Here is a 41,819-nt window from a genome sequence, read left to right as displayed (position 1 = left end):
TGCATCGTTCTCTCCTTCTGCTGCACCGCGGGCCCCATCGGCCCGCGGTTTCCGTTGATGGAAAAGCTACGTTGCATTCACGACTCTGGCAACACTCTCGTTGCGCATGCATGACGTATATGCAGGTAGAGGCAGAGAATTCGTTGCAATGGAGCTAAATCTAATGCAACAAGCGTCGCGCGTACGTTGCAATGAATTGAATGTGAACGCTATAGTGGAGGCACCGAGAAGCACGGAGGAGGCCGGGATGCCCGGAGGCAGACTCACTCAGCAGGAACGTCAGCAGATCGCGCTGGGACTGGCCGACGGCCTCGCCTACGCGGAGATCGCCAGACGCCTCGACCGCCCGACCTCGACGATCACACGCGAGGTGATGCGCAACGGCGGCCCCACCGCCTACCGCGCGGACCTCGCCCACCGCGCCACCGAGCACCGCACCCATCGGCGCAGGCAGGCCGCACCCCGGGGGCCGGAAACGCTTCCGCAGGCCCACGGACGCGACGCGGAGGCGGTGCGCGAGTACGAGGAGACGTTCACCACCGTTCTCATGCAGTCGGGTCTGTCCAAGATGATGGCGCGGGTGCTGGTCTGCCTCTACACCACCGACGCGGGCAACATCACCGCGGCCGAACTCGTCCGGCGTCTCCAGGTCAGCCCCGCGTCCATCTCCAAGGCGATCGCCTTCCTGGAGGAGCAGGGCCTCGTCCGCCGGGAACGCGACGAACGCCGCCGCGAGCGCTACTTCGTAGACGACGACGTCTGGTACCAGTCGATGATGGCCAGCGCCCGCTCCACCGCCCAGCTCGTCGAGACCGCGAGGCAGGGCGTCGGCGTCCTCGGCGCCGGCACCCCCGCCGGCGCCCGCCTCGAGAACATCGCCCGCTTCCTCGACTTCGTCAGCGAGAGCATCGCCCGCGCCGCGGAGCAGGCCCGCGAGATCCTCTACACGAAACCCGAACCGACCTCGGACAGCCCCACTTGATCGCACGGGTCGTCGTAGGCACAGACCGACACCGGTCGCCGTAGGCACACCGGCACGGATCGTCGGACGCGCGCACCCGCACAGGCCGTCGTCGTACGCGCGCACCGGCACGGGTCGTCGTACGCGCACATCGAAGGGGCGCACCCGCCGATCGTGGGTGCGCCCCTTCGGTGCGCGCGTTCCGCTCAGCCCAGCGGGATCCCGTTCACCGGCAGGCCGTGCGTGGGCAGTCCCTGCAACGGCAGACCGCCGAGCAGCCCGGCGACCGGGGCGGTCGGACCGTCGGCGAGCATCTTCGCGGCGGCCGGCCTGGCCGCGGCCACGCCCGCTTCGAGCGCCGGCTTCGCCTGGGTCAGCGCCTCACCGGCACCCGGCAGCGCCTGGGCAACACTCTCCGCCGGCAGCGTCTTCGTGACGGTGTCCAGGGCCTGGGAGGCGTCCGGGACGGCCGGGGCGGCACTCGCGGCGCCCGCTCCGACAGCGGCGAAGGCGGCACCGAGAGCGGCGACGCCGAGGGTTTTGGCAGCAGACTGCTTCATGGTGGATGCGTCCTCGAAAAGGGGATGACGGGGATATGAGCGGTCCACGACCGTAAACACGCGGGGCCACCCGCCGCAAACATCGAAATGCGGACGGATGGTGAATGTCCGTCCGCGTTCCGCGCTCCCCGAGCGCCCCCGATCAGCCTTCGACGACCACAGAACCGCTGGTGGAGGCGGTTTGCTGGAACAGCCATTCGGATTTCAGTTCTGCATATCCGGGCTTGATGACGTCATTGATCATGGCCAGGCGTTCATCGAAAGGAATGAACGCTGATTTCATCGCATTGACGGAGAACCACTGCATGTCGTCGAGCGTGTAACCGAACGCGTCGACAAGGTGCTCGAATTCCCGGCTCATGCTGGTGTGGGACATCAGCCGGTTGTCCGTGTTGATCGTGGCGCGGAAGTGCAGTCGGCGCAGCAACCCGATCGGGTGCTCGGCGTACGAGGCCGCCGCCCCGGTCTGGAGGTTGGAGCTCGGGCAGAGCTCCAGCGGGATGCGCTTGTCGCGCACGTAGGAGGCGAGCCGCCCGAGCGTCACGCTCCCGTCGTCCTTGACCTCGATGTCGTCGATGATGCGCACGCCGTGGCCCAACCGGTCGGCGCCGCACCACTGGAGGGCCTGCCAGATGGACGGCAGTCCGAAGGCCTCGCCCGCGTGGATGGTGAAGTGGTTGTTCTCCCGCTTGAGGTACTCGAAGGCGTCGAGGTGCCGGGTGGGCGGGTAGCCGGCCTCGGCGCCCGCGATGTCGAAGCCGACGACGCCCAGGTCGCGGTAGCGGTTGGCCAGTTCGGCGATCTCCAGGGAGCGGGCCGCGTGCCGCATGGCGGTGAGCAGGGCGCCGACCCGGATGCGGTGGCCGTTGCCCCGGGCGATGCGCTCGCCTTCCCGAAAGCCCTCGTTGACGGCCTCGACGACCTCTTCGAGCGTCAGGCCGCCTTCGAGATGCTGCTCGGGGGCGTAACGCACCTCGGCGTAGACGACACCGTCCTCGGCGAGGTCCTCGGCGCACTCGGCGGCGACCCTGACGAGCGCGTCGCGGGTCTGCATGACGCCGACGGTGTGCGAGAAGGTCTCCAGATACCGCTCCAGGGAACCGGAGTCGGCGGCCTCCCGGAACCAGATGCCGAGCTTGTCTGGGTCGGTCTCGGGGAGTTGGGAGTAGCCCGCGGCGCGGGCGAGGTCGACGACGGTCCCGGGACGCAGACCGCCGTCGAGGTGGTCGTGCAGCAGAACCTTGGGCGCCCGGCGGATCTGGTCCGAGCTCGGGGTGGTGCCGATCCGGTCAGTCTGGCTCGTCATTTCCGCACTTTAACTCCTACGCGCGTAGAGTTCTCGTTGTACACAACCGCCGATACGTAACGGTGACCCCACCGACGGGTCGCGTACACCACCGCTTCTGACACTGTTCTGTCATGGCACAGCAATCGACACCGGTTCGCACGGCCCGGTTGGGGCGCGCGCCCGGTCCCGAGCCGACGTCGGTGAGCGGAGTGGTGCTACTGCTCCCCGGCGGCGAGGAGACCTCCTCCCGCAGACCCTCACCCATGCTCGCGGCGGCCTCCGTACGGGCGTTGGGGCGCCGCCTCGCGCGCGCGGGCCGGGACGAGGGCCTGGCCGCCCATGTCGTCCACTACCGGTGGCGCGGCTGGAACGGCAGCGAGGCCCATCTGGCGCGGGACGCGTCCTGGGCCGTCGACGAGGCACTACGACGCTACGGCGATGTCTCCGTCTGTCTGCTCGGCGTCGACATGGGCGGCCGCGCCGCACTGCACGCGGGTGGCCACGAGGCCGTCAACTCCGTGCTCGCGATCGCGCCTTGGCTGCCCGAGGAGGACACGGCCGCGACACCCGAACCGGTGAAGCAGCTCGTCGGGCGCCGGGTGCTGATCGTGCACGGCACGAACGACGAACGCACCGATCCCGAGCTGTCCTTCCGGCTGGCGGCACGGGCGAAGAAGGCCAACCGGGACGTGTGCCGGTTCGAAGTGCACACCGACGGCCACGCCTTGCACCAGTACCGGGACGAAGTGCACGCGTTGGCCGAGGACTTCGTGATGGGCGCGCTGTTCGGGCGGACGTTCTCACGACCGGTCGAGGACGCGCTCGCGGCCCCGCCACCCCTCGGACTGCGGATGCCGCTGGCGGTGGGCTTCGGCAAGTCCCTGCGCCGCTGAGGGGCCGCCGGCGGGCCCGGCCGGGGTCGGAGAGCCGGACGCGGGCGCTCGCCCACCCGCGCACCCGGGTCGCCTCCCCTCAGGCCGGCAGGAGGTTGCCGCGTTTCGACAGGAGGAACCTCTTGAAGGCCGCCACCGGAGGCGTGTCCGGGTGCCCGTCCAGCCAGGCCACACCGATCTCACGCACCGCTCTCGGCGCGGTGACCGTCAGCTCCACCACCCCCGGCCGGGCGACGGCGGGCGGAGGCAGGAGGGCCACCCCCAGCCCGGCCGCGACCAGGCCCCGGAGCGTCTCCGCCTCCTCGCCCTCGAAGGCGACCCGGGGCCGGAACCCGGCCTCCTGACAGAGGTCGTCGGTGATGCGGCGCAGCCCGTAACCGGACTCCAGGGTCACGAAGGTCTCGTCGGCGGCCTCGGCGAGGCGGATGCGGCGGCGGGTGGCCAGCCGGTGGTCGGCGGGGACGACCAGGCGCAGCTTCTGTTCGTCCAGGCGGCGCGCGACGAGGTCCGGGGCGTCCGGGACGGGTGAGGTCAGACAGAGGTCCAGCTCGCCCGCCCGGAGCCCTTCGAGCATCGCCTCGCCGTAGTTCTGGACGAGACTGAAGCGGACGCGGGGGTGGTCGGCCCGGAAGGCGTGCAGCAGTCCTGGTACGGTCTCGGCGCCCATGGTGTGCAGGAACCCGAAGGCGACCTTGCCGGTGGCGGGGTCGGCGTCGGCGCGGACCGCGTCGGCGGCCCGCTCGACCTCGGCGAGGGCACGCTCGACGGACGCGAGGAAGGTGCGGCCGGCCGGGGTGAGCGACACCGTGCGGCCGCGGCGCGCGAAGAGATCCACCCCCAGATCCTGTTCGAGGCGGACCATGGCCCGGGACAGGGTGGACTGCGGGACCTGCATCTCGTGGGCGGCTCGCGTGACGTGCTCGGTACGGGCCACACCGGCGAAGTGGGCCAGCCGCGGGGCGAGCAGCGAGACGATGTCGTCCCTGTCTTTTGTGTCACCGGTCGGTGACAGTCGATCCTGTGACCTGTACTGATGCGCCATGGGAACGATTATGACGATTCCATGCATTGGACGGATGAAACCCGGCTGCCTAGCGTCGAAGTATGTCTCCCGCCAGTACCGGGGCGTCCACCCTCGTGGACGCCGTCCCGTCCCTCCCCGCCCCCGACTCCCGCCTGGCCCCCGGCGGCCCCGGCTACCGCCGGATGAGCTTCGCGCTGTTCCTCGCGGGCGTCGCCACCTTCGCGCTCCTCTACTCCACCCAGGCCCTGCTGCCCCTGATCTCCGGCGAGTTCGCGGTGACGGCGGGCCAGGCGAGCTGGACGGTGGCGGCGGCGACCGGCGGCCTCGCGCTGTTCGTGCTGCCGATGAGCGCGCTCTCGGAGCGGTTCGGCCGCCGTACGGTGATGACGTGGTCGCTGGCGGTCGCGGTGACCGTCGGGATGCTGGTCCCCTTCGCCCCGTCGCTGGGGTGGCTGATCGTGCTGCGCGGGCTCCAGGGCGCGGCGCTGGCCGGACTGCCGGCGTCGGCGACGGCGTATCTGGCGGAGGAGGTCCGCCCCAGGGCCCTGGTCACGGCGATCGGCCTGTTCGTCGCGGGCAACAGCGTCGGGGGGATGAGCGGCCGGGTGATCACCGGCTGGGTCGCGCAGGAGTGGGGCTGGCGGGTGGCCGTCGGCGCGATCGGGGTGATCGCGGTCGGCTGCGCGGTGGCCTTCAGGCTGCTGCTCCCCGCCCCGCGGCACTTCCAGGCGGGCTCCCTGCGGCCCCGGGTCCTGCTCGGCACGGTCCGCTGCCACCTCGCCGACCCGCTGCTGCGCCGGCTGTACGCGATCGGCGCGCTGTTCATGACGGTGTTCGGCGGGGTGTACACGGTCATCGGCTACCGCCTCACGGAAGCCCCCTTCTCGCTCCCGCAGGGCATCGTCGGCTCGATCTTCCTGGTCTACCTGGTCGGCACGGTGTCGGCGTCGACGGCGGGCCGGCTGGTCGGCCGACTGGGCCGGCGCGGCGCCCTGTACCTGGCCGGCGGCACGACGGCGACGGGCCTGCTGCTGTCCCTGGCCGACTCGCTCCCGCTGGTGCTGCTCGGCCTGGTCCTGATCACGGCGGGCTTCTTCGCCGGTCACGCGGTGGCGTCCTCGGCGGTCAGCAAGACGGCCACCACCGGTCGCGCCCAGGCGTCGGCGCTCTACCAGTCCGCGTACTACATCGGCTCCAGCGCCGGCAGCACGGTCGGCGCGCTCGCCTTCCACTCCGGCGGCTGGGCGGGGACCGTGGGCGTGGGCGTCCTGGCGGTGCTCGGCGTCGTGACGATCACGGTGTTCGGGTCCCGGGCGGCACGGCTGGAACGGCGCGTGGCGGCGGCTTGAGCGAGCAGCCCGCCCGGGCCGGCCGGAGCGGTCTCGGCAGGCCCGGCGGCTGAGGCCGGGACCGCGGGTCCCACACCGCCGCCCTCCGCACCGCCCCCCATCCCACTCCCTCTCACCCCCCTCCCTCTCACCCCCTGCTCAGCACCGGTTGTCAGTGCCCCCGGCTAGCGTCCGCGGACACGCCGACCATGCCGAGCAGGGGGTTCGTCACATGGAGTTCCGAACAGAGCGCGGGATCCTCGCGGAGGCCGTCGGACTGGCGGCACGGGCGCTGCCCGCCCGTACCCCCGTACCGGTGCTGGGCGGCCTGCTGCTGGAGGCGGCGGCCGGGCGGCTGACCGTGTCCGGCTTCGACTTCGAGGCGGCCGTGCGCATCGGCGCGGAGGCGCGGACGGTGGTGGACGGCGAGGTGCTCGTCCTCGGCCGTCGGCTGCTGGACATCTGCCGGGTGCTGCCGGAGGGACCGGTCACCTGCGCGCTGGAGGGGTCACGGTTCACCGTGGAGGCGGGCGGCACCCGGTTCGGGCTGTCGACGCTGCCCCTCGGGGAGTATCCGGCCCTGCCGGTGCCGCCCCCGCCGTACGGGACGGTGGACGCCGCCGCGTTCGCGACCGCCGTCGGCCAGGTCGCGGTGGCCGCCGGACGCGACGACACCCTCCCGGTCCTGACGGGCGTACAGCTGCGCCTGGAGGGCGGGACGATGACGCTGGCCGCCTCGGACCGCTACCGGTACGCCGTACGGGAGCTGGAGTGGAAGCCGGAGGCGGCGGCCGCCGACGCCACGGTGGAGGCGCTGCTGCCCGCGCGCCGGCTGCTGGACGTGGCGCGTTCGCTGGCCCGCTGCGGTGACGTGCGCATCGGGCTGGACGGGGTGGGCGGCGGCCTGGTCGGGTTCGAGGGCGGGGACATGCGGACCGTCGTACGGCTGCTGGAGGGCCGGCTGCCGAAGTACGGTTCGCTGTTCGACGTGGCGGGGGCCGCCGTCGCCGAGGTCGACCGGGCGGCGCTGGCGGAGGCGGTGCGGCGGGTGTCGGTCGTGGCGGAGGCGAACAGTCCGGTGCGCCTGGACTTCTCGGCGGGCGACGCGTCGGTGCTGGTGCGGGCCGGGTACGGGGACGATGTGGCGGCGCAACGGCTGCCGGCCGTGCTGACCGGCGCCGCGGAGGTCACGGTGGCCTTCGGCCCGGCGTACCTGCTGGACGCGCTGACCTCGTTCGAGGCGCCCGGGCTGCGGATGGAGCTGCTCGGGGCGGGACAGCGGGCACTGCTCGGCGGAGTCGGCGGAGTCTCCGAGGGGGTGGCGGACGGATCGCACCGGCATCTGGTCATGTCCGTGAAGCAACTGGTCTGACCTGGGCTTTTGCGCACTCCCGGGGCCTTTGTCAGTGGGGTGCGGTAGCTTCCGGAGTGCTGGGGCGCACAGGCGCGCGACAGAACGGCCACAGGGGTGGGTGGACCATGAGTGACGGTACGGCGACGGTGGACGACCTCGACATCAGGCTGGAGAAACACCGGGTCGAGCTGACCGGCTACTGCTACCGCATGCTCGGCTCCTCCTTCGAGGCCGAGGACGCGGTGCAGGACACGATGGTCCGCGCCTGGCGCAGCTACGAGAAGTTCGAGGGGCGCTCCAGCCTCCGCTCCTGGCTCTACCGCATCGCGACGAACGTGTGTCTGGACATGCTCACGGCCGGCAACAAGCGGGCCCGTCCCATGGACCTGACCGAGGCGACCCCGCTCGCGCGGGCCGCTCTCTCGCCGCGCCCGGACCACACCTGGCTGGAGCCGGTGCCGGACGGCCGGGTGCTGCCGACGGTCCAGGATCCGGCGGAGGCCGCGGTGGCCAAGGAGTCGGTGCGGCTCGCCTTCATGGCGGCCCTTCAGCAACTGCCGCCCAAACAGCGGGCGGTGCTGATCCTGCGGGAGGTGCTGGCCTGGAAGGCGAGCGAGGTCGCGGAGCTGCTCGACACCTCGGTGGCGTCGGTCAACAGCGCGCTCCAGCGGGCCCGCGCGACGCTCTCCGAGCGGGACGACTCCGGTGCGGACGCGGCGGTCTCGAACCCGCTGGACGAGGAGCAGCAGAAGCTCCTGGAGCGCTATATGGCGGCGTTCGAGGGCTATGACATGACGGCACTGACGGCGTTGCTGCACGAGGACGCCATCATGACGATGCCGCCGTTCGACCTGTGGCTGACCGGCCACGACGACATCACGGGCTTCATGACGACGGTGGGCGCGGCCTGCGCGGGTTCGCGGCTGCTGCCGGTCGAGGTCAACGGGCTGCCGGGCTTCGCCCAGTACAAGCCGGACCCGGAGGCGGGCGGCTTCTCGCCGTGGGCGATCCAGGTCCTGGAGATCTCAGACGGCCGGCTCACCGGGTTCCACTTCTTCCTCGACACGCAGCGGTGGTTCCCGCTGTTCGGGCTGCCCCTCCACCTCGAAGCGGAGACCGACCAGGTGGAGGAGGGCGCGTAGGGCGGCGTCGGGGGCCCGCAGCCGGATGCGGCCCCCGGCCCGGCGGGCCGCCAGTTCGAGCCGGGCCAGCAGGTCCACGGCCCCGAGGCCCGGCGGCCCGAGCCCGCCGACATCGCAGACGACGACCCCGCTCCCGGTGCTCTCCAGCAGCGCCCGCACAGCGTCGCAGAGCCCCGTCACCTCGTCCCGGGTGGCGGGGCCCGACAGCACGAGTACGGCGGGTGTCATGGCGTCCACGTGCGGTAGACCGGGAGGCGGGCCGTAACTCATCGCGGCCGGCCCGGCGTACCCGTGCCGCGCGGCCGTGAGGATCACATTGACCTGGCCGGGGCCGCCCCCGGAGGGTTACCTGTATGCCTCACAGATCGCCCGCGCCCACTTCCTCGCCACCCGGCCCAGCGGCCTCACCCGCCCTCGCGTTGCCTGCCGAACCGGCCGCTGAGGGGGTTCCGTGCAGGGGGTGTTGAGCGGCTTCGCGGTCATCGCGGTCGTCATCGGCGTCGGCTACCTGCTCGGGCGGGGCGGTCATCTCGGGGAGCACGGCCGCGAGGTGCTGACCAAGCTGGCCTTCCATGTGGCCTCCCCCGCCCTGCTGTTCACCATGCTCGCGCGGGCCGACCTGTCGGTGATCTTCTCCAGCCGGCTGCTGGTCACGGCGATGAGCACGGCGGCGGCGGCCGGTGTCTTCGTCGCGGTGGGGGTCCTGCGGCGCTGGGGCGTGGGCCGGACGACGATCGGCGCGCTGTGTTCCAGCTACGTCAACTCCGGCAACCTCGGCATCCCGATCGCCGTGTACGTCCTGGGGGACGCGTCCCTGGTGGCGCCGGTGCTGCTGTTCCAGCTCATCGGGGTCACGCCCGTCGCGCTGACGATCCTGGACCTGTCGGGCGAGGGCGCGAAGGGCCCGCTGTGGCGGCGGCTGCTCACGCCGCTGCGCAACCCGATCGCGGTCGGCTCGCTCGCCGGGGTCGTCGTCTCGGCGAGCGGGCTGCGCATCCCCGCCCCGGTCCTGGACCCGCTGACCCTGATCGGCAACATGTCGGTGCCGGCGGTCCTGCTCGCCTTCGGCATCTCCCTGTGCGGCAGCACGATGCCGGGCCGCGGCCCGGACCGGTTCCCGGTGCTGCTGTCGGTCACGCTGAAGTCGGTGGGCCAGCCGGCGGCCGCCTGGGCGCTGGCGGCGGGCGTCTTCGGCCTGCACGGAGCGCAGTTGCTCGACGTGGTGGTGACCTCCGCCCTCCCGGCCGCCCAGAACCTCTTCACCTACGCCTCCAGTTACGGCGTGGGCGAACGGCTGGCCCGGGACTCGATCCTGCTGTCGACGGCGCTGTCGGTGCCGGTACTGGTGGTCGTGGCCGCGTTGCTGGGGTGACGGCGTTCAGTCGACGGGAGACTCGCCGGTGTCGATGACGAGGTCGAAGGGCGCGGGCAGCTTCAGGGACTCGCCAGAACCGGACGAGGTCGTCCCAGCTCCGCTCGGGGTCCTGGCTCACGGTGAGTGCCCTCATGCCGGTCTCCTTCGGTGCGTCACCGATCTCAGCATGCCGAACGGGACCGGTGGAGGTCCACCGATCCCGTTCACCCGAAGGAGGAAAACGCAGGTCAGGCGATACGTTCCAGCACGACCGGCGTCGCCGCGAACGGCGTGCCGGCCGCGGCGACGTCGTAGGAGCCCTCGACCGCCTCCAGCGCGTACTCGAAGCGCTCGGGGGTGTCGGTGTGCAGCGTCATCAGCGGCTGGCCCTCGACGACCGTGTCGCCCGGCTTGGCGTGCAGCTCGACGCCCGCGCCCGCCTGCACCGGGTCCTCCTTGCGGGCGCGGCCCGCGCCCAGCCGCCAGGCGGCGACACCGACGCCGTAGGCGTCGAGGCGGGTCAGGACGCCGGAGGCCGCGGCCTTGACGACGTGCTGCTCCTTCGACGTGGGCAGCGGGGCGTCCGGGTCACCGCCCTGCGCGGCGATCATGCGGCGCCAGACGTCCATCGCGGAACCGTCGGCCAGGGCCTTCGCCGGGTCGGCGTCCTTCACGCCCGCCGCGTCCAGCATCTCGCGGGCCAGCGCGAGAGTGAGCTCGACGACGTCCGCCGGGCCGCCGCCCGCCAGCACCTCCACCGACTCGCGCACCTCCAGCGCGTTGCCCGCGGTCAGACCGAGCGGGGTCGACATGTCCGTCAGGAGCGCGACCGTCTTCACCCCGTGGTCCGTGCCCAGGCCCACCATCGTGGCGGCCAGTTCCCGCGCGTCCTCGATGGTCTTCATGAAGGCGCCGGTGCCGACCTTCACGTCCAGCACCAGGGAGCCGGTGCCCTCGGCGATCTTCTTCGACATGATCGAGGAGGCGATCAGCGGGATCGCCTCGACCGTGCCGGTGACGTCGCGCAGCGCGTACAGCTTCTTGTCGGCGGGGGCCAGGCCGTCACCGGCCGCGCAGATCACGGCGCCGGTGGTGTCGAGGACGTGCAGCATCTCCTCGTTGGACAGCAGCGCCCGCCAGCCGGGGATCGACTCCAGCTTGTCCAGCGTGCCGCCGGTGTGGCCGAGGCCGCGGCCCGACAGCTGGGGCACGGCGGCACCGCAGGCCGCCACCAGCGGGGCCAGCGGCAGGGTGATCTTGTCGCCGACACCGCCCGTGGAGTGCTTGTCGGCGGTCGGACGGGAGAGGGCGGAGAACTCCATGCGCTCGCCCGAGGCGATCATCGCCGCGGTCCAGCGGGCGATCTCACGGCGGTCCATGCCGTTGAGCAGGATCGCCATGTTGAGGGCCGCCATCTGGTAGTCGGCGACCTCGCCACGCGTGTACGCGTCGATGACCCAGTCGATCTGCTCGTCGCTGAGCTCACCGCGGTCCCGCTTGGTACGGATGACGGAGATGGCGTCCATGGCCATGACTTTCCTTCCGGGGAAGTGCGAAGCGCGCGGCCCCTCTGCGCGAGTCAGAGGGGCCGCACGGGAGTTACTTGGTGAGGTGATCCGGGCCGAAGGCCTGCGGCAGCATCTCCACCAGCGGCAGGATCCCCGCCGGGGTCTCCAGGAAGAGGTCCGGTCCGCCGAACTCGTACAGCAGCTGCCGGCAGCGTCCGCACGGGACGAGGATGTCGCCCTTGCCGTCCACGCACGTGAAGTGCGTCAGCCGGCCGCCCCCGGTGCGCTGCAGCTCCGAGACCAGACCGCACTCGGCGCACAGCCCGAGCCCGTACGAGGCGTTCTCGACGTTGCAGCCGGAGACCGTACGGCCGTCGTCGACCAGGGCGGCGGCCCCGACCGGGAAACCCGAGTAGGGGGCGTACGCGCGGGACATGGCCTCGCGGGCCAGCGCGCGCAGTCCGTCCCAGTCGACGGCGACGGCGGTGTCGTCCGGGGTCACTTGCCCTGCCCCCTGCGGTACGGCAGGCCGTCCGCCTTCGGCATCCGCAGGCGCTGCGACGACAGGGCGAGCACCAGCAGCGTGACGATGTACGGGGTCGCCGTCACCAGCTGCCGCGGGACCTCTCCCGTGCTGGCGTACCAGACGAACAGCAGCGCCGAGATGACGGCGGTGATCACGGCGGGCACGTACTTCTTCTGCCAGGCGAGGTAGGCCGCGCCGAACACCAGGAGGATCGCCAGCAGCAGGATCAGCGCGTGGACGTTGGTCGTACCACCGCGCAGGTTGAGGCTGTCGGTGTAGCCGAACAGGCCCGCGCCGAGGGCGAGGCCGCCCGGCATCCAGTTGCCGAAGATCATCGCGGCGAGACCGATGTACCCGCGGCCGGCCGTCTGGCCGTCCAGGTAGACGTTGGACGCGACGATCGACAGGAAGGCGCCGCCGAGTCCGGCGAAGCCGCCCGAGATGATCACGGCGATGTACTTGTACTTGTAGACGTTGACGCCGAGGGACTCGGCCGCCACCGGGTTCTCACCGCAGGAGCGCAGACGCAGACCGAAGGCGGTGCGCCACAGCACCCACCAGCTGACCGGCACGAGGGCGACGGCGACGACAGTGAGGGGCGACAGGTCGGTGATCAGACCGCCGACGAGGCCGGCCAGGTCCGAGACCAGGAACCAGTGCTTCTCGTTGAGGGTGTCCAGCGCGCTGGACAGACCGGGGATGTCGAAGGTGCCCAGCGAGTCGATCGGCGGGGACTGCTTGGCGGAGCCCTGCGGGGCGTCCTCGAAGGTGAACTTCGACAGGTAGCGGGTGGTGCCCAGCGCCAGGATGTTGATGGCCACACCGGAGACGATGTGGTTGACGTTGAAGGTCACGGTGGCGATGGCGTGCAGGACGGCGCCGAGCGCGCCGCCGATGATGCCGAAGGCGACACCGACCCACGGGCCCCACTGGTAGCCGGCCCAGGCACCGAACCAGGTGCCGAGGATCATCATGCCTTCGAGGCCGATGTTGACGACGCCCGCGCGCTCGGCCCACAGACCGCCGAGGCCGGCCAGGCCGATCGGGACGGCCAGGCGCAGCGCCGTGGACATCTGGCCGGTCGACGTGATGCCGTCCGCGCCGCTGATCAGCCGGACGATCGAGGTCAGGACCAGTACGCCCGCGATGACCAGCAGGAGTACGGGGAGCGACATGCGGCGGCCGCCCTTGCGCGGCTTCGCCTGCGGCTTCTTGGCGATGGTCACGGTGGACATCAGGCCGCCACCTCCTTCTTGGTGTTCTGAGCGGCGGCCGCGGCGAGCTCCGCACCGACCTGCTTCTGCTGGCGGCGCAGACCCCACTGCCGTACGGCCTCGTACGAGATGACGACCGCGAAGACGATCAGGCCCTGCATGATCGTGGCGATCTCCTTCTCGTACGCCACCGGGGTCGCGTAGTCGAGAGCCGGAGAGGCCTTGTCGAGGAACGCCCACAGCAGCGCGGCCAGCGCGATGCCGCCGGGGTTGTTGCGTCCGAGCAGGGCGATGCCGATGGCCGTGAAGCCGAGCCCGGCCGGGAAGCTCAGGCTGTAGGTGTGGGTGTCGCCGAGCAGGAGCGGCAGGCCGGACAGGCCCGCCACCGCGCCGGAGATCAGCATCGCGGTGAGCACCATGCGCTTGGCGTCCACGCCGGAGGCCGCGGCGGCGGTCTCGGACTCGCCGGTGGCCCGCAGGTCGAACCCGAAGCGGGTGCGGTTGAGGACCAGCCAGTACGCGATACCCAGAACGATCGCGAGGAAGACCAGGCCGTAGATCTCGCCGACGTCCGAGCCCAGGTCGATGCCGGGGACCCAGCCGGACTCCTTCATCACACCGGTCGTGCTGTTGTTGCCGAGCTGCACGCCCCAGACGTCGGAGAGGGTCAGGTAGCCGATGAGGCTGGTGGCGATCGCGTTGAGCATGATCGTCGCGACGACCTCGCTGACGCCGCGGGTCACCTTCAGGACACCCGCGATACCGGCCCAGAAGGCACCGGTGAGCGCGCCGACGAGCAGCAGGACCGGGATCTGGAGGAACGACGGCAGCGCCAGGTGGGCGCCGACGACGGCGGTCATCATGGCGCCGAGCCGGTACTGGCCGTCCACGCCGATGTTGAAGAGGTTCATCCGGAAGCCGAGGGCCACCGCGAGGGCCGCGATGTAGTACAGCGAAGCCTGGTTGATGATCAGGACCTGGACATCGGAGAATCCGGCCTGTTCGATCATCAGACGGTACGGCTCGAACGGGTTGTCGCCGGAGGCGACCAGCACGACCGAGGTCAGCAGGATCGCCGCGACGAGCGCGATGACCGGGCCGGCCACCGCGAGGAGCACGCGCTCCTTGTCGAACTTCTTCATCGGGCCTCGTCCTCCGGGGCGGTCTCTTCCTCGACGTGCTCCAGGTGCCCGGAGGCGGCGCCGGTCATGGCCGTGCCGAGCTCCTCGGGGGTGATGGTCGCCGGATCGGCGTCGGCGACGAGCTTGCCGTCGTAGATCACCCGCAGGGTGTCCGACAGACCGATCAGCTCGTCCAGGTCGGCGGAGATCAGGAGCACGGCGAGGCCCTCGCGGCGGGCCTCACGGATGCGGTCCCAGATCTGTGCCTGCGCGCCGACGTCCACACCGCGGGTGGGGTGGGCGGCGATCAGGAACTTGGGGTGGTGGCTCATCTCGCGGCCGACGATCAGCTTCTGCTGGTTGCCGCCGGAGAGGGAGGCCGCGGTGACGTCGATCCCGGGGGTGCGGACGTCGTACTCCTCGACGATCCGGCGGGTGTCGGCCTGGGCACCCTTGGGGTCCAGCCAGAAGCCCCTGGCGTTGGGCTTCTCGGTGACGTGGCCGAGGATGCGGTTCTCCCAGAGGGGGGCCTCCAGGAGCAGGCCCTGGCGGTGGCGGTCCTCGGGGATGTAGCCGACGCCGCGCTCGCGGCGCTTGCGGGTGGCCCAGGGGGTGATGTCCTCCCCCAGGAAGTGGATGGAGCCGGAGTCGGCGTGCTTCAGGCCGATCAGGGCGTCGATCAGCTCGGTCTGGCCGTTGCCCTCGACACCGGCGATGCCCATGACCTCGCCGGCGTGGATCGTGAAGCTGACGTCGTCGAGGACGCGCTTGGCGTCTCCGCCGCCCGCGAACTCGGTGAGTCCCTCGCCGGTGGGCTCCCCGGCCTCGCCGAGGGAGGCGCCGCCGCTGGCGTAGACGGTGAGGTTCCTGACCTCGATCACCGACTTGTCCGTGACCGTCGACTCCGCCGTCTCCGGGGTGGGCAGCTCGCTGCCGACCATCATCTCGGCGAGCTGGCGGGGGGTGGTCTCGGCGGGGACGGCCGTGCCCACGGTGGTGCCGCGCCGGATGACCGTGATCTCGTCGGCGACCGACAGCACCTCGCCCAGCTTGTGCGAGATGAAGATGACGGAGAGGCCCTCGGACTTGAGCTCGCGCAGGTTGTCGAAGAGCGCGTCGACCTCCTGCGGCACCAGGACCGCGGTCGGCTCGTCGAGGATCAGCGTCGTGGCGCCGCGGTAGAGGACCTTGAGGATCTCGACGCGCTGACGCTCGGCGACGCCGAGGTCCTCGACCAGGGCGTCCGGGCGCACGCCCAGTCCGTACCGGTCGGAGATCTCCTTGATCTTCTTACGGGCGGTGCCGCCGATGCCGTACAGCTTCTCGCTGCCCAGCACCACGTTCTCCAGCACGGTCAGGTTGTCGGCCAGCATGAAGTGCTGGTGGACCATGCCGATGCCACGGACGATGGCGTCGGCGGGGCTGCCGAAGCTGACCTGCTCGCCGCCGACCGCGATGGTCCCCTCGTCCGGCTTCTGCATGCCGTAGAGGATCTTCATCAGTGTCGACTTGCCGGCGCCGTTCTCGCCGACGAGGGCGTGGACGGTGCCTTTTCGGACAGTCAGGTGGATGTCGTGGTTGGCGACGACACCGGGAAACCGCTTGGTGATCCCCGCCAGCTCGACCGCGACTGTCGACGGAGCGGTGAGCGGAGGGCTGCTGGACGCGTCGATGGCGACTCTCCTTGGGAAAGGGGCCGCTCTACGCGCGTAGCGCCCCTGCTTTAAATAGTGCCCGAACCTGATCGTTCTCGACTCGCTCACGATCCGTTCCGAGCATTCTGCCGCGCGAACGGGGCGCGGGGGGACATCCTCCCCGCACCCCGTTCCGCGGCCGTAACGCTGCCATTACAGCGCCCTTTTGGCCATGTCTACGACAGGGCTATGACCGCGGGTTTCAGGAGGTCTTGACCGTGATGGTGCCGGCCTTGATGCCTTCCTCGGCCTTCTTCACGGCGTCCTGGATGGCGCTGTCGCTCTTGAAGGCCGGGTTGGAGTCCGACAGGCTCACGCCGCCGTTGTCCAGGCTGCCGCGGACCGTGCCGGTCTCCGGCTTCTTCTCGTGGACGGACTTGGCCAGGTCGTAGACCGCGCCCTCGACGTTCTTCATGGCGGAGGTCAGGATCGAGTCCTTGTACTTCGCCAGCGCGTCCTGGTTGTACTGGTCGGAGTCGACACCGATCGCCCAGACCTTGTGCGCGTTGGCGGCCTTGATGACACCCTGGCCGGACAGACCGGCGGCGGCGTAGACGACGTCGGCGCCCGCGTCGATCTGGCCCTCGGCGGCGCTCTCACCCTTGTCGGGGCTGGAGAAGCCACCCTCCTGCGCGGTCTCGGTCAGGTACTGCTCCTTGACCTTGACGCCCGGCTTGGTGGCCTCGACGCCCTGCTTGAAGCCGGCGCCGAACTTGTGGATCAGCGGGACGTCCACGCCGCCGATGAAACCGACGGTGTTGGTCTTCGTGGCCTTGGCGGCGGCGACGCCGGCGAGGTAGGAGGCCTGCTCCTCGTGGAAGACCAGGTCGGCGACGTTGTCGGCCTTGATGGTCTCGTCGTCCACGATGCCGAAGGTGGTCTTCGGGTACTTCGCGGCGACCTCCTTGACGGCGGGCGCGTAGGCGAAGCCGACACCGATCACCGGGTTGTAGCCCTGCTTGGCCAGCGTCTCCAGGCGCTGCACCTTGTCCGCGTCCGACTCGCCGTCCTGCGGCTCGACGGACGTGCTCTTGTAGCCGAACTCCTTGTCGGCCTTGTCCAGGCCGGCGCTGGCGGCGTCGTTGAAGGACTGGTCACCCTTGCCGCCGACGTCGTACGCCAGGGCGAGGCCCAGGTTCTTGTCGCCGCTCGAGGACGAGGACGAGGTGGACGAGCTTCCGCAGGCGGAAACAGTGACGGCAAGAGCTGCGGTTGCAACGCCTGCAACCGCAATACGGGACACCCGGCGCATGGAACGAAACTCCTTAGTGCAAGCGCCCAAACCAGGCGCTGGTTCCGCCGCAGCGTAACGCGCGTAGACGAGACGGAAAACCCCTTCTGTCCGGTCCGTTACCGAGCTGTGGCCGCATTCGTCACCCAGGTTACGGACAGCAGTGCGCCCCTTGCAGGAGGCAAGGGGCGCACTGGCTGAACAGACATCCGGACGGGCCCACGGACCCGCTTCCCGGGGCCGGACGCTACTGCGTCTTGACGGTGACCGTGCCGGCGATGATGTCCGCCTTGGCCTTGTCGACCGCGGCGACGACATCGGTCATCGCCTGGTACTTCGGGTTGGAGTCGGCGAAGCCGACGCCGCCGGACTTGAGGTCGCCACGCACCTCACCCTTCAGCGGCTTGCCCTCGACGACGGACTTGGTCAGGTCGTAGACCGCGCCGCCGACGTTCTTCAGGGCCGAGCCGAGGATGTAGTCCTTGTACTTGGCGAGCGCCGCCTGCGCGTACTGGTCGGAGTCGACGCCGATGGCCCACACCTTGTGCTCGGCGGCGGCCTTGATCACGCCCTGGCCGGACAGACCGGCCGCCTGGTAGACGACGTCGGCGCCGGCCTCGATCTGGCCGTTCGCCGCGCTCTCACCCTTGTCGGGGCTGGAGAAACCGCCCTCCTGAGGCGTCTGGGTGAGGTACTGCGACTCGATCTTGATGTTCGGGTTGACGGACTTGGCGCCCTGGTCGAACCCGTCCTCGAACTTGTGGATCAGGGGGATGTCCACCCCGCCGATGAACCCGATGTGGTTCTTCTTGGTGGCCTTGGCCGCGGCCACGCCCGCCAGGTACGAGGACTGCTCCTCGTGGAAGACCATGTCGGCGACGTTGTCGGCCGTGATGGTGGCGTCGTCGATGATGCCGAAGGTGACCTTCGGGTACTTCGCGGCGGCCTCCTTCACGGCGGGCGCGTAGGCGAAGCCGACACCGATGATGGGGTTGTAGCCGGCCTTGGCCAGGGTCTCCAGGCGCTGCACCTTGTCGGCGTCGGACTCGCCGTCCTGCGGCTCGACGTCCTGGCCGCCGATCTTGAACTCCGTGCGGGCCTTGTCGAAACCGGCGAACGCGGCGTCGTTGAAGGACTGGTCGCCCTTGCCGCCGATGTCGTACGCCAGGCCGATGCCCTTGCCCGAGTACTTGCCGGACTCGGAGTCACTGCCGCTCGTCGAGTCGGTGCTGGACTTGCCGCAGCCGGCTGCCGCGAGTGCGACGACCGCGACGGTCACCGCTGCTTGGGAGAACCTGGTCCTCCGAGATATCAGACGCACAGCAAGCACCCTTCATCCCCACGGCACCGTCGCCGGCCCGCTTCCCCTTGCGCCGCCTCAGGTGGCGATTCCGGCGCAGAGTAACGCGCGTAGAAGGGGAGGGGAACGGGGTTTCTCGCGGCCGTTATCGATTCGTGCCGACGACGGGTTACATTCACCCGCCACCGGTTACGGCCGGGTGACACAAGCGGACGAAGGGGTGCGCACCAGGCACCCCTTCACTTCCCCCGCGCACCACCCCGCTCGGCGCGCCTCGGCAGGCCCCGGGGCGCCCGCGCAGGTCTCGGGGCGCCTCAGCGCGTCGCGTCCAGCAGGGCCGCGGCCGTGAACAGCTCCACGCCGACCGTGATCGCGGACTCGTCGGCGTCGAAGTCGCCCTGGTGCAGATCGCGCACCGTGCGCTCACCGGGCGTGCGCACCCCGAGCCTGGCCAGGGCGCCCGGCACCTGCTCCAGGTACCAGGAGAAGTCCTCACCGCCGAGGCTCTGCTCGGTGCCCTCGACGGACTCCGCGCCGCGCCGCACGGTCATGGCGTCCCGCAGCAGGTCGGTCACGTCCGGGTCGTTCACCACCGGCGGGACACCGCGCACGTAGTTGATCTCGGACTTGGCCCGGTGCAGGTTGGCGACCTCGTCGATCGCGGCGACCACGACGTCGGGCGCCTGCCGCCACGCGTCGATGTCCAGGCAGCGCACGGTGCCGGAGAGCTCGGCCCGCTGCGGGATGACGTTCGGCGCGTGTCCCGACTCGATCCGCCCCCAGGTCACCGCCAGCCCGCTGCGCGTGTCGACGCGCCGGGCGACGATCGCGGGCACGTCGGTGGCGACCCGGGCCGCGGCCGTGACGAGGTCGGTGGTCAGATGGGGGCGCGCGGTGTGGCCGCCGGGCCCGCCGAGGGCGATCTCCAGCCGGTCGCAGGCGGAGGTGATGGCACCCTCCCGCAGACCGATCCGCCCGGCGTCGACCCTGGGATCGCAGTGCACGGCGATGATCTGCCGCACCCCCTCCAGGGCCCCGCACTCGATCGCGTCGGCGGCGCCGCCCGGCAGCACCTCCTCTGCGGGCTGGAAGATCAGCCGCACGGGCCGGGGCAGCAGGCCCCTCTCGTGCAGGTCGGCGAGGACGAGTCCGGCGCCCAGGACGACGGTCGTGTGCACGTCGTGTCCGCAGGCGTGCGCCCTGTCGGGCACGGTGGAGCGGTACGCGCACTCGGCCTTCATGTCCGGAATGGGCAGGGCATCGATGTCCGCGCGCAGGGCGAGCATGCCGGGGCCGCCGTCCCACGCCCCGCCGGCCGCGCCGATGTCACAGACGAGTCCGGTCCCGACGGCGAGCACCCGTGGCTTCAGGCCGGCTCGCTCGAGCCGCTCCTTGATCGCCGCCGTGGTGCGGAACTCCTGGTTGCCGAGCTCGGGATGCATGTGCAGGTCGCGCCGGAAGGCGACGAGTTCGGCGCGCAGTGCCTCGGGCAGCGCGCCGGGGAGCACGGCATCCCCGGGGAGATCGGCCTCGGACTCTCGGGACATCAATTGCTTCACCCTCTGAAGGGTAGGACTCGGGGGCGGCCGACTGACCCTCGATCAACAAAACTTCAGCCCGTTAGGGGAAGAAAAACTGGCCGCCGGACGCATAGACAACGACGTGGACGGGTAAACTCGACCGCTTTTCCGGACGAGCTACGCACCCACCCACTCTTCAGGCATACCACGCCTCGCTGTACCCACGCCGTTCTGTTCACCTATCGGGATGGCACTGTGGCAGGAGAGTGGCTCCACACCTGTCCGGTCGCGAAGCCGTCCGGGGGAGGAATCCTCGATGAACGGGCGGACGGGGCGACGGAGCCCTCGGTAACGTCCGGCTCCGTGACCCACCCCGAGAACAGTGTCCCCTCCGCGGCTTTCATCACGGCGACCCGGGCCTCGTACGACGCCATCGCCCACGACTACGCCGCCCGGTTCCCCGACGGCCTCGGCGGGCTACCGGTCGACCGGTCCCTCGTCGTCGCCTTCGCCGAACTGGTGAAGGAGCGCGGCGCGGCGCCCGTCGCCGATCTGGGCAGCGGGCCCGGCGACGTCACCGCCAGACTCCACGGCCTGGGCGTCCCGGTCTTCGGGGTCGATCTGTCCCCCCGGATGGTGGCCCTGGCCCGGAAGGCGCATCCCGCGCTCCGCTTCCACGTGGGGTCGATGACGTCGCTGGACCTGCCGGACGCGACCCTGGGCGGGGTGCTCGCCCTCTACTCGATCATCCACATCCCGGACGACCACCTGCCGGCGCTCTTCGCCGAGTTCCACCGGGTACTGCAACCCGGGGGCCATGTGCTGCTGGGGTTCCAGTCGGGTGACGAGGAGGGCGGACTGCATCTCTCGGAGCGCTTCGGCCACGAGATCTCGCTCGACTACTACTGGCGCACCCCGGACACGGTGGCCGACCTCCTCGCGAAGACCGGCTTCCGGCTCCAGGCGCGTCTCCTGCGTGGCCCCCTGGCCGACGAGACGCGCCCACGGGCGTTCCTCCTCGCGCGCAGGCCCGGGCGGGACGCCGAGGGCGCGGAGGACTGGGCGGACCGGGCCACACCCTGGACCTGACCGGACGACCATCGACTGACCGGACGACCACGGACTTGGCCGGACACGACGGGGACAGGCCCTGGACCCGGCCGGACACGCGGAACGGGGCCAGGTCGTGGACCTGGCCCCGTTCCGTCTGCCGGCCGGGATCCGCGCCGCCGCACGGATCCCGGCCGGGCGGTTCCTAGACCGCGCTCACCGCCGACAGCCGTGTGACGTCACGTGCCGTGCCCGTGACGCCCGACAGGAAGCCCTGGGCGCGGGGCGAGGCGTTCTCCGTCAGCCAGCCGGGGTCGATGTCGCACACCGCGACCCGCACCTCGGTGCCGACCAGCGCGAGCGGCAGCGTGTGGACGACCGTCGAGGGGAAGCTGAGGATCGTGCGTCCGATCGGACCCCGTCGGGCGATCAGTTCGAGCGGGAGTTCGGGGCGGACGATCTCCAGTCCCGTCTCCCCCGCCAGCCGGTGGAGCTTCTCGGTGCTCTCCCGGCGGTGTGCGAAGTACCGGGTGGCGCCGTGCGCCTTGGCCAGCGCCCGCACCGCCTCCACGTACCGGTCGGCGTCCACCACGCCGGTCTCCACCAGCGAGGTGCCGACCAGGTCCGCGCCCTTGGCGACCCGGGGCGGGCCGAAGCGGGCGCGGGTCCAGGCGAAGGTGTTGGCCGTGATCGTCACGCCTTCCGGCGCCTCCTCGATCGGCATCGAGGAGAAGATCTCGACCCGCCGCCCGTCGCCCGGTGTCAGCCGGCGCCGGGCCGACGACGACACCGGGGCGAACAGCACGTCACGCGGGCCGGGCCGGCCCCCCTTGCGATGCCAGCGCACCAGTCGCTCACCGCGGGCCAGCTGGGCGACGAACTCCATCGTCGCCGTGCCGTCGTCGACCACGACGAGGTCGCGGGCCCGGGTGATGGTGAGCAACAGCTGCACATAGCGGGAGAAGGGGTCTCCCATCACCACACGTTCCGCCCGGCGCAGCAGCCGGGACAGACCGCCGATGGTTCTGAAGGGCGCGGCCGTGCCGCCGCGCGCCTCCTCCCAACGGACTTCGTGTCCTTCTTCCCGGGCCAGCTCGGCCATGCGGCGGAGCTGGCCCCGGGTCATCGGGTCCATCGGGGACAGGACGACGAGGGTGAACCCCGTGCCGGACCTCTCCTGGCCGCCAAGTCCGTGTGCGTGTGCCCATTCGAGCACGTTGAGAAGTTGCACCGGGCTCTCGACGAAGGCCAGGGTGTGGGGGGTGCCGGTGGTACCGGCGCGAGGGTTCATCGACGTACGACCGTCCCGTAAGCCACTCGATGTCGGACTCGAAGTCACACGCGGACTCAGACCTGGACCGGCTCGCCCGCCGCAGCGGCGATCTCCGCCTCGGCGACGACACCGTTGACGCGGCGCAGCTTCTTCATCGGGCCGAGCTCGGAGTCGTAGACCTTCTTGACACCGTCACCGAGGGAGGCCTCGATGGTGCGGATGTCGCGGACGAGGCGGGTCAGGCCCTGCGGCTCGACCGAGGCGGCCTGGTCCGAACCCCACATGGCGCGGTCGAGGGTGATGTGACGCTCGACGAAGGTGGCGCCGAGGGCGACCGCGGCGAGCGTGGTCTGCAGGCCCGTCTCGTGACCGGAGTAGCCGATCGGGACGTTCGGGTACTCGGCCTGGAGGGTGTTGATGACGCGGAGGTTGAGCTCCTCGGCCACCGACGGGTAGGTCGACGTGGCGTGGCACATCAGGATGTTGTCCGAGCCGAGGACCTCGACCGCGTGGCGGATCTGCTTCGGGGTGGACATGCCCGTGGAGAGGATGACCGTGCGGCCGGTGGCGCGCAGGGCGCGCAGCAGCTCGTCGTCGGTCAGGGAGGCGGAGGCGACCTTGTGGGCCGGGACGTCGAACTTCTCCAGGAAGGCGACGGCCTCGGTGTCCCACGGGGAGGCGAACCAGTCGATGTTCTTGCTCTTGGCGTACTCGTCGATCTGGCGGTACTCGTCCTCGCCGAACTCCACGCGGTGGCGGTAGTCGATGTACGTCATCCGGCCCCAGGGGGTGTCGCGCTCGATGTCCCACTGGTCGCGCGGGGTGCAGATCTCCGGGGTGCGCTTCTGGAACTTCACGGCGTCGCAGCCGGCCTCGGCGGCGGCGTCGATCAGCTTGAAGGCGTTCTCCAGCTCACCGTTGTGGTTGATGCCGATCTCGCCGACGACGTACACGGGCTGACCCGGGCCGGCGGTCTTCGAACCGAACGAGCGCAGACGGGAGTTGGTGCTCATGGCAGAGATGTCCTTACTTGGTGAGGGTGTCGAGAGAGGGGCCGAGGATCCAGCTGGCGATCTCTCGGATGGCGCCGTCGCCACCGGGGATGGTGGTGACCGCGCGTGCGGCGCCGCGCACGACGTCGTGGGCGCTCGCGACCGCCACGGGCCAGCCGACGAGGGCGAAGCACGGGAGGTCATTGACGTCGTTGCCGACGTAGAGCACGCGCTCCGGCGCGATGCCCTGCTCCTCGCACCACTGCTTCAGTGCGAGGTCCTTCCGGTCGATGCCGTGCAGGACCGGGAGCTTGAGCTTCCGAGCCCGGGCGGCGACGACCGGGTTCTGTTCCGTGGACAGGATCAGCATCTTCAGGCCGCTCTTGCGCAGGGCGGCGATGCCGAGCCCGTCTCCGCGGTGCACGGAGACGATCTCCCGTCCGTCGGAGTCGATCAGCACCCGGTCATCGGTCTGGGTGCCGTCGAAGTCCAGTACGACCGCGTCGATGTCGTCGGCGGTCGGCAGCGAACCGGGGCGGTCCGCGTCGAACAGCGGGGCCAGCGCGCGGGCGCGGGCCAGGTCGTGCGGGTCGTCGATCTCCAGCACGCGGGCCGGGTCCGTGCGGACCAGCTCGGTGTGGCCGAAGAAGCGGTGCTGGTGCTCGCGGAAGCCCTCGGCCGCCATGGCGTAGGCGGCGCCGGTCTCCAGCAGGTCCTGCGGGCGGTCCTGGCGGCGGGGGCGGAAGGACTTGTCGTGGTTGACGCCGTACCCGCCCGTGGACGCCTCACCGTCGGTCTCGGCGGCGTTGATCTCGTCCGTGCCGTCGCGCCAGATGAAGCCGTGGAAGGGGGCCACGGTCACGGCCGTGTCGGCGCCGTTCTCGACGACCGCGCCGGCCACCCCGTCGATGTCCTCACGGACGATGAACGGGCTGGTGCACTGGACGAGCAGCACCACGTCGACCGGGGAGCCGTGCAGCGCCTCGTGGGCGTCCATGGCGTGCAGGACGGCGGCCTCGGAGGTGGCGGTGTCGCCGGCGATGGCGGCGGGCCGCAGCACGACCTCGGCGCCGGCCTGGCGGGCCGCGACCGCTATGGCCTGGTCGTCGGTGGAGACGACGACGTCCGTCACCAGCCGCGAGGCCCGGCACTCGCGCACGGCGCGGGTCACGAGCGGGACACCGCCGACGGCGGCGAGGTTCTTCGCGGGCACACCCTTGGAGCCGCCGCGGGCGGGAATCACCGCGAGCACCCGGCGCACCGAAGCGCCTTGGCCCGCTTCCGGGTTGGACATGGCATCTACTCCTTGGGCAGTTGTCTCGGCGGCGCTCACAGCTCGCCCATCCGCCGGATCACGGGCGCCACGCGCTGCACGCCGTGCCGGTAGGCGCCGCGGGCCGCCCGGCGGACGATCTGCCGGACCGCGCCCGGCTCCTTGTCGGTGGCCGGCGCCCCGGGCAGCGGGGCGCCGTCGGGGGCGAGGTGGTGGCGGGCGAGGATGCCCGGCAGGTATCCGGGCGCGGTCTCGGGCGTGTAGTACGGGGCCAGCGGCGGCAGCCCGCCGGGGCGGTCGAGGAGCTTGGTGATCCGGGCGCGGGCCGCGTCGAACGCCGTGTCGTAGGAGCCGTCGGCCGCGACGCCCTGCCGGGCCACCCATTCCTCGTCCGGCGTCGGACGGTGGCCGGCGTCGAGCTGGTCCCAGGAGGCGAGGCAGCCGGAGCCGACGAAGTGGTGGTTGCCGAGCACCTCGCGCACACCCAGGTCCGTCAGGACGACGGTCGGGATACGGCGGTGCAGGGCCTCCAGAGCGGCCGTCGAGCTGATCGTGACCAGCAGGTCGGTGCGGTCCAGGACCTCGCCCATGTGGCCGTAGACCAGGCGGAAGTTGGACGGCGGGTCGGCCCGCTGCACCAGCTTCTGGTACGGGAGCTCCTCGATGTGCGTGGTGTGCTCGCCGGGCTTGGAGCGCAGCTTGAGCAGCACCTCGCGTTCGGGGTGCTTGCGGGCGTGCCGGATCAGGCGCTCCAGCAGGTAGGTGCGTTCCCTGCGGCTCGCCGGGACGGACGGCTGCGCGGCGAAGACGACCGTGTACGGGTCGTGCTCGCCGGTGTACGGGGCGCCACCGAGGAACGGGAGCGCCACCTCCGTGACGGCCGACGCGTCGGCGCCGACCCCCTCGTAGACGCCGCGGAAGCGGTCCGCGTCCTGGCGCGAGTTGGCCAGCACCAGGTCGGCGCCGTGCCGCAGCAGCAGGCCGTCGGCGAGCTTCTCGTAGACGACACCGACGTAGCCGGTGACGACGACGGGCCGGTTCGCGCGGTCGGCCCAGACGTGCCGCAGGCCGTGCAGCATCGCCTGGACGCCACCGCCGACCAGGGCGATGACGAGGACGTCGTACGACTCCTCGTCCATCGCGCGCAGGAACTCGACGGCGGTCACCTCGCGCAGGGAGTCGGCGTGGACGCCGACCTCCTGGAGCTGCCGGGCGGTGGGGGTGGCTCGGCCGCGCAGGAGGTAGCCGTCGAGGCGGATGTCCGTTTCGCCCGTGTTAGTGGGTACAGTGCGCTTCGCGGTGAGCGCGCCCCACTTCCACCGGGTGTCGGAATCCGCGAGGACGGCGACTCGCAGGATCTTCGTTGCACTTGCTGGCACGTCGTAGACCGTAGGAAGGCATTCCTAGGTTCTGCCCAACCTGAAAGCAACAAAGGGTTAACAGCGGATCGACGAATGGGGTTTTCGGGTCCCCAGGGCACTTGCGAAGGCCTGGTTCACAGGTTCGCCACGCGCAGTTCACCTGACATCAAACCAATGGTAAAGACGGGTGCCGGACGGCCCTCTAACGTCGGTCGGGTGGTCAAGCTCTCCGTCATCGTGCCGTTCTACAACGTGCAGCAATACGCGCCGGACACTCTCAAGAGCCTGCGGGCGAACACTCGTGACGACTTCGAGTTCATTCTCGTCGACGACTGCTCGCGCGACGGGACACCGGACATCCTCGCGCGCGCGGAGCGCGAGTTGCCGGGTGCGGTCCTCGTCAGACACGAGGAGAACGGAGGACTCGCGACCGCGCGCAACACCGGGATCGACCGGGCGCGCGGCGAATACCTGACGTTCCTGGACGGCGACGACTGGCTCGCCCCGGGTTACTACGAGCAGCTGGTCTCCGCCATGGACGAGCTGAACTGCGACTTCCTGCGTACCGATCATGTGCAGTGCACCGGGCGGGCGCGAGCGGTGCACCGGGTGCCGCACGGCCGGCGGGGCGTGGTGATGAAGCCGCGCGAGGCGATCCTGCCCGCCGACCGGTCCACGTCCGTCGACTACGCGTACGCGTGGGCGGGGATCTACCACCGCCGGCTCGTCGACCGGGGGCTGCTGCACTTCACCCACGGACTGCGCACGGCCGAGGACCGGCCGTGGATCTGGAAGCTGCACCGGGAGGCGGAGTCCTTCGCCGCGGTGAACCTCCTGGGCGTCTTCTACCGGCGCGGGGTCGCATCCTCGCTCACCCAGATCGGTGATGTCCGGCAGCTCGATTTCATTCGCGCGTTCGACCAGGTGATCGAGGAAACGGCGCTCGACCCCGAGGCGGATAAGCTGCTGCCGAAAGCAGTGCGCACCTATTGCGCGATCATGGCTCATCATCTCGGATCAATCGAGAGGTTCGAACCCGCCGTGGCTCGAAAATTGCGCTCACTGAGCTCCGCCGCCCTGAAGCGAATGCCGCAGGACGTGCTCGCGGAAGTGATGGACACGATGGACTCGCAGCGGGCGAGCCGGCTGCGCCGCCTGCGCCGCAGGCCCGTGTCCGCCCGGACGGTGGCCGCCTGATGCCTCGCACCACCCGGATCTTCTGCGCGTCCACCCTGTACGGAGCCGCGACGCTGGCCGCCGCGCTGGACGCCGGACTGTTCGAGCCGACCGACCGGCGGCTGCTGCTGGTCACCAACAACGCGGCCAACCCCGAGACCACCCCGGCCGTGGACGAGATGCCGGGCTTCGCGCGGATCGCCGAGCGCTTCGACGAGGTGCTGTCCTGGAACGAGACCATCGCGCCGTTCCATCCCAGTGGCTGGAGCCCGCGCGGCGACGACATCCCCATGTGGGAGCGGTACGTACGGCTGCTGTGGGGACTCGGTGACGACGAGGTCCGGCTGGCCGTCGAGTCCGTGCAGGTCAACCCGTCGCTGGCGCTGTGCCAGCTGTTCACCGGCGCTCCCGTCGATGTGTACGCGGACGGCCTCATAAGCTATGGCCCCACCCGGGACAAGATCGATCCGCTGGTCGGCACCCGGATCGGGCGCCTGCTGCACCTCGATCTCGTGCCGGGTCTCACCCCGCTGCTGCTCACCGAGTTCGGTGTGGCACCCGAGCTGGTGCCGGGCGAGGCGTTCCTCAAGGTGCTGGGCGAGCTGGCGGAGACCGAGAACGAGCTGCCGGTCTTCGACGAACCGCCGGCGCTGCTGCTGGGCCAGTACCTCTCCGCGCTCGGCATCCTCGGCGACGCCGAGGAGGAGGAGCTGCACCTGAGCATGGTGCGCGGCGCGGTCGCGCTCGGGCACCGCCACCTGGTCTTCAAACCGCATCCGGTGGCGCCCGCGCGCTGGTCGCGGCTGCTGGAGGAGGAGGCGGCCCGGCTCGGCGCCGAGCTCACCCTGCTGGAGCGGCCGGTCCTGGCCGAGGTGGTGTTCCAGCGGACCCGGCCCGCGCTGGCCGTCGGCTGCTTCTCCACCGCGCTGCTCACGGCGGCGGGTGTGTACGGCATCCCGGTCGCCCGCGTCGGGACCGACAACGTGCTGGCCCGCCTCACGCCGTACCAGAACAGCAACCGGGTGCCGGTGACCCTCGTCGACGCACTGCTGCCCGACCTCGCCGACCGGGCGGCGGTGGAGGCGTGGACGATGCCGTCACCGGAGCGGGTGGACCAGCTGGCGGCGCTGCTCAAGGCGGTCGGCTTCGCCATGCAGCCCAAGATCTACCCAGGGCTGCGCGGCGCGGCGGAGGAGTACCTCTCCCATCAGCTGAACCCGCACACCTGGCGCTACTTCAAGCGCCGCCGGCTGACCGCGCTGGCGTTGCCGGGAGCCGTACCGGCGCAGCTCTCCTTCATTCCACGCAACGCGACCGTGCGCCGTCTCGCGCGTCGGGCCAGAGCACTGTCACGGCGCTAGCGCGACCCGGCCCCCGCGCGTCACCCCCGCTTCTTCACCGGACCGGGGGCGGCGCGCTTTTCCGTAACCCTGGCGTCAACCTGACGCCAACTCATTCATCTGGGGGACATCCGTCCGATGCCTGAGCGTCAGCACAGAATTCCCTGTCATCCGTCCCAGGTTCGTAGCGTCGCTTTTTTGACGAACGTATGAATGATCACGACGTCACCATGATCCCGAATCCACTGAGAAAGGCCCCCTTGGATGAACGCGGCTGACCAGGCCCTGGCACCGACGAGCCCGGCCCCCGCGCCCACCGTGCGGGTGCAGGTCCCCGAGAAGGCCGCCGCCGCCCCCCGTCCGCGCGGCTCGGACCGGCTGCGCGCCCTGGACGGGCTGCGGCTGATGGCCGCGCTGATGGTCTGCATGTACCACTTCGCCGGCAAGAACGGCCCGATCGCCGAGTCCTGGCACCAGTCGCCCGGCCTGATGTTCCCCACCCTGTCCCAGGCCGCGACCTACGGCAGCCTCGGTGTGCAGTTCTTCTTCGTCATCAGCGGCTTCGTGATCTGCATGAGCAGCTGGGGCCGCACGCTGGGCGACTTCTTCCGCTCCCGGGTCGCCCGGCTGTACCCCGCGTACTGGGTGGCGATCGTCCTGGTCACCGTGGCGGCCTACATCCTGCCGGTCGTCGTCCACCCGCTGCGCTCGGACGAGATCCTCGTCAACTTCACGATGCTGCAGCAGCCGATGGGCGTGGACCGGGTGCTGGGCGTGGACTGGACGCTCTGGGTCGAGGTGCGCTTCTACGCGATGTTCGCCCTGTTCGTGGTCTGGCGGGGCGTCACCTACCGCCGTGTGGTGCTGTTCTGCGCCCTGTGGATCCTGGCCGGTGTCTTCGCCCGGGTCGCCGACAACCCGCTCACCGACGAACTGGTGATGCGTGACCACGCGCCCTTCTTCATCGGCGGACTGGCGCTCTACCTGATCCACCGCTACGGCAACGACCTGCTGCTGTGGGGCATCGTGCTCATGTCGTTCCTGCTCGGCCAGCGCTACTCGGTGACCGCCCTGTGGCACCCGGGCATGGAGGGCGACTTCCAGCGCAACCCGCACGTCATCCAGGCGATCGTCTTCCTCGCCTTCGCCGCCGTCGCGGTGGTGGCGGTGGGCTGGACCCGCTGGGCGAACTGGCGCTGGCTGACCGTCGCGGGGGCGCTGACGTACCCCTTCTACCTGATCCACGAGCACCTGGGCTGGTTCTTCGTGCGGGTGCTGAACCGCGAAGTCGGTCTGCCGCCCTACGCGACGATCGTCGTCAGCGTGCTGAGCCTGCTGGGCATCGCCTGGCTGATCCACAAGCTGGTGGAGAAGCCGTTCGGACCGCGCCTGAAGCGGGCGCTGGTGGTACCGCGCCGCTAGCGCGCGAACGCGGCCGCCCGTCCCCCGGGATCCGGGCGGCCGACGCGAAGGGCCGGGCCCCGTCCGTGGAGGACGGGGCCCGGCCCTTCGCGTCTTCGTGCCTGTGTGCCTTTGTGTCTGTGTGCCGGTCGGCCGCCGGTCAGGACTGGGCGGCCCGGATGCGGCGTACGACCCTGCGTACCGTCGGGTGGCGGCGCAGGGCCTCCGCACGGACCGGGCTGCCGCCGGGGAGGCGGAGCGTGGTCAGCCGGCGCTTCTTGAAGTAACCGGCGTGCTCGGCAAGATGGGCGGTGAGCCAGGCGGCCGCCTCGTCGTGCAGGGCCGGGTACTTGCGGGACTGCATGCAGTAGCCGACCGTGCGCACCAGCGGCGCGAGCCGCTCGCTCAGCGCGGCCAGTTCGAGCGGGGCGCCGAGGGTCTCGCGCTCCGCGTCGGGCAGGGCCGCGTCGATGATGGTCAGCGGGACGCGGTTGCTGTTCTCGTACGGCGTGATGCGTTCGAGCAGGAGGCCCGTGCCGACCCGCGCCACCGGGATGCCGTAGAAGGCGGCGGCGGTCATCAGGGCGGTGGAGAAGCAGCCGATGACGAGGCCCGGCTTCAGGTTCGCGAAGACCGTCTCGGCGAGGACGGGGGCGTTGAGGACGGAGAGCGTCACTCCGAGCTCGCCGGCCACCGCCTCCAGGGACCTGCTGTAGACGGCGGGCGCGCTGGGGTGCGGCTTGAACAGGACGTTGTCGTGGCCGGCCCGGGCGGCGGCGCGCAGCATGCGGATGTGCAGCTGCTCTTCCTCGTCCTGGGTGATGAGGTCGATCGCGGAGAGGTACTGGCCGAGCAGCACGGCCGTGGGGCGCTCGCCCGCGGGCAGCAGCTCGGCGAGGATCCCGGCGCCTTCCTCACCGATCTGGGCGAGGACCTCGACGATGGCCTCGTTGGGGATCGGCTCGGGCTCGACGCCGTACTCGGACAGCAGCATCGGGCGCAGTCCGGGTATGAGGTCGAGGTGGAGCACCCGGGCGATCCGGCTGTTCATACCGTGCGGGATGCGGTTACGGGTGGGCCCGTAGCTCATCAGGCCGTCCGCGTACACGTGGATCGGGCTGTCCGCGAAGATGTCGGCGACCGCCCGGGAAGGGTTGGCCTGGATGGACTCGCAGGCGATCTCGACGTCCGCGTCACCGAGGTCCCAGGCGAGGCGTACGGCCTTCTCCCACAGCTGGGCGTCCTGGGCGCGCGGCGACCAGCCGGCCGGGTGGTGCGGGGAGATGAACTCGTTCCACGAGCGCACCTCGTCGAACTCGGGGCGCAGCTTCTCGAACCCGGCCATCCGGTCCAGCGGGGTGCCGACCTCGGGCACGGCGGCGGTGTTGCTGACCACCAGGATGCGGCGGTGGGCGGTGCGCGGGCCGAAGAGGCCGGCGCGGATCGCGGCGGTGACGGTCGCGGCCGCGTACTGCGTGGCCGAGAAGAAGATCTGTGTCGTGCCGCTCATGCCGCGACTCCCTTCATACCGCCGCGTATGCGCCGCAGCGTGTGCACGCGCTCCTCGCCCATGCCGACGAGTGCCTCGTTGAGTTCGTCCTCCGTCATCCGCCCGAGCGCCTCGCCGGCCAGCTGCCGCAGCTTGGCGTGCACGCTGCGCTCGAACCGGCCTCGGTCCAGCAGCTGGTGGGCGATGACGACGCAGTAGTTGCGCAGCGCCTTCTTGCGCAGCCTGCCCGCCTCGGGGTCGCCGTCGAGTTCGGCGAGGACGAGGTCGAAGGAGCGGAAGAAGTCCAGCTGGCGTACGTCGCCGATCTGGGTCAGCGAACTGGAGATGCCACGGCGGTAGAAGACCCCGCGCAGGCTGGCGACGGCGTAGGACTCGGCCCTGCGGTGCAGTTCCCAGATCCAGGGCCGGTCCTCGGCGGTGCGCAGTCCGTCGTGGAAGCGCAGCAGGCCCCGGTCGAGCAGACGGCGGTGGTAGACACCTGCCCAGGCGTACGGGTAGTCGACCATGGTGGTGTCGTCGACGGGGAGGATCGAGGTGCGCGGGTCGAGCGCGACGTGCCGGCGCCCCTCGGGAGCCCGGTGGATCTGCCGTTCGAGACCGAAGACCTGGACGTGGTCGGTGCGCACGAAGTCGACGTCGTGGCGCTCGATCCGGTCCACGAGGGCGCTCAGGTAGCCGGGGGCCAGCCAGTCGTCGCCGTCCAGGAAGGTCAGGTAGCGGCCTTCGGACGCGTCGATGCCGGTGTTGCGCGCGGTGGCCAGGCCGCCGTTCTTCTCGTGCCGGATCACCCTGCTGTTCTTGAGCCGCTTCGTCAGTGCCAGCAGCGCCTCATAGGTCTGGTCCTTGGTCGACCGGTCCTCGACGAACAAAAATTCGAATTCGTCGTCGGCGTTGTTGACAAGGCTGGCCACAGTTTCCGGAACGTACGTTTCGATATTGAAACAAGGCACGATCACGGACAGTTTTGGGGGGCGGTGGGGCACGCGAACACCTGGACTCTCTCTGGGGCAGACCTCAGCGACCGTAAGAGATGTTCGATGCCGGACATCAACCCCTCGGCCACTATCAGGTGAACACGAGGTAGCGACACGCCTTCCATTTCCGTGGCGCGACCCCGGCGTCTTCCATGGCCCGACCCCGGCGTCCCGTAGGCACGTATGATCGACGATCAGGTGTTCGATAGATTCGGAGATCTGGGGGAATGTGTGCTCAGGACGGTATTTCGAAGCGCGGCTCTACCGGCGGCGGAACGACTTGCCGGGTTCGACGACTTCCTCCGCGGAAGCGGCCATCCGATGCGTATGACCTGCCCGGACCCTGAGGACTTACGTGCCACGGTACGGTCCCTGGACCTCGGACCGGTGCACGTCGTGGAGCTGACCTCGTCGCCGTGCGTATTACGGCGCACCACGCGATCGGTCCGCCGCTCCGACCCCGAGCTGTACTCGGTGATCTTTCCCCGGCGGGGTGTCCTGGAGGTACGGCAGGCGGACCGCGGCGCGGTACTGATCGGGCGCGACTTCGCGCTCTGTGACAGTTCGCGGCCCTTCAGCGTGCGGATGACCGGCCTGGAAACGGCGACGCTGATCTGTGCCCAGGCACCCCGCGCTCTCCTGCCGCTCCCTGCCGGACGGGCCGAACGGCTGCTGGCGACGCGACTGCCCGGAAACCACGGGATCGGCGCGCTGCTCACACAGTTCCTCAGCGACGTGACCACCGACACGGCCCGCCATCCGTCCGCCGACGTCGCACGACTGAGCGCGGTGGCGCTGGACCTGCTGGCCGCCACCCTCGCGCACCACCTCGATGCCGGCACGGAGGCGGAGGACGAGTCCGGTCGGCGGTCCCTGCTCCTGCGCATCGACACCTACATCCACGACCACCTGCCCGAACCGCACCTGTCGCCGCGGGAGGTGGCCGCCGCTCACCACATATCCGTCAGCTATCTGCACCGCCTCTTCCGCGCCCGGGACACCACGGTCACCGCGCTGATCCGCCGCCGGCGTCTGGAACGGGCCCACCGCGACCTCACCGATCGACGGTTGTGGGACGTACCGGTCCACCGGATAGCGACCCGGTGGGGCTTCAAGGACCACTCCGCCTTCACGCGCGCCTTCCGCGCCGCCTACGGCATCCCGCCCAGCGACGTGCGGGAACTGGCTCTCGGCCGCCCGGCCGCACCGGTCGGCATGCCGTCGCCGGTGGGTTCCGCACTCGGAGGCTGAGACCTCTCGGCGCCTGTCCCGAGAGGGGGCACCTCCCGTTCCGCGGGAATCACACGCACCTCTCGGGCCGGCGGACGGCACCACGTCCCACAGGGTTCACACCGGGGCTTCTCCGGGGGCGGCCGCGCTCCCGCACACACGCGTCAACGGGAGAGTTCATGGGGGAATCCACAGCCATGCCCGACCGTCGCACCGGCGGACAGCGGGGAGACGCGGACGGCGGAGGTGGCGAAGGGGGAGGCGACCGCCGGGGCGAGCTGCGACGTATGGAACTCGGCGGCACCTCGGTGTGGTCGGCCACCTGCCGCCGGCTCGTTCTGCGCCTGACCGCGCGGCCCGAGCGCCCACCCGCCCGCCGGTGCTACCACGTGACACTTCTCCTGGAGGGGGAAGCGGTCGTCGTCCACGAGGGACGCGAGACGGCCCTCCGGGCGGGCGACTTCTACTGCTACGACGACTCACGGCCGCGTGAGATCCGGACCGGCCCGGTCAGAGCGGTCGGGATCAGCGTCCCGCGGGCACTGCTGCCCCCGCCGCTGGACGAGGAGGACCTGGCGCTGGGCCGCCGCGCGACGAGCCGGGACGGTGTCGGGGCTCTCCTGGCCCGGTTCCTCACCCAACTCACCCGCGACAGCGACGCCTTCATGCCCTCGGACGGACCGCGCCTGGGAACGGTGGTGAACGGACTGGTCGCGGCGCTCTTCGCCCGTGCCGCGCGGTCCGACCCCGCACCGCCGTCACCCCCCGAGCCGGGGGCTCTGGCCCCACGCGTCACCAACTTCATCCAACGGCACCTGTCCGACCCGGAGTTGAGCCCCCGTTCGATCGCCGCGGCGCACGGCATCTCCCCCAGCTACCTGCACCGGCTCTTCCAGGGCGAGCAGGAGACCGTCGCCGCGCTGATCCGCCGCCAGCGCCTCGAGCGCGCCCGCTACGACCTCGCCGACCCCGCTCAGGGCAGCACTCCCGTCCATGTCATCGCCGCCCGTTGGGGTTTCCCCCGCGCCACCGACTTCACCCGCGCCTTCCGGGCCGCGTACGGGATACCGCCCACCGACTATCGCGACCGGTCCCGCGCCCTCAGTCGACGGATTGCCACATGAGTGTGCTCTGACCGCCAAGGCCTCATCCGCCACAGCTCGACATGCTGATGACCGGGACGACAGCGGGCCCGGTCCGGCCCCGGGGCCGCCGGTGTCCCGTCGTCCACCCGCAGCTCTCGTGAAAGAGGTTGTCGTGAAGAAGCTCCGTCTTGCGGCGGTCGGTACGGTCGGCGCTCTCGCCGTCGGCGCCGGACTCCTGTTCCCGGCGTCCGCGCAGGCGGCGCCCACCTACTGGCAGTTCCAGAACGCGCGCTTCGGCACGTGCCTGACCGCGGGGGACAGCGGGACCGCGTTCGCCACGTCGTGCGTCGGCAGCACCCGGCAGCAGTGGGACTGGGTCGGCGACGGCCCCGGCGACTACCTGGAGCTCAAGAACCGGAACACCGGCCTGTGCCTGGTGACCGACAACAGGACGGGCACCAACGCCGTCTGGATGAGCACCTGCGACGGCGCTTCCGGCCAGTGGTGGTACTACAACGGCGAGAACCAGAGCGTCATCAACCTGCTGGGCCACAACGCCGGCTGTCTGCTCAGGACGAGCGACGTCAAGGACGCCGTCTACGCCACCGACCCCGACCAGACCGGCATCGGGGCCACCTACTACCGGTGGGCCGGCACGCACGACTGATTCGAGCGTGCCGGTCACGGGCGCGGCCCGGCCCGGCCGACGAAACCGGGCCGGCGGCTGTCGCCCTCGGCGGCATGCCCCTCACCGACACCATCCACCACGCCGTATCACGTTCGGCGCGCGCACCTGGCCGCCCACGCCCGCCCCGACCGCCGAAGCCCGACGGTCAGGCGCCCTGGCGCCTGCGGCTTCGACCGTCGCCACCCCCGGTCGACTCGCCGCGCCCGGACACCGCCGTGTCCTCCCCGCAGCCGCTCGCCGCGCTGCCGGTCCCGGCTTCGGCCACGCGAACTCGCCCAAAAGGAACTCCTGTTCGGCGATCTCCCATTCGACAGCAACCGAAGGGTACGGAAAGCATGACCGGGAACATTCTCCCTTCCACCGTCAAGGCTTTGGCGCTCACCTCACTCGTCGCCGGCCTCATGACCATCACACCGAACGTGAGCGCCCGGACACAAGCGGATCAGCCGTCCCATGACGTCCGGGTGACGGCGGGGCCGAGCGGTGACGCGAGCCAGAGAATCGCCGACCGTCTGGGCGACTCCCACACGGCCGGCGTCTATCTGGACCGCGGGACGCAGAGGTTCGTCGTCAATGTCACCGACAGCGAGGCGGCGGCAGCGGTCGAGAAGGCCGGAGCCATCCCCCGACGGGTGGTGTACGACACCGCCCGCCTGGAGTCCATCAAGAAGCGCCTCGACGACGGCTTCAGAACCCCGGGGACGATGTGGGGCGTCGACGTCCCGGCCAACCAGGTGGTGGTCAGCGCGGACGGCACGGTCGGCGAGCGAGATCTCGCGGCGCTGAAGAAATTCGTCGCGCCCTACGGCAAGGCCGTCCGCGTCATACGTACGAGCGGTGAGACCCGGCGGACCGCGGGCGGCATCAACGGCGGCGACTACATCCAGAACGGCGTCGTCTCGTGTTCGTACGGTTTCACCGTACGAAAGAAGTCGGATCCGAACTACAAGGCGATTCTCACCGCGGGACACTGCACCGACACGTCGGGAACCGACTGGTCCAAGTCGGACGGTTCGTACATCGGTTACACCACCGGCCACAACCTCGCCGACGGGAACGACTTCGGTCTGATCCGGGCGTACAGCGCGGACGTGACGTACTACGGCAACGTCGAAGCCGCGAACGGGGACGCCCAGGACATCACCTACTCGCGCGACAGCAGGGTCCACGAGACCGCCTGCGCCTCCGGCTACAAGAGCAAGTACGCGTGCGGCACGGTGATCTTCAGGAACCAGACCATCAACTGGTCCGACGGCAGCCCGACGTCCACCGGCATGGATGTCGCACAGATCTGCCGCGACCATGGCGACAGCGGTGGACCGCTCTTCGCCGGAGACGCCGCGCTGGGACTGCTGGTCGGGAGCGACTCCGATGCCTGCCAGAGCTTCTACCAGCCGGTCAACGAGGCCCTGTCCTGGTACGGGATGGAGGTCTTCTGAAACCCGGCCCGGCGGCCCGGCATCCCGTTCTCCACCACCAGCTCGCACGAAAGAGGTTGACGTGAAGAAACTCCGACTTGCCGCCGTAGGTGCCGTCGGGGCGCTCGTCGCCGGGGCCGGACTCGTGTTCCCGGCCTCCGCCCAAGCGGCGTCCACTTACTGGACATTCACGAACGGCCGGTTCAGCACGTGCCTGACCGCGGGGGACACCGGGACCGCGTTCGCCACGTCGTGCGTCGGCAGCACCCGCCAGCAGTGGGACTGGGTCGGCGACGGCCCCGGCAAAGCCCAGGCGCTCAAGAACCGGAACACCGGTCTGTGCCTGATGACCGACAACAAGACGAACACCAACGCCGTCTGGATGAGCACCTGCAATGGTGCCGCCGGCCAGTGGTGGTACTTCGACGCTGCCAACCGGTACCTCTACGACACCGTCGGCGGAGAGGGCGACGGGTACCTGCGGACGGACGAAGTCGTCAGGGACGCCGTCTACGCCACCGATTTCGGCCAGACGGACGTCTCCTACTTCCATTGGTTCGGCACCCACGACTGACCCCCGGACTCACTCGATCCCGAACCGGGCCCCGATGCCCGCCACGATCACGGCGAGCCCCTCCTCGAAGTGCCTGCCGTAGTCCTCGAAAATCAGCGCGCCCGCCTCGGCCGACAACGGGAAGTCGGCCATCAGGCGGGCGCGTTCGGTCACGTCGTAGCCCTCCCGGCGCTCGCCCGGCACGGGCTGGACGCCCTGTTCCTCGGTGACGAACCCGAGGGTGTAGAGGTACGTCGTACTGGTCGCGCGGACGGCCTGGGCGAGGGTGAAGCCGGACTCCGTGAACAGGCGCAGGGTCCGTTCCATCTCGACGGCGTGCGGGATGCCGGTGAAGCGTGAGCCGCTGAAGACCCTGGCGCCGTCCCGGTAGCCGAGCAGCGCGGCGCGCAGGTCCCGCCCGGACTTGACCAGCCGGTCCCGCCAGGTGTCGTCGGGGTCGGAGGACGCGCCCGCGACCATCCGGCGGTACATCTCCGTCGCCATCTCGTCGAGCAGCGCCTGCTTGTCCTTGAAGTGCCAGTACAGGGCCGGCGCCTTGACGTCCAGCTCCCTGGCGATGGCCCGCAGGGTCAGACCCTCCAGGCCCACCTCGTTCAGGAGCCTCAGGGCGGTGTCCGCGACCCGTTCGCGGTCGAGGGGGGCGCGTCGTTCCGTACTCACACTTGACAGCTTAACAGCGTTAAGGGCACGCTTCCGTCCGATAGTACTTAACAACGTTAAGGAGAGTGACGGCCATGGAGACGACCCTGGACACGGACGTCCTGATCGTCGGCGCCGGTCCCACCGGTCTCGCGCTCGGCATCGACCTCGCGCGGCGGGGCGTGGACGCGCTCGTCGTGGAGCGGGGCGAGGGGCTCGCGCCCGGATCGCGCGGCAAGGGCATCCAGCCGCGCACGATGGAGGTCTTCGACGACCTCGGGGTGCTCGACGCGATCCGCGCGGCCGGGGGCACGTACCCGGTCGGGATGATCTGGCAAAACGGGAAGCGGGTGGGCGAGCACCGGATGTTCGACCCGGCCGAGGACGGCGAGGGGGGCTCCGCGCACGCCGAGCCGTGGATGGTGCCGCAGTGGCGCACGCTGGAGATCCTGTACGCGCGGCTCGTCGAGCTGGGCGGGCGGGTCGCCTTCGGCCGGGAGGTGACCGGCCTGGAACAGGACGACGACGGCGTGACCGTGCGCTTCGCCTCCGGCGCGGGCGACCGGGACGCGGGCGCCGACGGCTCGGGTGCGGGGTCTGGCGCGGGCGGCCGGGTCGCGGGCGGAGGCGCGGAGTCGGGCGTAGGCGCGGGGTCGGGTGTCCTGCGTGCCAGGTATGTCGTCGCCGCCGACGGAGGCCGGTCGGTCGTGCGCCGGACCCTGGGCATCGACATGACGGGTGAGACGGTCGACCCGAACCCGATCCTGGTGGCGGACGCCCGGATCAGCGGCCTGGACCGCGACAACTGGCACGTCTTCCCGCCCCGCGACGACACCGGCGGCTTCCTCGCGATCTGCCCGCTCGCGGGCACGGAGGACTTCCAGGTCGTCGCCCAGTTCCCGGACGGCACCGCGCTCGACGTCTCCCTCGACGGCGTCCGCGAGGTCGTCGCCGCCCGCTCTCACCTCGCCGCCGAGGAGGTCACCGAGGTGCGCTGGGCCTCGGACTTCCGGCCCCGGGCCGCGCTGGCGGACCGCTTCCGGGCGGGCCGGGTGTTCCTCGCGGGAGACGCGGCCCATGTGCACTCACCGGCCGGCGGCCAGGGCCTGAACACCAGCGTCCAGGACGCCTACAACCTGGGCTGGAAGCTCGGCGCTGTGCTGCGCGGGGAGGCGCCGGCCACGCTCCTGGACACCTACGAGGAAGAGCGTCGTCCCATCGCCGCGCAGATGCTCGGGCTGTCCACACGGGTCCACCGCGGCGAGGCCCGCCGCGGTGCGGCGACCCGGCAGCTGGGGCTGGGCTATCGCGACTCGTCCCTCACCCGGGAGACCCGCACGACCGCCGACGGCCCGCTGCGGGCGGGCGACCGCGCGCCCGACGCGCCGGTGGACGGCGTACGGCTCTTCGACATGTTCCGCGGACCGCACTGGACGCTGCTGACGGTCGGCACGCCGCTGCCCCACACCGACGACGCCGCGGTCCCCGGCGCTCCGGACGTCGGCGCGCTCCCCGCGGGCGCGCTCCCCGCCGTCCATGTGCCGTCCCACGAGGCGTACGGCACCGGTGTCTTCCTGGTCCGCCCCGACGGCTACGTGGGCTGGGCCGGGCGGACGGCGGAGGGGCTGGCGGAGTACGCCGACCGGGTCGGGGTGACGCGCTAGGAACTGGCCAGCGACAGCTTGACCGCGAAGCCCAGGAACAGGGCGCCCGCCGCCGAGGTGGCCCCCGCCGCGAGCCGCTTGCGGCGGCGGAAGGCCGCGGCCAGCTTCGTGCCGCTGAAGATGAGCGCGGTGAGGTAGAGGAAGCTGGCGAGCTGGGCGAAGGCGCCGAGGACGACGAACGACAGGGCGGGATAGGCGTAGCCCGGGTCGACGAACTGCACGAAGAAAGCGACGAAGAACAGGATCGCCTTCGGGTTGAAGAGGCTGATGACCAGGGCCCTGCGGTAGGGCCGCTCGTCGGTGGCGGCGCCGGGCGCGTCCGCGTACGCCGCCTTCTCCTTGCGGCTCCGCCACATCCCCCACGCGGCCCGCAGCATCCCGACCGCCAGCCAGGTCAGATACCCGGCTCCCGCGTACTTCACGATCCCGAACAGCACGGCGTTGGCCTGGAGCAGCGAGGCGACCCCGGCGGCCGACAGCGTCATCAGCACGGTGTCCCCGCACCACACGCCTGCGGCGGCGGTGTACCCCGCGCGTATCCCGCGCCGGGCGGCGACGGACAGGACGTAGAGGGAGTTGGGGCCGGGCAGCAGGACGATGAGTACCAGGCCCGCCAGGTACGTGGGGAGATCGATGACGCCGAACATGGAACGAGTGTCGCACGGGGGTGTGACAACGGATCCGGGCCGGAAGACGTGCGTGCGGAGGGCCTCCGAGGCGCCCTCCGACGAGGTGGCGGCGGGCCGAGGGGACGCCGTCCTCCGGTGACGAGACGACCTGAGGGACGCCCACCGGTGAGGTGGCGGCCGAAAGGACGCCGTCCGTTCAGAAGGTGTCCGAGGGGACATACGTGCCCCACACCGTCCGCAGCGCGTCGCAGACCTCGCCGACCGTGGCCCGGGCCCGCAGCGCGTCCTTCATCGGGTACAGCACGTTGGCCTCGCCCTCGGCGGCCTTCTTCAGGGCCGCGAGCGCGCGGTCCACCGCGCGCTGGTCCCGTTCCGCGCGCAGCGTCGCCAGGCGGGCCGCCTGGCGGGCCTCGATCGCGGGGTCGACGCGGAGCGGCTCGTACGGCTCCTCCTGGTCCAGCCGGAAGCGGTTGACGCCGACGACCACGCGCTCCCCCGCGTCCGTCTCCTGCGCGATCCGGTAGGCGTTGCGCTCGATCTCGCCCTTCTGGAAACCGTGCTCGATCGCCGCGACCGCTCCCCCCAGGTCCTCGACCCTCCGCATGAGTTCCAGCGCCGCCGCCTCCACGTCGTCCGTCATCCGCTCGACGGCGTACGACCCCGCGAACGGGTCCACCGTCGCCGTCACGTCCGTCTCGTGGGCGAGCACCTGCTGGGTGCGCAGCGCCAGCCGCGCGCTCTTGTCCGTGGGGAGCGCGATCGCCTCGTCGAAGGAGTTCGTGTGCAGGGACTGGGTGCCGCCCAGGACCGCCGCGAGACCCTGGACCGCGACCCGGACCAGGTTCACCTCGGGCTGCTGGGCGGTCAGTTGCACCCCGGCGGTCTGCGTGTGGAAGCGCAGCATCAGCGACTTGGGGTCGCGGGCGCCGAACTCCTCCCGCATCACCCGGGCCCAGATCCGGCGGGCGGCACGGAACTTGGCCACCTCCTCCAGGATCGTCGTACGGGCCACGAAGAAGAAGGACAGGCGGGGCGCGAAGTCGTCGACGCCCATGCCCGCGGCGACGGCCGTACGGACGTACTCGATGCCGTCGGCGAGGGTGAAAGCGATCTCCTGCGCGGGCGAGGCACCCGCCTCGGCCATGTGGTAGCCGGAGATCGAGATGGTGTTCCATCTCGGGATCTCGGCCCGGCAGTACCGGAAGATGTCCGCGATCAGCCGCAGGGACGGCTTCGGCGGGAAAATGTACGTCCCGCGCGCGATGTACTCCTTCAGGACGTCGTTCTGGACGGTTCCCGTCAGCCGGTCGGCCGACACGCCCTGCTCCTCCGCCACCAGCTGGTACAGGAGCAGCAGCAGTGCCGCGGGCGCGTTGATCGTCATCGACGTCGACACCTCGCCCAGCGGGATCCCGTCGAACAGCACCCTCATGTCGTCGATCGAGTCGATGGCCACGCCCACCTTGCCGACCTCGCCGTGCGCGATCGGCGCGTCGGAGTCGTGGCCCATCTGGGTCGGCAGGT

37 protein-coding genes are annotated in these 41,819 nt (G+C 70.7%); 16 read left to right on the top strand and 21 right to left on the bottom strand.

The genetic code is table 11. From position 1 onward, the window contains the following. Nucleotides 1-247 precede the first annotated feature (247 nt). Nucleotides 248-982 carry a helix-turn-helix domain-containing protein gene (locus ACWCQK_RS37115; protein WP_451162851.1) on the top strand — a complete coding sequence of 245 codons (735 nt, stop codon included), beginning with the start codon at nucleotides 248-250 and terminating at the stop codon, nucleotides 980-982. 185 nt (nucleotides 983-1,167) lie between these two features. Here the strand turns inward: ACWCQK_RS37115 and ACWCQK_RS37110 are convergent, their stop codons facing one another. Together ACWCQK_RS37110 and ACWCQK_RS37105 are read right to left on the bottom strand one after the other, a co-directional pair. Further along, nucleotides 1,168-1,521, bottom strand: a complete 354-nt coding sequence (locus ACWCQK_RS37110; RefSeq protein WP_451162849.1) for an ATP-binding protein — start codon at nucleotides 1,519-1,521, stop codon at nucleotides 1,168-1,170. 142 nt (nucleotides 1,522-1,663) lie between these two features. Further along, nucleotides 1,664-2,827 carry an adenosine deaminase gene (locus ACWCQK_RS37105; RefSeq protein WP_451162847.1) on the bottom strand — a complete coding sequence of 388 codons (1,164 nt, stop codon included), beginning with the start codon at nucleotides 2,825-2,827 and terminating at the stop codon, nucleotides 1,664-1,666. A gap of 113 nt (nucleotides 2,828-2,940) precedes the next feature. On the opposite strand from ACWCQK_RS37105, the gene ACWCQK_RS37100 reads away from it, so the two are divergent. After that, nucleotides 2,941-3,702 (top strand): alpha/beta hydrolase, encoded by a 762-nt coding sequence (locus ACWCQK_RS37100; protein WP_451162845.1) that lies wholly within the window; start codon nucleotides 2,941-2,943, stop codon nucleotides 3,700-3,702. Nucleotides 3,703-3,781: 79 nt separating this feature from the next. On the opposite strand, the gene ACWCQK_RS37095 is transcribed toward ACWCQK_RS37100, so the two are convergent. Further along, a complete protein-coding gene (locus ACWCQK_RS37095; RefSeq protein WP_451162843.1) occupies nucleotides 3,782-4,744 on the bottom strand; it encodes a LysR family transcriptional regulator in 963 nt (320 codons plus the stop codon). Between the two features lie 62 nt (nucleotides 4,745-4,806). On the opposite strand from ACWCQK_RS37095, the gene ACWCQK_RS37090 reads away from it, so the two are divergent. From ACWCQK_RS37090 to ACWCQK_RS37080, 3 genes are all read left to right on the top strand, one after another. Continuing rightward, the gene (locus tag ACWCQK_RS37090) at nucleotides 4,807-6,075 is read left to right on the top strand and encodes an MFS transporter (protein ID WP_451162841.1); all 1,269 of its coding nucleotides are present in this window, start codon (nucleotides 4,807-4,809) and stop codon (nucleotides 6,073-6,075) included. Between the two features lie 211 nt (nucleotides 6,076-6,286). Then, entirely contained in the window at nucleotides 6,287-7,426 is a 1,140-nt protein-coding gene (dnaN, locus tag ACWCQK_RS37085) for a DNA polymerase III subunit beta (RefSeq protein WP_451162839.1), read from the top strand. Between the two features lie 107 nt (nucleotides 7,427-7,533). After that, on the top strand, nucleotides 7,534-8,550 hold the full coding sequence (locus ACWCQK_RS37080) for a sigma-70 family RNA polymerase sigma factor (RefSeq protein ID WP_451162837.1): 1,017 nt from the start codon (nucleotides 7,534-7,536) through the stop codon (nucleotides 8,548-8,550). On the opposite strand, the gene ACWCQK_RS37075 is transcribed toward ACWCQK_RS37080, so the two are convergent. Continuing rightward, complete coding sequence (locus tag ACWCQK_RS37075) at nucleotides 8,434-8,820, bottom strand: STAS domain-containing protein (protein ID WP_451162855.1); 387 nt, start codon at nucleotides 8,818-8,820, stop codon at nucleotides 8,434-8,436. The genes ACWCQK_RS37080 and ACWCQK_RS37075 overlap by 117 nt on opposite strands. A gap of 181 nt (nucleotides 8,821-9,001) precedes the next feature. Here ACWCQK_RS37075 and ACWCQK_RS37070 point away from each other — a divergent pair, with 181 nt between their 5' ends. Continuing rightward, nucleotides 9,002-9,922, top strand: coding sequence for an AEC family transporter (locus ACWCQK_RS37070; RefSeq protein ID WP_451162835.1), 921 nt, complete (start codon nucleotides 9,002-9,004; stop codon nucleotides 9,920-9,922). Nucleotides 9,923-10,152: 230 nt separating this feature from the next. Here ACWCQK_RS37070 and ACWCQK_RS37065 read toward each other — a convergent pair whose 3' ends face one another. From ACWCQK_RS37065 to ACWCQK_RS37030, 8 genes are all read right to left on the bottom strand, one after another. Beyond that, nucleotides 10,153-11,430: a thymidine phosphorylase gene (locus tag ACWCQK_RS37065; RefSeq protein WP_451162833.1), complete on the bottom strand. Its 1,278-nt coding sequence runs from the start codon at nucleotides 11,428-11,430 to the stop codon at nucleotides 10,153-10,155. A gap of 73 nt (nucleotides 11,431-11,503) precedes the next feature. Continuing rightward, nucleotides 11,504-11,914, bottom strand: a complete 411-nt coding sequence (locus ACWCQK_RS37060; RefSeq protein ID WP_451162831.1) for a cytidine deaminase — start codon at nucleotides 11,912-11,914, stop codon at nucleotides 11,504-11,506. Continuing rightward, the gene (locus ACWCQK_RS37055; RefSeq protein ID WP_451162829.1) at nucleotides 11,911-13,173 is read right to left on the bottom strand and encodes an ABC transporter permease; all 1,263 of its coding nucleotides are present in this window, start codon (nucleotides 13,171-13,173) and stop codon (nucleotides 11,911-11,913) included. Before ACWCQK_RS37055 ends, ACWCQK_RS37060 begins: the two co-directional genes overlap by 4 nt. Next, the gene (locus ACWCQK_RS37050) at nucleotides 13,173-14,294 is read right to left on the bottom strand and encodes an ABC transporter permease (protein WP_451162827.1); all 1,122 of its coding nucleotides are present in this window, start codon (nucleotides 14,292-14,294) and stop codon (nucleotides 13,173-13,175) included. Before ACWCQK_RS37050 ends, ACWCQK_RS37055 begins: the two co-directional genes overlap by 1 nt. Continuing rightward, nucleotides 14,291-15,946, bottom strand: coding sequence for an ABC transporter ATP-binding protein (locus ACWCQK_RS37045; protein ID WP_451162853.1), 1,656 nt, complete (start codon nucleotides 15,944-15,946; stop codon nucleotides 14,291-14,293). Before ACWCQK_RS37045 ends, ACWCQK_RS37050 begins: the two co-directional genes overlap by 4 nt. 223 nt (nucleotides 15,947-16,169) lie before the next feature. Beyond that, entirely contained in the window at nucleotides 16,170-17,219 is a 1,050-nt protein-coding gene (locus ACWCQK_RS37040; protein WP_451162825.1) for a BMP family lipoprotein, read from the bottom strand. Nucleotides 17,220-17,445: 226 nt separating this feature from the next. Then, nucleotides 17,446-18,477, bottom strand: coding sequence for a BMP family lipoprotein (locus ACWCQK_RS37035; RefSeq protein WP_451162823.1), 1,032 nt, complete (start codon nucleotides 18,475-18,477; stop codon nucleotides 17,446-17,448). A 335-nt stretch (nucleotides 18,478-18,812) separates the two neighbouring features. Beyond that, complete coding sequence (locus tag ACWCQK_RS37030; RefSeq protein WP_451162821.1) at nucleotides 18,813-20,045, bottom strand: amidohydrolase; 1,233 nt, start codon at nucleotides 20,043-20,045, stop codon at nucleotides 18,813-18,815. Between the two features lie 336 nt (nucleotides 20,046-20,381). Between ACWCQK_RS37030 and ACWCQK_RS37025 the strand changes: the two genes are divergently transcribed. Next, nucleotides 20,382-21,107 (top strand): class I SAM-dependent DNA methyltransferase, encoded by a 726-nt coding sequence (locus ACWCQK_RS37025; protein WP_451162819.1) that lies wholly within the window; start codon nucleotides 20,382-20,384, stop codon nucleotides 21,105-21,107. A gap of 166 nt (nucleotides 21,108-21,273) precedes the next feature. On the opposite strand, the gene ACWCQK_RS37020 is transcribed toward ACWCQK_RS37025, so the two are convergent. From ACWCQK_RS37020 to ACWCQK_RS37005, 4 genes are read right to left on the bottom strand one after another with little or no spacing between them, the layout of a single operon-like run. Next, nucleotides 21,274-22,359 (bottom strand): hypothetical protein, encoded by a 1,086-nt coding sequence (locus ACWCQK_RS37020; protein WP_451162817.1) that lies wholly within the window; start codon nucleotides 22,357-22,359, stop codon nucleotides 21,274-21,276. Nucleotides 22,360-22,415: 56 nt separating this feature from the next. Next, nucleotides 22,416-23,354, bottom strand: a complete 939-nt coding sequence (locus ACWCQK_RS37015) for an N-acetylneuraminate synthase family protein (RefSeq protein WP_451162815.1) — start codon at nucleotides 23,352-23,354, stop codon at nucleotides 22,416-22,418. 13 nt (nucleotides 23,355-23,367) lie between these two features. Then, complete coding sequence (locus ACWCQK_RS37010; RefSeq protein WP_451162813.1) at nucleotides 23,368-24,627, bottom strand: cytidylyltransferase domain-containing protein; 1,260 nt, start codon at nucleotides 24,625-24,627, stop codon at nucleotides 23,368-23,370. Between the two features lie 35 nt (nucleotides 24,628-24,662). Next, nucleotides 24,663-25,985, bottom strand: coding sequence for a DUF6716 putative glycosyltransferase (locus ACWCQK_RS37005; protein WP_451162811.1), 1,323 nt, complete (start codon nucleotides 25,983-25,985; stop codon nucleotides 24,663-24,665). A 198-nt stretch (nucleotides 25,986-26,183) separates the two neighbouring features. On the opposite strand from ACWCQK_RS37005, the gene ACWCQK_RS37000 reads away from it, so the two are divergent. The 3 genes from ACWCQK_RS37000 to ACWCQK_RS36990 all read left to right on the top strand — a co-directional run bounded on the left by ACWCQK_RS37000 (nucleotide 26,184) and on the right by ACWCQK_RS36990 (nucleotide 29,905). After that, nucleotides 26,184-27,164, top strand: a complete 981-nt coding sequence (locus ACWCQK_RS37000) for a glycosyltransferase family 2 protein (RefSeq protein WP_451162809.1) — start codon at nucleotides 26,184-26,186, stop codon at nucleotides 27,162-27,164. Continuing rightward, on the top strand, nucleotides 27,164-28,504 hold the full coding sequence (locus ACWCQK_RS36995; protein WP_451162807.1) for a polysialyltransferase family glycosyltransferase: 1,341 nt from the start codon (nucleotides 27,164-27,166) through the stop codon (nucleotides 28,502-28,504). The genes ACWCQK_RS37000 and ACWCQK_RS36995 overlap by 1 nt, the downstream gene beginning before the upstream one ends. A 243-nt stretch (nucleotides 28,505-28,747) precedes the next feature. Continuing rightward, complete coding sequence (locus tag ACWCQK_RS36990; RefSeq protein ID WP_451162805.1) at nucleotides 28,748-29,905, top strand: acyltransferase family protein; 1,158 nt, start codon at nucleotides 28,748-28,750, stop codon at nucleotides 29,903-29,905. A 139-nt stretch (nucleotides 29,906-30,044) separates the two neighbouring features. On the opposite strand, the gene ACWCQK_RS36985 is transcribed toward ACWCQK_RS36990, so the two are convergent. Beyond that, a complete protein-coding gene (locus ACWCQK_RS36985) occupies nucleotides 30,045-31,394 on the bottom strand; it encodes a polysialyltransferase family glycosyltransferase (RefSeq protein WP_451162803.1) in 1,350 nt (449 codons plus the stop codon). Next, nucleotides 31,391-32,377 (bottom strand): glycosyltransferase family 2 protein, encoded by a 987-nt coding sequence (locus ACWCQK_RS36980; RefSeq protein WP_451162801.1) that lies wholly within the window; start codon nucleotides 32,375-32,377, stop codon nucleotides 31,391-31,393. Before ACWCQK_RS36980 ends, ACWCQK_RS36985 begins: the two co-directional genes overlap by 4 nt. Before the next feature lie 318 nt (nucleotides 32,378-32,695). Between ACWCQK_RS36980 and ACWCQK_RS36975 the strand changes: the two genes are divergently transcribed. From ACWCQK_RS36975 to ACWCQK_RS36955, 5 genes are all read left to right on the top strand, one after another. After that, on the top strand, nucleotides 32,696-33,619 hold the full coding sequence (locus tag ACWCQK_RS36975; protein WP_451162799.1) for a helix-turn-helix domain-containing protein: 924 nt from the start codon (nucleotides 32,696-32,698) through the stop codon (nucleotides 33,617-33,619). A 158-nt stretch (nucleotides 33,620-33,777) separates the two neighbouring features. Next, complete coding sequence (locus tag ACWCQK_RS36970; protein ID WP_451162797.1) at nucleotides 33,778-34,722, top strand: helix-turn-helix domain-containing protein; 945 nt, start codon at nucleotides 33,778-33,780, stop codon at nucleotides 34,720-34,722. A gap of 133 nt (nucleotides 34,723-34,855) precedes the next feature. After that, nucleotides 34,856-35,350 carry an RICIN domain-containing protein gene (locus ACWCQK_RS36965; RefSeq protein ID WP_451162795.1) on the top strand — a complete coding sequence of 165 codons (495 nt, stop codon included), beginning with the start codon at nucleotides 34,856-34,858 and terminating at the stop codon, nucleotides 35,348-35,350. Between the two features lie 356 nt (nucleotides 35,351-35,706). Then, nucleotides 35,707-36,810 (top strand): S1 family peptidase, encoded by a 1,104-nt coding sequence (locus tag ACWCQK_RS36960; protein ID WP_451162793.1) that lies wholly within the window; start codon nucleotides 35,707-35,709, stop codon nucleotides 36,808-36,810. A gap of 61 nt (nucleotides 36,811-36,871) precedes the next feature. Then, nucleotides 36,872-37,363, top strand: coding sequence for an RICIN domain-containing protein (locus tag ACWCQK_RS36955; protein ID WP_451162791.1), 492 nt, complete (start codon nucleotides 36,872-36,874; stop codon nucleotides 37,361-37,363). A 9-nt stretch (nucleotides 37,364-37,372) separates the two neighbouring features. On the opposite strand, the gene ACWCQK_RS36950 is transcribed toward ACWCQK_RS36955, so the two are convergent. Further along, a complete protein-coding gene (locus tag ACWCQK_RS36950) occupies nucleotides 37,373-38,023 on the bottom strand; it encodes a TetR/AcrR family transcriptional regulator C-terminal domain-containing protein (protein ID WP_451162789.1) in 651 nt (216 codons plus the stop codon). A gap of 74 nt (nucleotides 38,024-38,097) precedes the next feature. On the opposite strand from ACWCQK_RS36950, the gene ACWCQK_RS36945 reads away from it, so the two are divergent. After that, nucleotides 38,098-39,666 carry an FAD-dependent monooxygenase gene (locus ACWCQK_RS36945; RefSeq protein WP_451162787.1) on the top strand — a complete coding sequence of 523 codons (1,569 nt, stop codon included), beginning with the start codon at nucleotides 38,098-38,100 and terminating at the stop codon, nucleotides 39,664-39,666. Here ACWCQK_RS36945 and leuE read toward each other — a convergent pair. Both leuE and ACWCQK_RS36935 read right to left on the bottom strand, forming a co-directional pair. Next, nucleotides 39,663-40,313 (bottom strand): leucine efflux protein LeuE, encoded by a 651-nt coding sequence (gene leuE / locus ACWCQK_RS36940; RefSeq protein ID WP_451162785.1) that lies wholly within the window; start codon nucleotides 40,311-40,313, stop codon nucleotides 39,663-39,665. The two genes, ACWCQK_RS36945 and leuE, sit on opposite strands and share 4 nt — an antisense overlap. 178 nt (nucleotides 40,314-40,491) lie before the next feature. Further along, the coding region (locus tag ACWCQK_RS36935; RefSeq protein ID WP_451162783.1) for an acyl-CoA mutase large subunit family protein at nucleotides 40,492-41,819 on the bottom strand (1,328 nt) is incomplete at its 5' end.

The organism is Streptomyces sp. NPDC002306 (assembly GCF_053593435.1).
The sequence above is the reverse complement of the archived record's forward strand: the minus strand, read 5'-3'. Positions and strand labels throughout refer to the sequence as shown.

Coding starts and splice junctions, on each gene's coding strand:
- ACWCQK_RS37080 (WP_451162837.1), top strand. CDS start 7,534: ATGAGTGACGGTACGGCGACGGTGGACGACCTCGACATCAGGCTGGAG.
- ACWCQK_RS36990 (WP_451162805.1), top strand. CDS start 28,748: ATGAACGCGGCTGACCAGGCCCTGGCACCGACGAGCCCGGCCCCCGCG.
- ACWCQK_RS37015 (WP_451162815.1), bottom strand. CDS start 23,354: ATGAGCACCAACTCCCGTCTGCGCTCGTTCGGTTCGAAGACCGCCGGC.
- ACWCQK_RS37090 (WP_451162841.1), top strand. CDS start 4,807: ATGTCTCCCGCCAGTACCGGGGCGTCCACCCTCGTGGACGCCGTCCCG.
- ACWCQK_RS37065 (WP_451162833.1), bottom strand. CDS start 11,430: ATGGACGCCATCTCCGTCATCCGTACCAAGCGGGACCGCGGTGAGCTC.
- ACWCQK_RS37115 (WP_451162851.1), top strand. CDS start 248: ATGCCCGGAGGCAGACTCACTCAGCAGGAACGTCAGCAGATCGCGCTG.
- dnaN (WP_451162839.1), top strand. CDS start 6,287: ATGGAGTTCCGAACAGAGCGCGGGATCCTCGCGGAGGCCGTCGGACTG.
- ACWCQK_RS36985 (WP_451162803.1), bottom strand. CDS start 31,394: ATGAGCGGCACGACACAGATCTTCTTCTCGGCCACGCAGTACGCGGCC.
- ACWCQK_RS37095 (WP_451162843.1), bottom strand. CDS start 4,744: ATGGCGCATCAGTACAGGTCACAGGATCGACTGTCACCGACCGGTGAC.
- ACWCQK_RS37075 (WP_451162855.1), bottom strand. CDS start 8,820: ATGAGTTACGGCCCGCCTCCCGGTCTACCGCACGTGGACGCCATGACA.
- leuE (WP_451162785.1), bottom strand. CDS start 40,313: ATGTTCGGCGTCATCGATCTCCCCACGTACCTGGCGGGCCTGGTACTC.
- ACWCQK_RS36970 (WP_451162797.1), top strand. CDS start 33,778: ATGGGGGAATCCACAGCCATGCCCGACCGTCGCACCGGCGGACAGCGG.
- ACWCQK_RS37105 (WP_451162847.1), bottom strand. CDS start 2,827: ATGACGAGCCAGACTGACCGGATCGGCACCACCCCGAGCTCGGACCAG.
- ACWCQK_RS37110 (WP_451162849.1), bottom strand. CDS start 1,521: ATGAAGCAGTCTGCTGCCAAAACCCTCGGCGTCGCCGCTCTCGGTGCC.
- ACWCQK_RS37055 (WP_451162829.1), bottom strand. CDS start 13,173: ATGTCCACCGTGACCATCGCCAAGAAGCCGCAGGCGAAGCCGCGCAAG.
- ACWCQK_RS37030 (WP_451162821.1), bottom strand. CDS start 20,045: ATGTCCCGAGAGTCCGAGGCCGATCTCCCCGGGGATGCCGTGCTCCCC.
- ACWCQK_RS36975 (WP_451162799.1), top strand. CDS start 32,696: ATGACCTGCCCGGACCCTGAGGACTTACGTGCCACGGTACGGTCCCTG.
- ACWCQK_RS37010 (WP_451162813.1), bottom strand. CDS start 24,627: ATGTCCAACCCGGAAGCGGGCCAAGGCGCTTCGGTGCGCCGGGTGCTC.
- ACWCQK_RS36995 (WP_451162807.1), top strand. CDS start 27,164: ATGCCTCGCACCACCCGGATCTTCTGCGCGTCCACCCTGTACGGAGCC.
- ACWCQK_RS36945 (WP_451162787.1), top strand. CDS start 38,098: ATGGAGACGACCCTGGACACGGACGTCCTGATCGTCGGCGCCGGTCCC.
- ACWCQK_RS36960 (WP_451162793.1), top strand. CDS start 35,707: ATGACCGGGAACATTCTCCCTTCCACCGTCAAGGCTTTGGCGCTCACC.
- ACWCQK_RS37050 (WP_451162827.1), bottom strand. CDS start 14,294: ATGAAGAAGTTCGACAAGGAGCGCGTGCTCCTCGCGGTGGCCGGCCCG.
- ACWCQK_RS37100 (WP_451162845.1), top strand. CDS start 2,941: ATGGCACAGCAATCGACACCGGTTCGCACGGCCCGGTTGGGGCGCGCG.
- ACWCQK_RS37020 (WP_451162817.1), bottom strand. CDS start 22,359: ATGAACCCTCGCGCCGGTACCACCGGCACCCCCCACACCCTGGCCTTC.
- ACWCQK_RS37040 (WP_451162825.1), bottom strand. CDS start 17,219: ATGCGCCGGGTGTCCCGTATTGCGGTTGCAGGCGTTGCAACCGCAGCT.